Consider the following 55,804-nt stretch of genomic DNA (forward strand, 5'->3'; position numbering starts at 1 on the left):
TTCTCGTCCGGCGCGATGAGGCCAGCGCGCGCGCCGCCTTCGATCGCCATGTTGCAGACGGTCATGCGGCCTTCCATCGACAGCTCGCGGATCGCTTCGCCGCAATATTCGATGACATGACCAGTGCCGCCGGCAGTGCCGGTCGCGCCGATGACCGACAGCGTGATGTCCTTGGCGGTGACGCCCGGACGCAGCTTTCCGGTGATCTCGACCTTCATGTTCTTCGACTTCGACTGGATCAGCGTCTGGGTCGCCAGAACATGCTCCACTTCCGAGGTGCCGATGCCGTGAGCGAGCGCACCGAACGCGCCATGGGTCGCGGTGTGGCTGTCGCCGCAGACGACCGTCATGCCCGGCAGCGTCCAGCCCTGTTCAGGACCGACGATGTGCACGATGCCCTGACGCACGTCCGAGACCGGGTAATAGTTCACCCCGAAGTCCTTGGCGTTCTTGTCGAGCGCATCGACCTGAATCCGGCTTTCCTCGTTCTCGATCCCCTTCGCGCGGTCGAGCGTGGTCGGCACGTTGTGATCCGGTACGGCGATGGTTTTCTCCGGCGCGCGCACCTTGCGGCCCGCCATGCGCAGCCCTTCGAAGGCTTGCGGCGAGGTCACTTCGTGGACGAGGTGGCGGTCGATATAGAGCAGGCTGGTGCCGTCTTCGTCTTCGGACACGACATGCGCGTCCCAGATCTTGTCATAGAGGGTCTTCGGAGCAGACATGGCTCTCACTTTCTTTGGATGGCTGGCCTATAAAACGGCCGTTTGTCAGACATGGGACAGCAGGCGCAGATATGCGCCCGCGGGCGCAGAGCATCAAAGTCGTGCCAGCACCGAGCGGCTTTCGCCGTAGAAGCGCTCGCGGAGGCGGGCGCGATCATCCATGTCGAAAACGAGTGTCATGGGGCGCTAAATACGGCGAATCCGGCGCTGAGGCAATCGAAGAGTCCGTGTTTGGCCTGATCGCAAAACCGGGCTAACGTCATTTCCATGGATTTCGCGAACGGGGACATCGTCAAGATTTTGAGTTCGATCTGGGCGCAGATCGAAATCTTCCTCAATTCTATGGTCTTGCCCTCGCGGCTCTGGCAATTCGGGATCATCGCAGCGTGTTTTGCGCTGGCCCATCTCGGGCGCATCTGGCTCGCGCCGAAAGTCGACGACTGGGGGCGGAGGCGTGAGCTCTCGACCCGTCAGCTTCGCTGGCTGATCCTGCTCCGGAAGCGTCTGCGCGGATTTCTCTTCATCGTGTTCGCATGGGCGTCGGTGTTCGTGCTCGAGGCAACCAAGGGTTTTTATTCCTGGCGCTTCCTCGTGGTGCTGGCCGCCACGCTCGTCACGGCATGGCTCGTCGTCGGCCTCGTCGCGCGGCTGATCCGAAATGCGCTCCTGCGCGGTATCGTGCGCTGGGGCGCGTGGATCTGGGTCACGCTCTATTACCTCGGGCTTTGGGACGAAACGGTGCGGCTCTTGAACGGGACCGCGGTCGAATTCGGTGATTTCCGCATCACGGCCTACGGGGTTCTCAAGGCACTGGTGCTGACGACGATCCTCCTGTCGGTGGCGCGGATCATCTCTGGGCAGACCTCGGCGCGGCTGCGGACCAACGAGGATATCAGCCCGTCGATGTCGGAGCTGGTCATCAAGGTGATGCAGGTTCTGCTTTACGGCGCTGCGCTGTTCATCGGGATCAAGGCGGTAGGATTCGACCTGACCGGGCTTGCGGTTCTGTCCGGTGCGATCGGCGTGGGCCTTGGCTTCGGTCTGCAGAAAGTCGTGTCAAACCTCGTCTCGGGCGTGATCATCCTGCTGGATAAATCGATCAAGCCCGGCGACGTGATCAGCCTTGGCGAAACCTTCGGCTGGATCAATTCGCTGGGCGCGCGCTATGTCTCGGTCGTCACGCGCGACGGCAAGGAATACCTGATCCCGAATGAAGACCTGATCACGGGGCAGGTGGTCAACTGGTCCCATTCCAACGAATTCGTCCGGATCGACCTGCCCTTCGGCACCTCCTATCACGACGACCCGCATCTGGTGCGCAAGCTCGCGGTGGAGGCCGCGCAATCGGTGAACCGCGTCCTGAAGAACCGCCCGACGGTTTGCCACGTGACCGGTTTCGGCAACAGTTCGGTCGATTACCTCCTGCGGTTCTGGATCACCGACCCGGTCGAGGGACTGACCAATGTGCGCGGCCAAGTGTTTCTCGCGCTCTGGGATACGTTCAAGGCGAACGGCATTTCGATCCCGTTCCCGCAACGCGAAGTGCGCGTGCTCGAAGGGTCACAGCTTGACTTGCAACAGGCTCCGGAAACGCATAGCGAAAATTCGCCGCAGGAAAATTGAAATCGGACCTGCGGAATGCTACTTTTGAAAGACGTCCAGCGCCAGGACTATTGTGGCGCGTAACATCTGGAGGACCATGTCCTGTCTCATCTTTCCCTCGTGCCGAGTGATGCCGGCACAAAGGCAGCGGCCATGAATACACGGGCCGTCAACGCCGAAGCGACGAGCGAAGAAATCCTCGCGCGCGTCATCTCTTCCCTCGAAGACGACAAGGCCGAAGATATCGTGACCATCGACCTGCGCGGTCGGTCCTCGATCGGCGACTATATGGTTGTCTGTTCCGGGCGCAGCACGCGTCAGGTCAGCGCCATAGCCGAAAACCTGACCGAGCGGCTGAAGCACGAATTCGACCGGGCTTGCAAAGTCGAGGGCAAGGATCAAGGCGACTGGGTGCTGATCGACAGCTCCGACGTCATCGTTCACGTCTTCCGCCCGGAAGTGCGCGAGTTTTATCAGCTGGAAAAGATGTGGATGCCTGCGGGCGCCCCCGTCTGAGTTCGGCTGCATGAAGATCACGATCTGCGCGGTGGGCCGCTTGCGCAAGGGGCCCGAGCGCGAGCTGATCGACGACTACCTGAAACGCTTCGAGAAATCCGGGCGCGCCTTCGGGCTCGGCCCGGCTTCCGTCGTCGAGGTCGAAGACAAGAAAGGCTTGGGGCAGGGCGCGGAAGCAGAGTTGCTCAGCCGCGCCATTCCCGAGGGATCGGTCATCGTCACCCTCGACGAACGCGGCAGCCTGATCTCATCGCCGGAATTCGCCACGAAACTGCAAGGCTGGCGCGATCAGGCGCGCGACGTGGCTTTCGTGATCGGCGGTGCGGACGGGATCGACCCGGCCCTGCGCAGACGCGCCGAGTTTTCCATCTCCTTCGGCAAGATGGTCTGGCCGCATATGCTGGCCCGCGTCATGCTGACCGAACAGATTTACCGCGCCGGACAGATCATCGCCGGCACACCCTATCACCGCGTCTGATCGACAGGTCACTAACCTCTGCTCCCATCGACAGCTTGCACCGCATCACGACGACGTTACGCTGCGTCCGAAAATGATGTGCAGCAGGTCAGGCCCGATGAATACTCTTCGAGACATGAACATATCCGGCGCGTCCATTTCCCGCGAGGCAATGATGCTACTGGGGTTCCAGCGCACGCGCCAGATTTCCGGCACTGCGCGAAAGGCTTGGGAAGACGGTGACAGGGGGCCCGCGTTCGAAGAAGTCGAGACCCGCAACGAGGAGATCTTTCGCGGCGCGCTCGCCGAGGTCTTCACCGAGTATCTACCGCTGCGCAAGACGCTCGAGGAAACCGGCCGCCGTCCGACCCATGTGGTCGACATCGGCTGTGGGCAGGGGCTCAACGACGCATTGCTGATCAAGGATTACGATTGCGCCGTGACCCTGATCGATATCGAGGAAACCCCGGAGCAATATCATTTCTGGAGCGATACCGGTGCAGGCTATGCCTCGCTCGACGCCGCAGCGGCGTTCCTGCGCGACAATGGCGCCCGCGCGGTCGAGACACTCAACCCGGTCAAGCAGCCTGAGGCGCTGGACGGAGTCACCGGCGATCTTGTCACCAGCCTGATTTCCTGCGGCTTCCATTATCCGATCGGCGATTATCTCGACCTGATGATGCGGGTGATCCGGGACGGTGGGGCTGTCGTGCTGGACCTGCGTCGGCGCTATATGGAAAAGCCCGACTCGGCGCTCGCCTCGCTGCTCGAGGTCACGCGACAGACCGAGATACTCAGCTACGAGAAGAAAGCCCGGCGGATCATGTTCCAGGCCTGAGCCTCGCATGCCCCCGGTTGCCGCGACGGCCTGCGAGGCGTATGAGGGGGCAACAGATTAGGAGGCCGCCATGACCCGCCCGAAACCCGTCGTCCTGTGCATTCTCGATGGCTTTGGCGAGCGAAAGGAGCGCGAAGGCAACGCGCCCTTGCTGGCCGACACCCCGAACCTCGACCGTGTCCTGTGGAACAACCCGGCGAAATCGACGCTGGTGACCTTCGGCCCCGATGTCGGTCTGCCGAGCGGTCAGATGGGCAATTCCGAGGTCGGCCACACCAATATCGGCGCGGGACGGGTGGTGGCGATGGATCTGGGCCAGATTGATCTGGCGATCGAGGATGGCTCTTTCTTCGAGAACCAGGCGATCTTGTCCTTCGTCGACACGATGAAAGAGAGCGGCGGGCGCGCGCATCTGATGGGCGTCATCTCGGATGGTGGTGTGCACGGCCATATCGAACATACGCTCGCTGCGGCGAAAATGGTCTCGGAGGCAGGCGTCCCCGTGCTGATCCACGCGATCACCGACGGGCGCGATGTCGCCCCCGATAGCGCGAAGTCCTTCGTTTCGGATCTTTGCGACCGGCTTCCCAAAGGCTGCACCGTCGTCACCGTCGATGGCCGCTATTACGCGATGGACCGCGACAACCGCTGGGACCGCGTCGGCCTTGCCTATGACGCGATGATCAACGGCAAAGGGCAGGGGGCAGACACCCCCGTGGCCGCGGTCGAAGCCAGCTACGACAAGGACGAGATGGACGAGTTCATCAAGCCCACCGTGATCGGCGATTACGAGGGCGCAAAGGATGGCGATGGCTTCTTCTGCCTCAACTTCCGCGCCGACCGCGCGCGCGAAATCCTGCGCGCGATCGGCGAGCCGGACTTCTCGGAATTCGAGACCGGCCCGCGTCCAAAATGGGCGGCGCTGCTGGGGATGGTCGAGTATTCCGACAAGCATAACGCCTATATGAAGACCGCCTATCCGAAGCGCGAAATCGTCAACACGCTCGGAGAGTGGATATCAAAACAAGGGCTTAGCCAATTCCACTTGGCGGAGACAGAGAAATATCCGCACGTCACCTTCTTCCTCAACGGCGGCAAGGAAGAGCCGTGGGAAGGCGAAGACCGCTACATGCCGAAATCGCCCAAGGTCGCGACCTATGACCTGCAGCCCGAGATGAGCGCGCCGGAAGTCACCGACAAGTTCGTCGAGGCGATCGAGACCGGGTACGACCTGATCATCGTGAACTACGCCAACCCCGATATGGTCGGCCATACCGGCTCTCTGAAAGCCGCGATCGCTGCGGTGGAAGAGATCGACCACGATATCGGCCGCGTCGTCGAGGCGCTGGAGGCTGCGGGCGGCGCGATGATCATCACCGCCGATCACGGCAATTGCGAAACCATGATCGATCCGGAAACCGGCGGTCCGCACACCGCGCATACCACGAACCTCGTGCCGGTCTCTCTGGTTGGCGGGCCGGAGGGCGCCAAGCTGCGCGACGGACGGCTTGCGGATCTCGCGCCGACGCTACTGGACCTGATGCAGATCGATCAACCCGAAGAAATGACCGGAAAGAGCCTGATCGTATCGTGATCCGCGCCGCACTCGCAGCTCTTCTGATTTCGGCCGGGCCGCTTTGGGCGGACGGATCGGGCGACGCCGCACTCAAGGCCTCGGCCGATCTGCGCAAGGCGATCACCGCGCTCGACGCGGCGCAGTCGAAGTCGGATCGCATTGCAGCACTAACGAAAACGATCCATGCCTATGAACAAGGGCTGAGCGCGCTGCGCGACGGGTTGCGCCGCGCAGCGATCCGCGAGCGCGAGATCAAGCAAGGCTTCGACGCGAAACGCGAAGAGCTTGGCAGTTTGCTGGCTGTCATGTCGACCATGCAGCAATCCGACGGGCCGCTGCTGCTGCTGCATCCGTCCGGTCCCGAAGGCTCGGCGCGGTCCGGGATGGTACTGTCCTCGGTCGCGCCCGCCTTGCAGGACGAGGCGCAGAAGCTGAGCGTCCACCTTGAGGAAATTGCGACCCTGCGCAAACTGCAGGAAAACGCGCGCGAGACGCTCGAAAAGGGGATGGTCTCGGTGACCAAGGCCCGCACAGCGCTATCGGAGGCCATTTCCGAGCGCCGCGAAAAGCTGCCGCAGCGCTATCTCGAGGAACCCGAGGAGCTGACCGCGCTGGTGCAAAGCGCCGATACGCTCGAAGGCTTCGCGACCGGGTTGAGCGATATGGAAAACGATATCGGTCCGCCGCGCGGGGATTTCGCGGGCGCAAAGGGCACGCTGAACTTGCCGGTTATCGGCTCGGTGCTGCGTGGCTTCAACGAACCGGATGCGGCAGGGATCAAACGTCCCGGCCTCGTGATTGCCAGTGAGCCGGGATCTCTGGTCACGACGCCTTGGGCTGCGACGATCCGATACCGCGGTCCCTTGCTCGACTACGGAAATGTGATGGTCCTCGAACCCGCAGATGGATATCTTCTGGTTCTTGCGGGCCTCGGAACCGTCTATGGTGAGGTCGGAGACGTGCTGCCAAAGGGCACGCCCATCGGCTTGATGGGCGGAATTCAGCCGGGAGCGAAGGAATTCGGCAAGGAATTCGTGCAGGCGGCGACAGATGGCGCTGGTGCAGATCGCAGCGAGACGCTTTATTTGGAACTGAGAGAGGGCGGCAAGCCCGTGGACCCGACGCCGTGGTTCATCCAGACAAAAGACGACAAGGGTTGAGTATGAAAAAGTTCATGATGGCAGCGGTTGGCGGGACGCTTGCGGGCGCGCTTCTGTCCACGCAAGTCGCGGCGCCGCTGATGGCCGAGGAAACGAAACGCAACGAAACCGTCTACCAGCAGCTGGACCTGTTCGGCGACATCTTCGAGAAGATCCGCCAGGACTATGTCGAGCCGGTCGATAGCAAGAAGCTGATCGAAGCCGCAATCAACGGCATGCTCAGCTCTCTCGACCCGCATTCAAGCTACCTGCCGCCTTCCGATTACAGCGATATGCGCGTGCAGACGCGCGGTTCGTTCGGCGGTCTCGGTATCGAGGTCACGCAGGAAGACGGCTTCGTGAAGGTGGTTTCGCCGATGGACGGTACGCCCGCGGCCGAAGCCGGCATTCAGTCCGGCGATTTCATCACCGCGGTCGATGGCGAGTCCCTGATGGGTATCCCGCTCGATCAGGCAGTCGACAAGATGCGTGGGCCGGTCGGCTCGGACATCACCGTGACCATCGTCCGCGAAGGCGAGCAGGATCCGTTCGACGTCACGCTGACCCGCGACACGATCAAGCTGACCGCCGTGAAGGGGCGCCATGACGGCGATACCGTCATTCTGCGCATCACCACCTTCAACGACCAGACCTTCCCGAACCTCGAATCCTCGATCAAGGAGCAGGTGAAAGAGGTCGGCGGCATGGACAAGGTCGACGGCTTCATCATCGACCTGCGCAACAACCCCGGCGGTCTTCTGACGCAGGCGATCAAGACGGCGGATGCGTTCCTCGACAAGGGTGAGATCGTCTCCACCCGCGGTCGGAACCCGCAGGATAGCGAGCGCTTCAACGCGACCGCGGGCGACATGGCCAACGGCAAGCCGATCGTCGTGCTGATCAACGGCGGCTCGGCGTCGGCTTCGGAAATCGTGACCGGCGCGCTGCAGGATCATCACCGCGCGATCGTCGTCGGCACCAAGAGCTTCGGCAAAGGCTCGGTCCAGACGGTCATGCCGATCCAGGGCGAGGGCGCGATGCGTCTGACAACCGCGCGCTACTACACGCCGTCGGGTCGTTCGATTCAGTCGCTGGGCATTGCCCCCGACGTGGTCGTGCCGCAGCCCGATCAGCCGAAATCGCAGGATAAGGCGGCCGCTGAAGGCGACAACGCCCGCAAGATGACCTCCGAGGCCGATCTGAAAGGTGCAATCACCAACGACTCGATGACCGAGGACGAGAAGAAACAGGCCGAGGACGAGCGCGCGAAAGCCGAAGAGGCCGCGAAGCGCCGGATGGAAGATTTCCAGATGTCCTACGCGATTGACCTGATCAAAGGCCTCTCGGCCATCGCGCCGGAAGCCAAGGCTGACACCGCGTCGACGCAGCAAGCCGAAGCGCCGAGCGCCGACAGCAAAACCGACACGCAGCAGAATTGAGGGGAAGGGGCCTTCGGGCCCCTTTTTCATATGACTCCCGAAGAAATCGTTAAACTTCCTTACCGCCGCAATGTCGGCGTCGTTCTGATGAACCCCGCGGGCCTCGTCTTCGCGGGCCAGCGCATCGACAATCCTGGACCGGCCTGGCAGATGCCGCAGGGCGGGATCGACAAGGGTGAAAAGCCGAAAGAAGCCGCACTGCGCGAGCTGGAAGAAGAAACCGGGGTGAACCCCGATCTCGTCGAAATCGTCGCGAAAACCTCCGATTGGGTACGCTACGACCTGCCGCACGATCTTGTGCCGAAAATCTGGAACGGTCGCTGGCGCGGGCAGGAGCAGAAATGGTTCCTGATGCGCTTCCTCGGCTCCGACGATCAGGTGCGCATCGACACCGACCACCCCGAATTCTCGGTCTGGCAGTGGATGCCCTTCGACGAGCTGGTCGAGAAGATCGTCCCCTTCAAACGCTCGGTCTACGAGGCCGTTCGCGCCGAATTCAGAGACTATCTCGGCTGAATTCTCAGAAATCGAGGCCCAGATCGAGCGTCCGCGCCGAATGGGTGAGCGCACCGGAAGAGATGTAATCCACGCCGGTCGCTGCCACTTCGGCAATCCGCTCGAGCGTCATGTTCCCCGAGGCTTCCAGTACGACGCGGCCCGCATTAAGCGCCACGGCCGCACGCAGCTCCGCGCTGTCCATATTGTCGAGCAGGATGACATCGGCGCCACCGATTTTCAGCGCCTCTTCCATCTGGCGCAGCGTGTCGACTTCCAGCTCGATCCGCATCATGTGACTGCGCGCCACTTTCGCTGCTTCGAGCACTGCGCGCACGCTCCCGGCGGCCGCAATATGGTTATCCTTGATCAGGATCGCGTCCGACAGGCCGTAACGATGGTTGAAACCGCCGCCATGGGTCACCGCTGCTTTCTCGAGCGCGCGTAGACCCGGGGTGGTCTTCCGGGTGCAAGTGATACGCGCCTTCGTGCCTTCGGTTTTCGCGACGAAGCTCGCGGTTTTCGTGGCAATCCCGCTGAGGCGTCCCGCGAAATTCAGCGCCACCCGCTCCGCCATCAGGATCGACGCGGCCGAGCCATCGACCGTCAGCAAGGTCTCCCCGGCTTGGCACGGTTTGCCATCCGCGATCAGTATAGAGACGCGCAACGTCGGATCGACCAGTCGAAACGCCATCGCAGCGACCTGCATCCCTGAAGCGACGCCATCTTCCCGCGCTTTCAGTCGCGCGGAATAGGTTTTGCCCGCCGGAATCACCGCCTTCGTCGTCGCGTCGCCCATGGGCGAAAGGTCTTCGACCAGCGCGGCGCGGACAATCGGTTCGATCAGCAAATCGGGCAACATATCAGTCCTCCAGGGCTGCGGCGCGAATTTTCAGCGCCTCCTCCAGCGTGATTTTCGTTCTTTTCGCCAATTTAGGGTCCATGTCCGGAAAATCGGAACGGAAATGGCCGCCGCGGCTCTCTTCGCGCGCAAGCGCCGCTGCAGCGATCAACGTGGCCGTCGCGGTCATGTTCCGCATCGTTTCCGTGCGGGCCTCCGCCTCGATCTTCGCAATGACGCGCAGGGCCGCCTTCAATCCCTCCGCATCCCGCACGACACCGACACCATCGGTCATCGCGTTGCGCAGCACCTGCACGGCTGCCTCGTTCACCGGGACATCGCCGTCGGGAAACGCGGGGGTTACCGGCTCAGCGTCGGCGATATCTCCAAGCTCAGCAGCGATACCGACAGCGCAAATCCGTGCGAAAACCAAGGCCTCAAGCAACCCGTTCGACGCCAGGCGGTTCGCGCCATGCAGCCCGGTCGACGAGGCTTCGCCGCAAACCCAGAGCCGGTCGAGCGAACTGCGTCCCTCCGTATCGGTATCCACTCCGCCCATATGATAATGTGCGGCCGGCGCAACGGGGATGACGCCTGAAACAGGGTCTATTCCGGCCCGTTCGCAGGCTTCGGCAACGGCGGGGAAGCGGGTCAGGACTTCGGCCCCTAGGGCTGCACGCGTATCCAAAGCGGGTTCGCGCCCGGCCTGTCGCTCCAGGTAAACCGCCCGGGCCACAATATCGCGCGGAGCAAGCTCCGCGTCGGGATGAACGGAGAGCATGAAGCGCTCGCCATCCGCGTTAACGAGTATTGCACCTTCACCGCGCAGCGCTTCGGTCGCGAGCGGGGCAGGGTCTTCGCCACTGGCGATCGCGGTCGGGTGGAACTGTACGAATTCCGGATCGGCGATCCGCGCGCCAGCGCGCGCAGCCATCCCGATGACCTGCCCACGGATCCGAGGCGGGTTTGTCGTAACGGAAAACAGCCCGCCGGACCCGCCGCCCGCAAGCAAAACCGCCGGGCTTTTCATCAGAACGGGCCCTGAAGGCTCAAATGCGCGTTCGATCCACACGCCGGTCACGCGGCCGTCTTCGGTCTCCAGATACGTGGCCAGGACGCCTTCGAGAACCTGAACCGAAGGTGCCTGCCGGACCGCCGCGACGAGAGTTTGCATGATCTCGCGACCCGCCTGATCGCCTTTCACCCGCACGACCCGCGCGTGACTGTGCGCTGCCTCGCGCGACATCACGTAGTCGCCCTCGGGATCGCGATCGAAGGGCGTTCCGAGTTCGGTCAGTGCGAGGATGTGCTGACGTGCTTCTTCGGTGACCAAATGGGCGATTTGCGGTGAAACAGTGCCTGCTCCGGCGATCATCGTGTCGCGTGCATGTGCCGCAGGCGTGTCGCTGACCGACATCGCCGCCGCGACACCCCCCTGGGCCCAAGCCGATGATGCGCCTTCGCCCAGAGTTTCCGGCGAGATGATGAGAACGGGGCGGGGCGCGAGGCTTAGGGCCGCGTAAAGTGCGCCCAAGCCCGCGCCGACGATGACGATCCGCTGCGTTTCGATCACTTCGCCAGCGTCCGGGAGAGTTCGATCATCCGCTCGACCGCGACGCGCGCTTTCTCGGCAATCTGCGGGTCGACGATCACTTCCTCGGTCCCGGTATGCAGCGACCACAGGATTTTTTCGAGCGTGATTTTCTTCATGTAGGGGCACATATTGCACGGACCCACAAAATCTACTTCCGGTAGCGCGTCGGCGATGTTGGATGCCATCGAGCATTCCGTCACCAACATGGCCTCTTTCGGCTTGTTGGTTTCGACGTATTTAATGATCCCCGACGTCGAGCCCGAGAAATCGGAGGCCGCGACAACGTCCGGCGGGCATTCCGGGTGCGCGATGATCCGGGTATTTGGGTGCATCGCGCGGAAGTCACTGATATCCTTGGCAGTGTACTGCTCGTGGACGATGCACGAACCTTCCCACCAAACCACATTCTTCTCGGGAACCTCGTTCGCGACGTTCTGCGCAAGGTACTGGTCCGGGGTCATGATGACCGTGTCACTCTCCATCGCCCGCACGATCTGCGCGGCGTTGGACGAGGTGCAGCAGATGTCGGACGCAGCTTTCACCTCGGCTGTTGTGTTAACGTAGCTTACCACGGGCGCGCCCGGGTATTTCGAGCGCATCTCCGCAATGCCGTCAGCGGTGATCGACTCCGCCAGCGAGCAGCCGGCTTTCATATCTGGGATCAGGACGGTCTTGGCCGGGTTCAGTATTTTTGACGTTTCGGCCATGAAGTGCACGCCGCATTGGACGATCGTGCCCGCCTGAACTTTGGTCGCTTCGATAGCAAGCTGCAGACTATCACCTACTACATCTGCCACGCCGTGGTAGATTTCCGGCGTCATGTAGTTGTGAGCAAGAATTACCGCGTTCTTCTCTCTCTTCAACTGGTTGATTGCGCGGATATACGGCGCGTAACGCGCGAAATCCGGAAGGGGGATAACGCGATCCATCTTTGCGTGGATCTCGTGCATTTCCTCGGCCAGCTCTATGGACGGCGCAAGATCATAGGTCTCGGCCAGCGTGGCACGCATTTCAGTCAGGTCCAGCATGGACGGTACTCCCGCTCTCTCCCTAAGAAGCCCCCGATTTAAGGGAGGTTGACGCTCGGTTAAATGGGAAACTTGTTTATTTTGATAGAAAAGGCGCCGACGTCAGTCGTAACGGTTCCAGATCGCCGCTTCCCCCAGCTTGGCGACAAAGGCAGCATGGGCTTCGGCTTCTTCAGCAGTCAAACGTGGGGGCAGGGGCTCCGGACGGGGCTTCGGACGCCAGCCTTGATTTGCGCCGGCTTGCAATTTCTGACCGGTTTCAACGGGTTGCAGTCCAAAGCCCGGCTGCCGACCGCCAATCAGCTCAAGGTAAACCTCAGCCAAAATCTCACTGTCGAGCAGCGCGCCGTGCAAAGTCCGCGACGAGTTGTCGATGCCGAAACGACGGCACAGCGCGTCGAGCGTCGCGGGCGAGCCAGGAAATCTACGCCGTGCCATCGCGAGCGTATCGAGTGCGCGTTCATCCGGGATTAGCGGCATTCCGGCCCAGCGAAGCTCGGCATTCAGAAATTTCATGTCGAACTTGGCGTTGTGGATCACGAGAACCGAGTCCGTGCCGATGAAATTCAGGAAATCGAGGCCGATCTGGGCGAATTTGGGCTTGTCCGACAGGAATTCGTCGCCCAATCCATGCACTTGGAAGGCTTCCTGCGGCATCGAGCGCTCGGGGTTAATGTATTGATGATAGGTGTTACCGGTGGGCATGTGATTGAACAGCTCAACCGCGCCGATCTCGACGATCCGATCGCCGTCTTCCGGCTCGAAACCCGTGGTTTCGGTATCGAGAACGATTTCACGCATTTTGCTCACCCCTGATCTGCGCGATCAGGTTTCGCACATCTTGGCGGGTCTGCTCAAGATCGACGGTTTCGATGATGAAGGTCGCGCGGCGGCGTTTCTCTGCGTCCGGCATCTGTCGCGACAGGATGAAATCGAGCTGCGCCTCGGTCATCTCGGGCCGCTCCAGGACGCGCGCGCGCTGAACCTCCGCCGGCGCGGAAACGACAAGAGTGGCATCGCAAGCAGCATCAGCCCCGGTTTCGAACAAAAGAGGGATGTCGAGGAGGATCAGATCCGCCTCTGAGTGATCCGCGATGAACTGGCTACGAGAGGCCGTCGTGAGTGGGTGAACGATCTCTTCAACGCGGTTTAGAGCCGTTTTGTCGTTCGCGAGCAGTTTTTTCAGCTCCACCCGATCCACTGCGCCCGCCTTGATCGCAGAGGGAAAAGCGGCGGCGATCGGCGCAACGGCCGCACCATCCTTCGCATAGAGATCATGCACCGTCTGATCCGCATCCCACACGGGCACGCCGGCCTCGGCGAACATCGCGGCGGTCGTGGATTTCCCCATCCCGATGGAGCCGGTCAGACCGAGCAGGAAAGGCTTGCTCATCCCCCGAGCACCGCGTTGCGGACGGTTTCGCCGACTTCCGGGCGCTGGCCGAACCAACGCTCAAATCCCGGGACGGCTTGATGCAAAAGCATGCCAAGCCCGTCGACCACGGTGCATCCCGCGTCTTCGGCCTCGGTGAGAAATTTGGTCTTAAGAGGTGTATACACGAGATCACAGCAAGTCGCGCTGGGACGCAATGCATCGAGCGGAACGCGAAACTCCGACTTGCCTATCATACCGAGCGACGTCGTGTTCACCACCGTCGCCGCATCTTCGAGCATATTGCCCGCCCGCACCCAATCGTAAACGACCAGACGCGCCCCGAATTCCTGACGCAGCGCATCGGCACGCGCCCGCGTCCGGTTCGAGATACGGATTTCCGGCGCTCCGCTTTCCAGAAGCGAAGCGACGATGGCGCGCGCAGCGCCGCCTGCACCGAGAACGGCGGCCGGGCCAGACTTCGGGTCCCAGTTCGGCGCATTCTGCCTCAGATTAGCGATGAAACCGTAACCATCTGTATTATCTGCGTAAATCTTGCCATCCGGGCGGAACACCAAGGTATTCGCAGCGCCGATTAGGGCCGCGCGATCGGAGATGACATCGGCAATCTCGAGCGCGCGGATCTTGTGCGGGATCGTCACATTCGTGCCGACGAACCCCGCCTTGGGCAAGGTCCGAAGCACGGTTTCCAGATCATCACTGGCCACATCCATCGGAACATAGAACCCTTCGATCCCGTATTCTGCAAACCATGTGCGGAACAGGAGCGGCGAGCGCGAATGCGCGACCGGCGATCCGATGACGCCAGCGAGGGGAATGCGCGGATGATCCGTCATGTCGTGAAATCTCCTCGGGCATGAAGCCAGTTAAGGAATTCGATCAAGGGAAGGCCCAGGACGGCAAAATAATCGCCTTGGACGCGGGAGAAAAGACGCACGCCTTCCTCCTCGAGCTTGTAGCTGCCCACGGACCAGCGGATGCTCTCCCAGTTCCGGGCGACGTAATCGTCGATGAAGGGCTCAGTAAGCTCATGCATCGTCAGACGAACTTCGCCCACATGGCGCCAGAGCGGCTCGCCATCCCGGATCGCAACCATCGCGGAAAGCAGTTTGTGGGTTTGGCCGGAGAGGGCACGCAACTGCGATTTCGCGTCCTCCGGTGTCTCCGGCTTCGACAAGACCGTGCCTTTAAGCTCCAGAACCTGATCCGCGCCGACCACCAGTTCTCCGGGATGGCGCGCCGACAGTTTCGCAGCCTTCATCTCGGCGAGAAGGTCCGCGACATCGCGCGGCTTTGCCTCTTCGGCCTCCAAACTCCGCCTGATCGTGTCCTCGTCAATGCGCGCGGGCGCGACCGTCACCGACAGACCGGCGTTGCGCAGAAGTTGCGCGCGGATTTCTGAAGCGGAGGCAAGGAGGATGTTCATGAACTTGTGGATAAGCAGGCGCAGAAGTCTCGGGGTCGAATTGGGCATAACGTGGATCGGCGGATTACTCCACCGGATCGGCACGTTTCATGGCAGATTTGCGAAACTTGTCCACCTGTGGAAGTCGGATTCGAGCCGTTGGGGACACGGTGGGGACTTCACAATTTTCTCCAAAGAGTTATCCACAGGATGACGTTGAGACTCTCTGATAGATAAACACGCAGTATCAATGTTTTAGGAGAAACTAGCCAGCCGAAAGATTCCTTCCCGCCAGATGTTTTCCGCCTGTGGAGAAACTCTTGATAAAGTGTTAATCCACATCATCAACAGGCCCTACATCATCATCATCTTTTTCTTTAAAGAATCTTTTTTGAAGATGATGGCAGCTGTCAGCCGGAGGCGAGATGACCGATTTCCTGAGCACTTGGTATTTGTGGATCAAAGCGCTCCACGTGATGGCGATCATCACATGGATGGCGGCCTTGTTTTATTTGCCGCGGCTTTACGTTTACCACGTCGAGGGGCTGAACAAGGCGGGCATGGAGCGCGATAGCGACCAGGAGCTTCTGTTCCGGCATCAGGAACGGCTTCTTCTCAAGGCCATCATGAACCCGGGGATGATCGCGAGCTGGTTCTTCGGCCTGATGCTGGTCTTCACGCCGGGGATCGTCGATTGGTCGAGCATCTGGCCGTGGACGAAGGCAGCCGCCGTTCTCGGCATGACCTGGTTCCACATGTGGTGCGCGAAGGAACGCAAGGCGCTTGCAGAGGGCAGGGCGAACCGCAGCGGGCGCTACTACCGCATGATGAACGAGATCCCGACGATCTTCATGATCGTTATCGTCGCGTCGGTGATCGTGAAATTCTGACTTTCGTTGACTCAGCGACGCTTTGCGCTTATCTGCCTCGCCAAGCCCCGGCCGTCCTGGCCGACCGGTTTTTCTGAGACAAGACGAATCTTTGCGCCCATCGCTCTGGTGAGGCGCCAGCTGCAGGTAATCCGATGAGCGATGAACGCCTCAATCTCTCCGACTTGAAAGCCAAGAGCCCGAAGGAACTTCTGGCGCTGGCCGAAGAATGGGAGATCGAAAACGCCTCGACCATGCGCAAGGGCGAGATGATGTTCTCGATCCTGAAGGAGCATGCCGAGGATGATTGGGTCATCGGTGGCGATGGCGTCCTCGAAGTTCTGCAGGATGGTTTCGGCTTCCTGCGTTCGACCGAGGCTAACTATCTGCCGGGTCCCGACGATATCTACGTCTCGCCCGACATGATCCGCCAGCACAGCCTGCGCACCGGCGATACCGTTGAAGGCGTGATCCGCGCCCCCGGCGAGAACGAGCGGTATTTCGCGTTAACGAAGGTTGAGCGGATCAACTTCGAGGAGCCGGAAAGGGCGCGCCACAAGGTCGCTTTCGACAACCTCACGCCGCTCTATCCCGATGAGCGCCTGAAGATGGAAATCGAGGATCCGACGATCAAGGACCGTTCGGCCCGGATCATCGACCTCGTCGCGCCGATCGGGAAAGGCCAGCGTTCGCTGATCGTCGCCCCGCCGCGGACCGGTAAGACAGTTCTGCTGCAGAACATCGCGACCTCGATCGAGCGTAACCACCCGGAATGCTACCTGATCGTTCTGCTGATCGACGAACGACCGGAAGAAGTCACCGACATGCAGCGTTCGGTGAAGGGCGAGGTGATCTCTTCGACCTTCGACGAACCGGCGACGCGCCACGTTGCGGTGTCCGATATGGTCATCGAAAAGGCCAAGCGCCTTGTCGAGCATAAGCGCGATGTCGTTATTTTGCTGGATTCTATTACCCGTTTGGGCCGCGCCTTCAACACCGTCGTGCCGAGCTCGGGCAAGGTGCTGACCGGCGGTGTCGACGCGAACGCGCTGCAGCGTCCGAAGCGGTTCTTCGGGGCTGCGCGGAACATCGAAGAGGGCGGCTCGCTGACCATTATCGCGACCGCGCTGATCGATACCGGCTCGCGGATGGACGAGGTCATCTTCGAAGAATTCAAGGGCACCGGTAACTCGGAGATTGTGCTGGACCGCAAGGTTGCCGACAAGCGTGTCTTCCCGGCGATGGACATCCTCAAATCCGGCACCCGGAAAGAGGATCTGCTCGTCGATCAGAAGGATCTTCAGAAAACATACCTTCTGCGCCGCATCCTGAATCCGATGGGTACGACCGATGCGATCGAGTTCCTAATCTCGAAGCTCAAGCAGACCAAAACGAACTCGGAATTCTTCGACTCGATGAACGGCTGAGGCCGTCCTATCTTCCGCACGGAAGAGGATTGCTATGGACACGATCTATGCTCTGGCCACGGCCCGCGGAAAAGCGGGCGTGGCCGTCATTCGTATTTCAGGACCGCAAGCCTGGTATGCGGCGCGGGAACTGGCGGGAACCTTGCCGGAGCCGCGCCTTGCCGGGCTGCGCAGGCTGCGGCTCGCGGGTGAGGAACTCGACGAGGCGGTGGTGCTGTGCTTTGAGAATGGGGCCAGCTTTACCGGCGAAGAGGTCGCGGAGCTGCATATCCACGGGGCGATCGCGACGGTCTCGGCTGTCTTGCGTGCGCTTGGACAGATCGACGGGTTGCGGCTTGCGGAACCTGGTGAATTTACCCGGCGGGCGTTGGAGAACGAACGGCTCGATCTGGCACAGGTCGAAGGACTTTCCGATCTGATCGAGGCTGAGACAGAGGCGCAGCGCAAACAAGCGTTGAAGGTTTTGTCAGGCGCGGTTGGCGCTCTGGTCGAGGATTGGCGGGCGAACTTGATCCGGGCGGGGGCGTTGATCGAAGCGACGATCGACTTCGCGGATGAGGAAGTTCCGGTCGATGTTTCGCCCGAGGTGTTGGAGCTGATCGACGCGGTAGCAGCCGGAATTCGCGATGAGTTACGCCGGATCGGTGCGGCGGAACGGATCCGCGAAGGGTTTGAGGTCGCGATTGTCGGGCGTCCGAATGCTGGGAAATCAACCTTACTCAACGCGCTCGCAGGGCGCGAAGCCGCGATCACCTCCGAATTCGCAGGCACGACGCGCGACGTCATCGAGGTGCGAATGGAAATCGGCGGGCAGGCGGTGACCTTGCTCGACACCGCTGGCCTGCGCGAAACCGACGATGTCGTGGAAGCGATCGGGGTGGAGCGGGCTCTGGAACGCGCCCGGCAATCCGACCTGCGCGTCTTCCTGCTCGACGGCGAAGAAGTACCTTTGATCGCGCCAGAACCGGGCGATCTGGTGGTGCATGGCAAATCGGATATCGCCGAGCATGACGGGCTGAACGTGTCCGGGAAAACAGGAGCAGGTCTGGCAGAACTTATCTCCGCAATCGAAGAAAGGCTGTCCGGGCTTGGTGAGGGTGCCGGCGTGATGACGCGCGAGCGACACCGGGTTGCAATGCAACGTGCATTCGGGGCTTTGGAATCGGCGCGAGATGAGGTATTGCGCGGGTCCGACCGGAGCGAGCTGGCAGCGGAATCACTGCGCCAGGCGGCTTGGGCGCTGGAAGCGTTGCTCGGGCGGGTGGATGTCGAGAACCTGTTGGACGAGATTTTCTCGAGCTTCTGCATCGGAAAGTAAGGAGTGTTTCACGTGAAACATTACGACGTCATCGTGATCGGAGGCGGGCACGCCGGAACCGAGGCAGCCCACGCGGCCGCCCGGATGGGCGTGCAGGTGGCCTTGGTGACCCTGCGCGCTGATGCGATCGGGGTAATGTCGTGCAATCCCGCGATTGGTGGGCTTGGAAAAGGCCATTTGGTGCGCGAGATCGACGCGATGGATGGCGTTATGGGGCGGCTCGCCGATGCGGCTGGGATTCAATTTCGCCTTCTTAACAGACGTAAAGGGCCAGCGGTGCAGGGTCCCCGCGCTCAGGCGGATCGCAAACTCTACCGTGAGGCCGCCCAGAGGGTGACTGCGGCGCAACCCAATCTTGATGTGATCGAAGGGGAAGTGACCGACCTGAGCATCAAAAGCGGTCGTGTGACCGGCGTGATGCTTGCAGATGGCGTAGCGCTTAGCTGTCATTCGGCGATCCTGACTTCGGGAACGTTCCTGAATGGGGTGATTCATATCGGCGATCAGCAGCGTCCAGGAGGTCGCATCGGGGATAGGCCGTCGCGTGCACTCGCAGAGCGGCTTTATGCGATGGAGCTGCCGATGGGCCGTCTGAAAACCGGTACGCCGCCGCGGCTGGATGGGAAGACGATCGCTTGGGAAAAATTGGAGAGCCAGCCGGGCGATGATCATCCGGTGATGTTTTCCTTCCTTAACCGGTCGCCCGAAGTGCGGCAGATTTCCTGCGGGATCACCCATACGAATGGGCGGACTCACGACATCATCCGGGGCAATCTCGACCGCTCAGCAATGTATGGCGGGCATATTTCTGGGGTTGGCCCTCGCTATTGCCCGTCTATCGAAGACAAGGTCGTCCGTTTTGCCGACAAGGATTCGCATCAGATCTTTCTTGAACCGGAAGGGCTGGACGACGACACGGTCTATCCGAACGGGATTTCGACTTCGCTACCTGTCGATGTTCAGGAAGATTACGTCCATTCGATCTTCGGTCTGGAAAAGGCGAAGATTCTGCAACCCGGTTACGCGATCGAATATGACTATGTCGATCCGCGGGCACTGGACGGGACGCTGCAGTTGCGCGCCGTGCCCGGCCTATATCTTGCGGGACAGATAAACGGAACTACAGGATATGAGGAAGCCGCCGCCCAAGGTTTGGTCGCGGGGTTGAATGCGGCGTCTTCCGCCAAGTCGGGCGAACCGGTGCAATTCAGCCGGACGTCAAGCTATATCGGCGTGATGATTGACGACCTGACCTCACGCGGCGTTACCGAACCTTACCGGATGTTTACCTCGCGCGCCGAATTCCGCCTGTCGCTGCGGGCTGATAACGCCGACCAACGTCTGACCGGGATGGGGATCGAGATTGGCTGCGTTGGCGAAGCGCGCCGTGCGCAGTTTGAAAAGAAGTCCGCCGAGCTTGCGGCTGGAGGCGAATTATTGCGGTCGATTTCGCTTACGCCGAAGGAAGCGAAGGAGAAGGGGTTCAAGGTTAACGAGGATGGGACTCGCCGGACGGCGTTCGATCTCTTGTCCTTCCCGGATATCACAATGCCCGCATTGCAGGAGGCGCTTCCGGAACTGAAAAATCTTTCCGAAGATGCCGCGCGGCAATTGTCGATCGATGCGCTTTACGCGAATTACGTGGCGCGTCAGGAGGTCGACGCGGCCTCTCTCAAGCGCGATGAGGGCTGGGAAATCCCCGAAGATTTCAATTTCGATTCTTTGCAAGGGCTTTCGAACGAGCTGAAGGCGAAGCTTCAGCGCGCGATGCCCAAGACTTTAGGTCAGGCGGGGCGTATAGATGGAGTGACGCCGGCTGCGCTAACCTTGATCTTAGCGCGCCTGCGGCAGTCAAAGCGGGAACGCTCTGCATGACGACGCCCGAAGCCGAGGAGTTTGCGAAGCGATTCGATGTTTCACGTGAAACACTGGATAAGCTCCTAGCCTACGAAGTCCTCCTGAAGAAATGGAACCCGGCGATCAACCTCGTCGCGAAATCGACCTTGGAGGATATGTGGTCGCGCCACTTCCTCGATTCGGCCCAAATATTCGCGATGGCGCCTGAAAATGCGCAGATATGGGCGGATTTCGGGGCAGGGGGAGGGTTTCCAGGCCTGGTGATCGCGGTTTTGTCGGCAGAAAAAGAACCCGAGAGGCAAGTGGTTCTCGTCGAGTCGGATCTTCGCAAATCTGCGTTCCTCTCGACGGTCAGTCGCGAATTGTCGCTCAATACCCGCGTTATCGCGCAGAGAATCGAAGAAATCGCTCCGCTGGACGCGGACGTCGTTTCTGCCCGTGCTCTCGCTAGCCTGCCAAAATTGTTGGAATTCACCGCGCCACATCTGAAGCCTGACGGGACGGCTCTCTTTCCGAAAGGCGCACGCTGGCAGGAAGAACTTGCGCAGGCGCGGGAAAGCTGGTCCTTTGACCACGAGGCGATCGAAAGCCTCAGCGATCCAAACAGTGTTGTCCTGAAAATCCACGGAGCCGAGCGTGTCTGACCCAATTCGCGCAAACGAACCGAAAATTATTGCGATTGCGAACCAGAAGGGCGGCGTGGGCAAGACGACAACGGCGATCAACCTCGCTGCCGGGCTCGTCGAGGCCGGGCGGAAGGTGCTTCTTATCGACCTGGATCCGCAGGGGAACGCGTCGACGGGGCTCGGAATCGAACCTGATGACCGCGAACTGACGACCTATGATCTTCTGATCGAGGATGCGCCGGTTTCGTCAGTCTTGCACAAGACGGAAATCGACGGTCTTTACCTCTGTCCAGCGACAACGGACCTGTCCTCGGCCGATATGGAGCTCGTTTCGACCGAAAAGCGCAGCTTTCTTCTGCATGACGCGCTACGACATCCTGATGTCGATACCTATGGCTTCGACTATATATTGATCGACTGCCCGCCCAGCCTTAGCCTGCTGACCATCAACGCGATGGTCGCATCGCATTCGGTGCTGGTGCCGCTTCAGGCGGAATTCTTCGCGCTCGAAGGGCTTTCGCAGCTGATGCTGACGATCCGGGAGATCCGGCTCAGCGCAAATCGAAACCTGCGGATAGAAGGGATCGTTCTCACGATGTATGACGTGCGGAACAATCTCTCGCAGCAGGTGGAGGCGGATGCGCGCGCGACCTTGGGTGAGCTGGTTTTCCGTACGATGATTCCCCGGAACGTGCGGGTCTCCGAGGCGCCTTCCTACGCGATGCCGGTGCTCAACTATGACAGCAGCTCGCGCGGAGCGGTGGCCTATCGAAACCTGGCGACCGAATTGATGTCGCGGCACGAATTGGTAAAGGCGGTGTGAGCATGGCGAAAGAACGCGAAAAGCGTGGATTGGGACGCGGTTTGTCGGCTTTGATGGCGGATGTCGATCTGAACCCGGCTGAGACGACGGCATCGCCGCGCCGGCCGGAGCAATATGTGCCGGTCGAGAAGATCGAGCCGAACCCGGACCAGCCGCGTCGCGATTTCGAGCCCGCCGCCCTGGAAGAACTGGCGGCGTCGATCCGCGAAAAAGGCGTGATTCAGCCGCTTATCGTGCGCAAACACCCGACGAAGCCGGATCATTATGAGATCGTGGCCGGTGAACGCCGGTGGCGCGCGTCGCAGATGGCCAAGCTGCACCAGCTTCCGGTCATCATTCGCGAGTTCAACGACACGGAAGTTCTTGAAGTCGCGATTATCGAGAATATTCAACGCGCCGACCTCAACGCGTTGGAAGAAGCACTGGCCTACAAGCAATTGATGAGCCGCTTCGGCCACACACAAGAAAAGCTGGCCGAGGCGCTGTCGAAAAGCCGTAGTCATATCGCCAACCTGATGCGTCTGCTGCAACTTCCCGAAGAAGTGCAGGGTTACCTGCGTGAGGGGAAGCTCTCCGCTGGTCATGCGCGGGCGATGATTACCGCTGAGGATCCGGTCGGTCTGGCCCGGCAAGCCGTGGCAAAGACGCTGTCGGTGCGCGATGTCGAAAAGCTCGCTAAAAAGCAGCAGGGTGGGGAAGAGCGCAAGGCGCGTCCGAAGCCCCAGAAGGATGCCGATACGCGCGCGCTCGAAGGCGATCTTTCCGCGACGATCGGGATGAAGGTCGCGATCGATCACACGAGCAACGGAAGCGGTAAGATCACGATTTCCTACGGTGATCTGGAGGAGCTCGACCGTCTTTGCCAAATGCTCAGCAACGGCTAATCAGCTATTCGGGCGGGTCCAGATGAAAATCAGAACGCCGAGCAGCGTAATCCCCTGAATCGCTAGGATGCCGACTGGCAACCGGAAGGCTAACGACAGGCCAAAAGCCGCGAAAACAGACACTGTTGCCGCGATTTTTGCGCGTTTCGCGATAGCACGCCGTTCCCGCCAGTCGATGACCTGTGGCCCGAAACGCGGATGGGTGATGATCCAGTTGTGCAGGCGATCGGAGGACCGCGCGAAGCAGAACGTCGCTAGAAGCATCAGGGGAACGGTAGGGACAAGCGGCAGAAACAGCCCGATGATACCGATGGCGGTCGAGACGATGCCAAGCGTGAGCCAGACGATGCGCATCAGGGGATCAGGTCGCGAATGATGGCGTTCAGGACCGGGCGGCCTTGATCCGTCGCGCGCAGAAATCCGTTCTTTCTCTCGATCATGCCGATATCCTCAAGATGGCGCATCGTCGCCTCGTCGAGCGGTGAACGCGAGATCATGTTGAACCGTTCCATCTCGAGCCCTTCGGAGAGGCGTAGCGCGAATAGAAGATACTCGATTGCCTGCTCTTCGCGGGGCAGGGCGGCGCGTTCATTCTCTCCGGCACCGGTTTTTTCCACCTGCGCAAGCCAGGCGCCGGGTTGTTTGAGCGTATCGGTGGCGTGACGGACACCATTTTCGGTCAGGCGCCCATGCGCGCCGGGACCGATGCCGATATAGTCCCCATAACGCCAGTAAATCAGGTTATGTCGGCTCTCGGCGCCCGGACGGGCGTGGTTCGAGATTTCATAGGCGGGGAGGCCGTGCTTCTCGCAAATTTCCTGCGTCGCAAAATACATTTCGGCGGAGATATCGTCCTCCGGAATGCCGCGGAGCTTGCCTGCATCGTGCCGCGCACCGAACACGGTGCCGGGTTCAATGGTCAGCTGATAGAGGGAGAGGTGGTCGACTGCCATTCGCAGCGCCTCGTCCAGCTCTGACTTCCAATCTTCGATCGACTGGTGCTGGCGCGCGTAGATCAGATCGAAGCTCACACGGTCGAATTGCTTGCGCGCAATGTCGAAGGCTTTCTGGCCTTCTGCGACCGAGTGCATCCGGCCCAAACGACGCAGATCTTCGTCATTCAGCGCCTGCATCCCCATCGAGACGCGGTTCACGCCAGCCTTGGAAAAGGCTCTAAACCGCCCGGATTCGACACTTGTGGGGTTTGCTTCGAGGGTAATCTCGAAATCGTTGCTGGTTTGCCAGTTTCTGCGAATGCGTTCGATGATCGCGGCGACGATCTCGGGATCCATTAGCGATGGAGTGCCGCCACCGAAGAAAACCGTGTTGAGGATCCGGCCTTCGGTCTGAGCGGCATAGCGGTCGAGTTCGCTGAGATAAGCAGAGAGCCATCGTTTTTGGTCGATGGCGGTCGCGACATGCGAATTGAAGTCGCAATAAGGACATTTGGCGGCACAGAACGGCCAGTGAAGGTAGAGGCCGAACCCCCCGTGCCGCCAATCCTCGATCATTTCGCCTCGAATACCGTAACGAATTTGCGGAAAGCGTCCGCACGGTGCGAAATCTCGTTCTTCTGCGCGGGGTCCATCTCCGCGAAGGTGAGATCGTAGCCCTCGGGCTGGAACATCGGGTCGTAGCCATGGCCAAGCGCGCCGCGCATCGGCCAGACCAGTTGACCCTCGGCGCGGCCTTCGAACACTTCGTCATGCCCGTCGGGCCAGGCGAGAACCAGCGTCGAGCGGAACCGCGCAGTCCGGGGCGAGGGGGCCTCGATATCGTCGCAAGCCTTCCACGTCTTCTCCATCGCCATGGTGAAATCGCGACCGTTCGGGGTCGTCGCCCAATCGGCGGTATAAACGCCCGGCGCCCCGTCGAGACAGTCCACTTCAATCCCGGAATCGTCAGCCAAGGCGGGCAGGCCCGTCGTCTTGGAAGCGGCGTGCGCCTTGATCCGGGCGTTGCCGACGAAGGTGCTCTCGGTCTCTTCCGGCTCGGGTAGGTTCATTTCCTTCGCGCCAACCACCTCGACGCCAAAAGGCGCGAGGATAGCTTTGATCTCCTCGAGCTTCCCAGCGTTATGGGTCGCGACCAGCAGCTTCTTCTCGGTGAAGCTCCTCATCCGATCGCCGCTTTCTGCGCTTCCACGAGCTTCGCCGCGCCTTCCTCGGCCAGATCGAGAAGCCGATCCATCTGCTCGCGCGAGAAGGTCGCGCCTTCGGCCGACATCTGCACTTCGATGAGCTTGCCACGCCCGGTCATGATGAAATTCCCGTCGGTGCCCGCTTCGCTATCCTCGGCATAGTCGAGATCGGCCACCGGCTGGCCCGCATAAATGCCGCAGGACAAGGCTGCGACATGGTCGAGCAGCGGATCCGAGGTGCAGGCGCCCGATTTCATCAACTTGTTCGCTGCGAGACGCAGCGCGACCCAACCGCCGGTGATCGAGGCGCAACGCGTGCCGCCATCGGCCTGGATCACATCGCAATCGACGACGATCTGACGCTCGCCAAGCGCCGAACGATCTACGCCAGCGCGTAGAGCGCGTCCGATAAGTCGTTGAATTTCAACGGTTCTTCCGCCTTGCTTGCCCGCCGCGGCCTCGCGACGGTTACGCGTGTTGGTCGCGCGCGGCAGCATGCCGTATTCTGCGGTTACCCAGCCAAGGCCGGAGCCTTTCAGGAAGGATGGGGCGCGATCCTCGATGGTGGCGGTGCACAGCACATGGGTGTCGCCCATTTTGATGAGGCATGACCCTTCTGCGTGTTTCGTAACCCCGGTCTCGATTGAAATCGGGCGAAGTTCGCTTAACTCTCTGCCGGAAGGGCGCATCGTGGGGTCCTTTCTACTGAATTCACCCCATTTGATCGCCCATGCGCAGCGATGCAACCCCCGAGCCGAGATTGACCTTCGGCTTCGCGCGGCTTTAAGTCAGCTTGGATGAAGCGCGATGAGTGACCAGAACGATATTCTCTCCGAACTGAACGACCGCTCCCGCGAAGTGTTTCGCCGGGTGGTCGAAGGCTATCTGACGACTGGCGGTCCCGTGGGCTCGCGCAGTCTGACCCGAGAGATGAACGAGAAGGTCTCGGCGGCAACGATCCGCAACGTTATGCAGGACCTCGAATATCTCGGGCTTCTGGACAGCCCGCATGTCTCTGCGGGGCGCGTTCCGACCCAGATGGGTCTGCGGTTGTTCGTCGACGGGGTGATGGAAGTGAGCCACCTCGGGGACGAGGACCGCGCGGCGCTCGATGCAACGATGGGCGCGAATTCAGGCGATGTAGGGTCTTTGTTGGACCGAGTGTCGAGCGCGCTTTCGGGAATGACGCAGGGCGCGAGCCTCGTTCTCACGCCCAAACACGAGGCCCCGATCCGCCATATCGAATTCGTTTCGTTGGCGCCCGACCGTGCACTGGTCGTGCTCGTCTTCGCGGATGGGCAGGTAGAGAACCGCGTCTTCACGCCGCCGCTCGGACAGACGCCTTCGTCGATGCGGGAGGCCGCCAATTTCCTCAACGCGATGGCGGAGGGAAGAACCCTGTCCGAGCTGCGGGGCCACATCGCCCGCCAGATTGCAAATCACCGTAACGAAATCGATTCGCTCGCGACTGAACTGATCGACAGCGGTCTGGCCGCTTGGGAGAACAAGGGCGAGCGCTACGAACGGCTGATCGTGCGTGGTCGCGCCAACCTCTTGGGTTCTGAAGACGACCTCGACCGCATCCGCTCGCTATTCGACGATCTCGAGCGGAAGCGCGACATCGCCGAATTCCTCGATCTGGCCGAGGATGGCGAAGGTGTGCGTATTTTTATTGGCTCAGAGAACAAACTTTTCTCTCTTTCGGGTTCCTCTTTGGTTGTCTCTCCATATATGAACGCTGACCGAAAGATCATTGGTGCGGTGGGCGTGATTGGGCCGACCCGGCTCAACTACGGGCGCATCGTGCCGATCGTGGACTACACAGCGCAACTGGTCGGGCGGATGATCTCCGGCCAGGGCAAAGGATGAATGGCATGAGCGAGAAAAAAGACGAGATTGCCGAGGATCAGGCGCATATCGACGAGAGTTTTGAAGACGTGATGTCTTATGAAGCCGACGAGCTCGAGGCGTTGCGTGCGGAGCGCGACGATTATCGCGACCGTTTCATGCGTGCGCTGGCAGATGCCGAGAACGCACGCAAACGGGCCGACAAAGAGCGTCAGGAAGCCTCGAATTACGGCGGGACGCGTCTTGCGCGCGACATGCTGCCGGTGTTCGACGCGCTGTCGCGTGCGCTCGAGGCCGCGAATGAGGACGTGCGTTCGCAGGCCGGACCGTTCCTCGAAGGGGTCGAACTGACCCAGCGCGAATTGCTCAACGTGTTCGCTCGTCACGGCATCACCACTGTTGCGCCTGAAGTCGGCGAGAAGTTCGACCCGCAGATGCATGAAGCGATGTTCGAAGCGCCCGCGCCCGGCACCAAGGCCGGCGACATCATCCAGGTCATGGAGAACGGCTTCATGATCCACGACCGGCTTCTGCGGCCGGCGAAAGTGGGCGTCAGCTCCACTCCGAAATCCTGATCGGTACGGCTGGGGGCACTGCCCCCAGACCCCCGGGATATTTCCATCAAGAAGAAGACTACTCCGTGAGAAGCGCGCGAAGCTCGTAGAGGGCGTCGAGCGCATCTTTCGGTGTCATGTCGTCCGGAATGAGCGATTTCAGGCGTTCCTCCAGCGGAGACGGACCGGTTGGCGGGGCGGCGGGTTGCGGTGTGTTAGACACTGAAAATAGCGGCAGATCGTCGATCACCGCCTGTTTCTTGCCACCGCCTTCGCGTTCGCCCTTCTCCAGCGCATCAAGGACGATCCGCGCGCGTTCCACGACGGAATGCGGAAGCCCGGCGAGCCGTGCGACCTGAACGCCATAGGAGCGGTCGGCGGCGCCTTTGCGAACCTCGTGCAGGAAGATCACTTCGCCTTCCCATTCCTTCACCGCGACAGTCGCATTTTCGACGCCGTCTAGCTTGGCCGACAGCGCGGTCATCTCGTGGTAATGGGTCGCGAAGAGGGCTCGACAGCGGTTGGACGCGTGCAGATGCTCCATGACCGCCCAGGCGATCGAGAGCCCGTCATAGGTTGCCGTTCCGCGGCCGATTTCGTCGAGGATCACCAGAGCGCGGTCATCGGCCTGATTGAGGATCGCGGCTGTTTCCACCATCTCGACCATGAAGGTCGACCGGCCCCGCGCCAGATCGTCCGCCGCACCGACACGGCTGAAGAGTTGTGACACGAGGCCAATATGGGCGGATTTCGCCGGAACGAAGCTGCCCGCCTGTGCGAGAAGCGCGATCAGGGCGTTCTGGCGCAGGAAGGTCGATTTACCGGCCATGTTGGGACCGGTGAGCAGCCAGATCGCGGGGGTCGCGCCTTCGGTCAGTTCGCAGTCATTCGCGATGAACGGCTCGCCGGATTTCTTGAGCGAGGCTTCGACGACCGGATGCCGCCCGCCTTCAATCTCGAACGCGTGGCTGTCATCGACTGTGGGTTCTGCCCAGTCTTCGTTGCGCGCGAGCGTCGCGAAAGCGCTGGCGAGGTCGATTTCGGCGAGTGCGCGCGAGGCCTCGTTGATCGGGCCCGCGCGGTCGAGAATTGCCTGTCTTAGGCTGGAATAGAGCCTTTTTTCGATCTCCAGCGCATGGTTTCCGGCGTTCAGAATGCGGGTCTCGATCTCGCTCAGTTCGACCGTCGTGAAACGCACTTGGTTCGCAGTGGTCTGACGGTGGATGAAGCGCTCCGACAACGGCGGGGCGAGCATCTTCTCGGCATGGGTGGCGGTGGTTTCGATGAAGTAGCCCAGCACGTTGTTGTGCTTGATCTTGAGCGAATTGATCCCCGTGGCCTCGATATATTCCGCCTGCATTTTCGCGATCACGCCACGGCCCTCGTCGCGCAGCTGGCGCGTCTGATCGAGATCTTCGTCGTAGCCTGCCGCGATGAAGCCGCCGTCGCGCGCAAGAAGCGGGGGCTCCGCGATGAGCGCCGCATCCAGAAGGGCGGTGAGGTCGTCATGGCCCATCAGTGCCTTGGTGGCAGCGGCGAGCAGCGGCGGGGCCTCGACGGCGGACACCGCTTCGGCGATCCGCTCGGCCTGCGCCAACCCGTTGCGGATCGCGGCCATGTCGCGTGGACCGCCGCGGTCGAGGGCGAGGCGCGAAAGCGCTCGATCCATATCGGGGCAGCGCTTCAGATCGGCGCGGATATCTTCGCAAAATCTACCCTGTTCCAGCAGAAAACGCACGGAATCGTGCCGCGCGTGGATCTCGGTCAGTCTCCGGGACGGGGCGGAGATCCGGCGTTCCAGAAGCCGCGCGCCGCCTGCCGTAACGGTGCGGTCGATGGCATTCAGGAGCGAGCCGTCGCGCCCGCCCGAAAGTGCCTGCGTCAATTCCAGATTGCGCCGCGTGGCGGCGTCGATCTGCATCGCTGCGCCGCTGTCTTCATGCACAGGACGGCGCAGCAGGGGCAGTTTCCCTTTCTGCGTGATCTCGAGGTAATCGACGATCGCCCCCATCGCGGCCATCTCGGCGCGGGTGAAACTGCCGAACGCATCGAGCGAGCCGATGGAATAGAGCGACAGAAGCCGCGTCTCCGCCGCCTGACTGTCGAAGCTCGCCCGCGACAAGGGCGTCATTGCGGCTCGCATATCAGAGATTATTTCGGCGCAATCGGCCTCTTTCGCCTCACTGACCAGCACTTCACGCGGCGCAAGCCGGGCAAGCTCGGGGCCCAGCCGCGATAGCGGGCAGGGCGTCACGCGGAACTCGCCGGTAGAGATATCGACCCACGCAATCGCGGCTTCGTCGCGCACCTCGGCCCAAGCAGCGAGGAAGTTGTGGCGGCGCGCCTCCAGCAAGCTTTCCTCGGTAAGCGTACCGGGCGTGACCAGCCGCACCACATCGCGTTTCACGACGGATTTCGACCCGCGCTTCTTAGCTTCGGCAGGGTCTTCCATCTGCTCGGCGATCGCCACGCGGAAGCCTTTTCGGATCAGCGTCAGCAAATAGCCCTCGGCCGCGTGCACGGGGACGCCGCACATCGCGATATCCTCGCCCATGTGCTGACCACGCTTGGTCAGCGCGATGTCGAGCGCGGCCGCAGCATCGACCGCGTCCTGAAAGAACATCTCGTAGAAATCACCCATCCGATAGAACAGGAGTGCGCCCGGATTGGCCTCCTTGATCCCCAGATACTGTTCCATCATCGGTGTGACGGTCGGCTTGGCCATGTGCCCCCCATTTGCTGGTCGCGCGACCCTACAAAACCCCGGATTCGGGCGCAATTCCGTTGAGTGACGGATCACGGGACGTTAAACCGGTTCGGACCTGCAGGAGGAGCACCGGCCCAATGCCCAGCAAGAACCGTATCACGCCCGAAGAGGCGTTGGCCTATCACCTCGACCCGCATCCGGGGAAATACGACATCACGGCGTCGAAGCCCATGACGTCGCAGCGCGATCTGTCGCTGGCCTACAGCCCCGGCGTTGCCGTGCCGGTGAAGGCGATCGCGGAGAACCCCGAGCTCGCCTACGACTACACCGTGAAGGGGAACATGGTCGCGGTGATCTCGAACGGCTCGGCCATTCTTGGGTTGGGCAATCTCGGGGCGCTCGCCTCGAAACCGGTGATGGAGGGCAAGGCGGTTCTCTTCAAGCGCTTCGCCGATGTGAACGCGATCGATATCGAGCTCGATACCGAGGATGCCGACGAGATCATCAACGCCGTGAAGCTGATGGGGCCGACCTTCGGTGGGATCAACCTCGAGGATATCAAGGCACCGGAATGTTTCATCATCGAGCAGCGGCTCAAGGAGTTGATGGACATCCCGGTGTTTCACGACGATCAGCACGGCACGGCGGTGATCTGTGCGGCGGGTCTGATTAACGCGCTGGAGCTGTCGGGCAAGAAGATCGAGGACTGCAAGATCGTGCTGAACGGCGCGGGGGCTGCGGGCATCGCCTGTCTGGAACTCGTGAAGGCGATGGGCGCGAAGCACGACAACTGCATCATGTGCGACACCAAGGGCGTGATCTATCAGGGCCGCACCGAGGGCATGAACCAGTGGAAATCGGCCCATGCGGCGGTGACCGATGCCCGCACGCTGGAAGAGGCGATGAAGGATGCCGACGTGTTTCTCGGGGTGTCGGCCAAGGGGGCTGTGACGCCCGAGATGGTTCAGTCGATGGCCGACAACCCGGTTATCTTCGCGATGGCGAATCCGGACCCGGAAATTACCCCGGAAGAGGCGCAATCGGTACGTCCCGATGCGATCGTGGCGACGGGGCGGTCGGACTATCCGAACCAGGTGAACAACGTCCTCGGCTTTCCGTACCTGTTCCGTGGCGCACTCGACATTCACGCCCGTGCGATCAATGACGAGATGAAGATCGCCTGCGCGAACGCCCTGGCGGAGCTGGCGCGCGAAGACGTGCCCGACGAGGTCGCGATGGCCTATGGGCGCAAGCTGAGCTTCGGGCGCGATTACATCATTCCGACGCCCTTCGATCCGCGGCTGATCCACGTGATCCCGCCGGCGGTCGCGAAAGCCGGGATGGATACCGGCGTGGCGCGCCGTCCGATCATCGACATGGAAGGCTATGCCCAAAGCCTGAAGGCGCGGATGGACCCGACCGCCTCGATCCTGCAGGGCATCCACAGCCGCGCGCGTCAGGCGCAGGCGAAGATGATCTTCGCCGAGGGCGATGACGAGCGGGTGCTGCGCGCTGCCGTGGCCTATCAGCGCTCCGGCATGGGCGAGGCGCTGGTCGTGGGCCGCGAGCAGGACGTGAAGGAAAAGCTGGAAGCGGCAGGTCTGGGCGATGCCTATCGCGAGTTGCGCGTGGTGAATGCGGCCAATTCCAAGCATACTGAGACCTACAAGGATTTCCTCTACAAACGCCTGCAGCGGCAGGGCATCGACCGGCAGGACGCGCATAAAATGGCGACGCGTGACCGGCATGTCTTCGCGGCGCTGATGCTGGTCCATGGCCATGGCGACGGGATGGTGACCGGGGCGACGCGCAAATCGGCGCATGTGCTGGAACTGATCAACAAGGTGATCGACGCGCGGCCTTCGGATGGCGCGGTCGGGATCACCGCCGTGCTGAACAAGGGCCGCGTCGTGCTGATCGGCGATACACTGGTGCATGAATGGCCCGACGAGCACGATCTGGCGGATATCGCGACGGCGGGGGCGCATGTGGCGCGCGGGCTCGGGCTCGAACCCCGCGTGGCGTTCTGCTCCTTTTCGACCTTCGGCTACCCGGTTTCGGAGCGCGCCACGAAGATGCATGTCGCACCGAGAATCCTCGACCAGCGCGGCGTGGATTTCGAATACGATGGCGAGATGACCGTCGATGTGGCGCTCAACATGGAGCAGATGAAGAACTATCCGTTCTGCCGTCTAACCGGCCCAGCCAATATCCTCGTCGTGCCCGCGCGGCATTCGGCGTCGATCTCGGTTAAGCTGATGCAGGAAATGGCGGGCGCGACCGTGATCGGACCTATCCTGACCGGGACGAGCCATGCCGTGCAGCTCTGTTCCACGAGCGCGACGGTGAACGATATCCTGAACATGGCGGCGCTCACCGCGTGCAAGCTCTGCCTGAAGGAATGATTTGAAAAAGGCGCGCGGTGATCCGCGCGCCTTTGTCGCTTTATCCGAGCGCGTAACCCGTGCCGCGCACCGTGCGCACCGGATCATCTCCACCATTCGCCATCAGTGCCTTGCGGAGCCGCCCGACATGGACGTCGATGGTCCGGGTGTCGACATAGATGTCGCGTCCCCAGACCCGGTCGAGCAGCTGGTCGCGGGTCCAGACGCGGCCCGGTTTTTCCATCATCGTGGACAGCAGCCGGAACTCTGTCGGCCCGAGTTTCAGCGGCTGGCCGTTACGGAAGACGCGGTGTTCCTCGGCGTCGAGGATGATGTCCTCGAAGCTCAGCCGTTCACCCATCGTCGCGGGGCGGGTGCGGCGCAGTTGCGTGCGCACGCGCGCCATGAGCTCGACTACCGAATAGGGTTTCACGACGTAGTCGTCTGCGCCGGTTTCCAGACCCCGCACCCGGTCCACCTCTTCCGAGCGCGCCGAGAGCATGATGATCGGGATGTTGCGCGTGTCGGAATTGGCCTTCACGCGGCGGCAGATCTCGATGCCGGAAACGTTGGGCAGCATCCAGTCGAGCACGATCAGATCGGGCTTTTCTTCCTTCACGAACAGCAGGCCCTCGTCGCCGTTCTCCGCCATCACGACGCGAAACCCTTCGGCTTCGAGGTTGTAGCTGAGAACTTCGCGCTGGGCGTTTTCGTCTTCGACCACGAGGACGCAGGGCTGTTGGGCTGGCGACATTTTTCAGGGTCTCCGGTCAGGCCACGCTGGAACTTTTCGGACGCGCATCCTCCGGCATTTCGCCGGTCACGAGATAGATCACCTGTTCGGCGATCGTCGTCGCGTGGTCGCCCATCCGCTCGATATTCTTCGCGATGAAATGCAGGTGCATGCAGGGCGTGATGTTGCGCGGGTCTTCCATCATGTAGGTCAGGAATTCGCGGAACAGCGCGTTGTACATCTGGTCGACTTCGAGGTCGCGCTCGCGCACATCGGCGGCCAGTTTCGCGTCTCGCTGGATATAGGCGTCGAGCGCGTCCTTCAGCATCGCTTCCGTGGTGCCCGCCATGCGGCGGATCGCGGTGGCGGTGCCGGTAATCTGCGGGCCGTCGGACAGAACCTGCGTGCGCTTGGCGATGTTTTTCGCGTAATCGCCGACGCGCTCGAGGCTCGCCGAGATCTTGATGACCGAGAGCGCCATGCGCAGGTCGCGCGCGGCGGGTGCGCGCAGGGCGATCAGGCGCGCGGCTTCTTCGTTGATCTTCTCTTCCAGTTCGTCGACCGCACGGTCGCGGGCGCGGATTTGCTCGGCCAGTTCGAGGTCGCGCACTTCGAGGGCGCGGGCGCTTTCGAGGATCTGTTCCTCGACGAGGCCGCCCATCTTCACGACCAGGGCCTGCACGGCTTCAAGGTCGCGGTCGAAGGCGGAAAGGATATGCTCGCTCATGATTATTTGCCTCCTCAGCCGATCCGGCCGGTAATGTAGCTTTCCGTCCGGCTGTCGGACGGGTTGGTGAATATCTTGTCCGTATCGTCGTATTCGACGAGATTCCCGAGGTGGAAGAACGCGGTTCTCTGGCTGACGCGCGCGGCCTGCTGCATCGAGTGCGTCACGATCACCACCGAGAAATTCGCCCGAAGTTCGTCGATCAGTTCCTCGACCTGCGCGGTCGCGATCGGGTCGAGCGCCGAGCAGGGCTCGTCCATCAGCAGCACTTCCGGCGAGGTCGCGACGGCGCGCGCGATGCACAGGCGCTGTTGCTGGCCGCCGGAAAGCCCGGTCCCGGGAGCGTGGAGGCGATCCTTCACTTCGTTCCACAGCGCGGCCTTGCGCAGCGAATCCTCGACCACCTGATCCAGCTCGGCCTTGTTTTTGGTCAGGCCGTGGATTTTCGGGCCGTAGGCCACGTTGTCGTAGATCGATTTCGGGAAGGGGTTCGGTTTCTGGAACACCATGCCGACCTTGGCGCGCAGCTGCACCGGATCGACGCGCTTGTCGTAGATGTCCTCGCCATCGAGCAGGATTTCTCCCTCGACGCGGGCGACGTCGATCGTGTCGTTCATCCGGTTCAGGCATCGCAGGAAGGTCGATTTCCCGCAGCCAGAGGGGCCGATGAAGGCGGTGACAGTCTTGTCGAGGATGTCGACATTGACGTCTTTGATCGCGTGGGTGTCGCCGTAGTAGACCTGCACGTTGCGTGCGGTGATCTTGATGTCGTCAGTGGTCACGGCTCTCTCCGTCAGGCTCATGTCTTCCATGTCTCGCACTCCCTTACCAACGGCGCTCGAACTTGCGGCGAAGGATGATGGCGATGATGTTCATGCCCAAAAGGAAGATCAGTAGAATGATGATACCTCCCCAGGCGCGTTCGTAAAATGCCGGGTCGGCGCGCTTGGCCCATTCGTAGATCTGCGCAGGCATGGCGGAGTTGGGAGAGACGAAGCCGTCCCAGAACCCGTCCGGCGAGTTCGTTGCGATATAGCCGACCATCCCGATCAGCAGAAGCGGCGCGGTCTCCCCCAAGGCCTGCGCCAGACCGATGATCGTGCCGGTCAGGATGCCGGGCATCGCCAGCGGCAGAACGTGGTGGAATACCGATTGCATCTTAGACGCGCCGATGCCGAGCGCCGCGTCGCGGATCGACGGTGGCACGGCTTTCAGCGCGGCGCGGGTTGAGATGATGATCGTCGGCAGGGTCATCAGCGTCAGCACGAGGCCACCGACCAGCGGGGCCGATTGCGGCAGATGCGCGAACTGGATGAACACCGCGAGGCCGAGGATACCGAAGACGATCGACGGCACTGCGGCGAGGTTCGAGATGTTCACCTCGATCAGGTCAGTGAAGCGGTTCTTCGGTGCGAATTCTTCGAGATAGATCGAGGCGGCGACACCGATCGGCAGGGCCAGAACGAGCACCACGAGCATCATGTAGAACGAGCCCAGCATCGAGATCCCGATTCCGGCCTGCTCGGCGCGGCTGTCCGAAGCGTCGGCGCCGAAGATGAAATCCCAATTGAAGCTCTTGTGGATGATGCCCGCCCTGCGAAGCTGATCGACGAGGTCGAGCTGCGCCACGGTGATGTTCTTGTCCTTGGCGATCTCGTCGCGATGCACCCGCCCCTTGAGGTAGCTGTCGACCCGCGAGGATGCGAGTATCTCGAAATTCACCGTCTGGCCGATCAGCGATGGGTCTGCGAGGACCGTATCGCGCACCTGGCTCGCGGCAGAGGCCGAGATCAGGTTCTTCATGTCCTTCGCCTTGGCGAGATCGGTTGTCGCGCCGGATTTCTCCACCGCGTCGAGAAGCCCTTTCTCGATCAGCGGTTTGTAGGTGAAGGTCGTCGCCTTCTTAAGGTCCGCCGGGTCGCGGTTGCCCTTCTTGTCGAGCTTCGCGGCGTCTAGGTAGACCGGCACCTGAATGAACGTCTGCTGGAATGCGGTCGCACCGTTGGAGACGATCGTCACCAGCAGGATCACGAGGAAGGCGAGGCCGATCCCGATCGCACCGATGCCGAGCGCTTTGAAACGCTTCTCGGAGGCGTTGCGGCGCTTCGTGCGGGCATCGACATGATGCAGCGAACGTGTCGCGGGCTGGCTTGCGCCGTATTGGGTCGCATCACTCATTCGTATTGCTCCCGGTATTTGCGCACGATGTAGAGCGCGAAGATGTTGAGCCCCAGCGTCAGGACGAACAGCGTCATGCCGAGCGCGAAGGCGACCAGCGCCTCGGGGGAAGCAAAATCGGCATCGCCGGTGAGCTGCGAGACGATCTTGGCGGTGACGGTGGTCATCGCGTCGAACGGGTTCATGCTGAGGCGCGCGGCGGCGCCTGCACCCAGCACGACGATCATCGTCTCGCCAATGGCGCGCGAGGTCGCGAGGAGCACCGCGCCGACGATGCCGGGCAGGGCGGCGGGCAGGATTACCTGCTTGATCGTCTCGGATTTCGTCGCGCCGAGGCCGTAGGAGCCGTCGCGCAGCGATTGCGGCACCGCGTTGATGATGTCGTCGGACAGCGAGGAGACGAAGGGGATCAGCATGATGCCCATCACCAGACCCGCGGTCATCACCGCCGTGCCCGCATGCATCCAGCCGCCATCTGCCATCGCAGCGGTCGGACCCGAGGGGCCGAAGATCGACAGCAGGAAAGGCCCGACGGTCAGCAGGGCGAAAAGGCCGTACACGATGGTGGGGATCCCGGCGAGTACTTCGAGCAGCGGTTTCACGACGCTACGCACCGATTTCGTCGCGTATTCCGACAGGTAGACGGCCGCGAACAACCCGATCGGAACCGCTACGAGAAGCGCCACGAGCGAGATGTAGAGCGTGCCCCAGAGAAGCGGCAGGATACCCAGCTCCGACCCGCCGCCGAAGCTCGGCGACCAGGTGGTGCCGAAGAAGAAATCGGTGATGGGATAGAGGCGGAAGAACTCGATCGTATTGAAGACAAGCGAGAGGACGATACCGATCGTGGTCAGGATCGCGATCGAGGCGGCGGCGATCAGAAGAACGCGAACCCCGTGCTCCACCGTGTTGCGGGCACGAAAGTCCTTGTTCGTGCGTATATAGGTGACGGCGAAACCCGCGGCTGCGGCGAGAAGGACGAAGATCGTCATCGCCAGATCACCGGTCGAGGTCATATCGCGGTAGGTCTGTGCCGCCTTCAGCGTCGCCGGATCGACATTGGAGCCGAGCGCGACACCGACCGAGCCGAGAACGTCGCGCAGGTCCGTGGTCTGAAGATCGAGATTCGCGGCTTGTCGTGCGCTCAGCGCGCCTTCCGAAATTGCGGTATCGAGCCCGTCGGCGACGCGCCGGACATCCGACATCACGAGGCTCATGTTCGAGCCTTCCAGCAACGTTTCCGGAATCTCGGCGGAGACGCGAGCATTCACGATCAGCGGCTGTGCCACCATCCAGACCACAAGGAGAAGAAGCGCCGGGACCGCGGTGAACATCGCGACGTTGAAGCCGTAATAATTCGGCAAACTGTGCAGGGAACGTCGGTCTTCGCCCGCCGAATGCAGCGCGCGCATTCGACCCATCACGAAGCCGACTCCCGCCAGCACGACCACGATCACAACGATCCACAAAACAGGCATTTCAGCCCCACCAGTTGGAAATTACCAAAAAGGAAAAAGGGGGCGGCGAAATATGCCGCCCCCTGAAGATAGCGGTCTCGATTACGAGCCCGAACCCATGGTCACTTCGTTCGCCACGGCTTCCTGGGTCTTCGCCAGTTCCGGGTCGGCGACGAGGCCGTATTGAGCGAGCGGGCCGTCGGGGCCAGCCATGTCGTCGGAGACGAAGAACTCAGCGTATTCCTTCAGGCCGGGGATCACGCCGATATGCGCTTTCTTGACGTAGAAGTAGAGCGGACGCGACACCGGGTAGTCGCCCGACGCGATGGTCTCGGTCGAAGGCTCGACGCCCGACATGGTCGCAACTTTCAGCTTGTCGGTGTTGTTCTCGTAGAACGCCAGACCGAAGACGCCGATGCCGTTCGGGTTCGAACCGATGCGGGCGAGGGTCTCGGTGTAGTCGCCGTCGATATCGACAGCCTTGCCGTCGGTGCGGACTTCCATGCAGGCCTTGCTGGCAGCCTTGTCGTCCATGCCCGAAGCCATGAAGGCTTCTTTGGCGCCGGTGGCTTCGCAGCCAGCTTCCAGAACCTTCTCTTCGAAGACTTCACGGGTGCCGTGCTTGGTGCCCGGGATGAAAGCGACGATGTCGGCATCCGGCAGGTCCGAGTTGAACTCGTTCCACTTGGCGTAGCTGTTGTCGACGATCTTGCCGTCCTTCAGGACCTTCGCGCCGAGCGCGTTGAAGATGTCCGAGGGCGTGAACGCGTTGAAGGCCGGGCCGTCTTTTTGCGACGCGAAGACGATGCCGTCATAGCCGATGCGAACTTCCATGATGTCGGTGACGCCGTTGTCGGCGCAGGTCGCGACTTCCTTGTCCTTGATCTTGCGCGAAGCGTTCGCGACGTCGATCGTGTTTTCGCCAACGCCTTCGCAGAAGCGCTTCAGGCCAGCCGAGGAGCCGCCCGATTCCACGACCGGGGTCGGGTAATCGAAGTTTTCGCCGAAAGCTTCGGCGACGATGGAGGCGTAGGGCAGCACGGTCGAGGAACCGGCGACCTGGATGTTGTCACGCGCGATGGCGGCGGTGCCCGAAACGGCGACGATCGCGATCGCGGAAGCGGCGAGGTTGAACGATTTCATAGATCACTCCCAGTGTTCTGAAATTTGGGCCGTCGTGTGGCCTCAGCGCGGTCCTAGGCGTCTTCGGTGACGCTTATGCAAACATTATGTAACAGCTATGTGACAATCTACGAGTCCGTGAAGGATCGTGATCAGCCTCGCGAAATCGCCTGTGCAATCAGGACGGGAACCTCACGATGCGCCCCGATTTCGGGCAAAAGGCTCCCCCGGTAGCTAGCCGCCTGCAACGCCTGAGGAATATCGCCTGTCACATGTCCTGCCCGCAGCGCGAAGAACGGCAAACACACGCCATCCGGGTGTGCGCGGGCCACGTCTTCAAGGTAGGGCGGCTCCTCGATCAGGGCTACATGAATCTCCGGCATGAGCGGATTCCGGACCAGAGTTTCCGCCATGTCGTAAACCGAATTGCGCGATTTCCGCGAGATTTTCGACCCGTGCGCCACGAGAATCACCGGCGAGTCGGTCGGGACATTTTCTGATTCACGCGCATCGAAAATGACCTTGGTCAGCAGATCGGGCAGCGCCGGATCGACGCCGAACGGATCGAGCTGGCGCGCATCAGATCCCGCAGCCGCCAGCCGTCGCGGAAGTTCGGTCTTTGTGAACCATCCCTGGGCCATGAAATAGGGATAAATCAAAGGGTTTTCGTGCCGCGCCAAGGCGGCTTCCAAAGACCCCGGAGTCGCGAGCGTCGCCGCATCTATGGAGCGCCCGGAGCTTTCTGCTGCAACCTTTTCGGCCAAGGACAGCAGGGCCTTTTCCTGAGTTTCAGGCTCTGACGGGGATCCATGTGCGACGAGAATGACCGGTTGCATGGGCTTAGATTAGCGCGGCGGCGTCCCTTGGCAACTGCCCGATTCCCGCGTGAATTTTGCATTAACGCTATGAATTTTAAGAGTATTGTCCGCAGATGCCATTTGCACGAGCATTTCTTTGGATATACGGAGATCAGAGAGGCTAGGACGGCCAGACCCGAGATTTGGTTTCACGTGGTGCGCAGGGGTGCGCGCGGGGTGACGGAGGGTTCTGGCCGAGGTGCCGGAACCCTCCAGTTTTTCCGGCTCAGTTCGGATCGGTCTCGCCCATGTCGCAGACGATCTTCCATTCTTCTTCCGTGACGGGCTGAACCGACAACCGCATCGAGGTGACGAGCGACATCTCCGACAGGCGCGGCTCGCCTTTCACATCGGCCAGCGTGACAGGCTTGGTGAACGGCCGCACCGCCTTGAGATCCACGCAATCCCAGCGCGGATCGTCGGTCGTCGAATCCGGATGGCTCTCGGCGACGACTTCGCAGATGCCGACGACCTCCTTGCCGATATTCGAATGATAGAACAGGCCGCGATCGCCGATCTTCATCTCGCGCATGTTGTTGCGCGCGAGATAGTTGCGGATGCCGTCCCATTCCTCGCCCGCATCGCCCTTGGCGACCAGATCGTCCCAGGAAAACTTGTTGGGTTCCGATTTGAACAGCCAGTACCGCATCAGCCGATCACCTTTTTCCACGCCTTGACCTGCACATCCTCGAACAGGCCCGCCTTGGCATAGGGATCGTTCGCCGCCCAATCCTGCGCGGCTTTGAGGCTGTCGACTTCGAGGATCACGAGTGAACCCACCATTTGTTCATTCTCGATGAAAGGGCCCGCCATGAAGACCGCGCCGGTCTCTTCGATATAGGCGAGATGCGCCTCGCGATTGTCCATCCGGGTTTGCAGGGCGCCGGGTTTGTCGCGGCAGATCACGGCAAAATACATCTCATTCCTCCTTCAAGGGGCGGGCGAGCAGGGCCTGCATCGCCTCATCCACGCTGATTGTTCGTTCGGTAAGCGCAAGAACCATCGCGGCGACGGGAATTTCCAGCCCGCGCCGATGCGCCAGCTTGTTCAGGGCCCCGGCGGTCGCGACGCCTTCGACGGTGATAGATGGATCGAAGCCTTCGCCGGACCCGATCGAGCAGCCCAACCGGAAATTGCGCGACTGCGTCGAGGTGCAGGTCAACACCAGATCGCCGAAGCCCGACAGACCCGACAGCGTCTCGGCCCGCGCACCCAGTTCCGTCGCGATCCGCAACATTTCGGCGAAGCCGCGGGTCATCAGCGCGGCGCGCGCGGAGTCCCCGAGCCCCGCGCCGATCACGGTGCCCGCGGCGATCGCGTAGACGTTTTTCAACGCACCGCCGAGTTCCGCCCCGGTCGTATCGGTCGTGCGGTAAAGCCGCAGCGTCGGCGTCGACAGCTCGGCCTGCAATTCCTCGGAATGATCGGCGCAGGCAAGCGTCAGGGCGGTCGGCAGACCGCGCGCGATATCGGCTGCGAAACTCGGCCCCGTCAGCACGGCGGCGCGGGCGCCGGGCACCTTGGCGCGGATCAGGGCCGTCGGCCCTTGGCCAGTGGAGAGGTCGATTCCTTTGGAGCAGGAGACCAGGGTTTTGCCCGCGAGCGTCTCGGAATGGGCATCGAGAAACCCGGCCATCTTCTGCATTGGCATCGCGAGAAGCAGCGTCTCGGCGGCGAGTGCGTCCTCGATGTCTGCCGAAACAGTGATGTCTTCGGGCAGCTTCACACCCGGAAGGCGGCGCGAGTTCTCCCGGCTTGCCTGCATGGTCCGAACCTGCTCGGCATCGCGCGCCCAGAGGGTCACCGGTCCGTTTTGAGAGAGGCTCACCGCCATCGCGGTGCCAAAAGCGCCCGCGCCCAAGACCGAAATCGTCATGCCTTCGCCCCCTTCTTTCCCGATCCGAGAAGCGGAGCGGCGCTGCGGTCCAGCGGCCAGCGCGGGCGGGCGACCAGATCCATCCCGTCCTGCGCGCCGCTGCGGAACCGTTCGATCCCGGCCCACGCGATCATCGCCGCGTTATCGGTGCAAAGCTTTAAAGGAGGGGCCACGAATTCGGCGCCCATTCCTTGTGAAACAGTCTCTAATCCGGCCCGAATGGCCTGATTTGCCGCGACGCCACCTGCGACCGCGAAACCGGGATTGGCGGGCGAAAGCTTTAGATATTCCGCCAAGGCACGACGCGATTTCTCGACGAGAACATCCGCGATTGCCTGCTGAAAACCGGCGCAAAGATCGGCGCGGATCTGGCGCGGCAGCCCGTCATGCTCCGCGACCACCCGATCGCGGGCGCGCAGCAGTGCCGTCTTCAGCCCGGAGAAGGACATGTCGCAGCCGGGCCGATCCAGAAGGGGTCGCGGGAAGGCGAAAGCCTTGGGATCGCCCTTGCGCGCCTCGGCCTCGACGGAGGGGCCGCCGGGTTGGGGCAGTGCCATCAGTTTCGCTGCCTTGTCGAAGGCCTCGCCTGGCGCGTCGTCGATCGTGCCGCCGAGCCGCGAAAAATCTTCCGGCCCCTTCGCGATCAGGAACTGGCAGTGCCCGCCGGAGACGAGCAGCATCAGATAGGGAAACTCCAACCCGTCGGTCAGGCGCGGGGTTAGCGCATGGCCCGCCAAATGGTTAACGCCAACCAACGGCAGACCTGCCCCAACTGCGAGCCCCTTGGCGCACATTACCCCCGACATCACCCCGCCGATCAGCCCCGGACCCGCCGTCACGGCGATGCCATCCAATGCGCCGAGCCCAAGCCCGGCTTGCTCCAGCGCCTCTTCGACGCAGAGATCGAGCTTCTCCGCATGGGCGCGCGCGGCGATTTCGGGGACCACGCCACCGAAGGCCGCATGCAGATCGGTCTGCCCGGCGACGACGCTCGAGAGGATTTCCGGCTTGCCATCCGTGAGGCGCACGATCGCCGCCGCCGTATCGTCGCAGCTCGATTCAAGCCCGAGAAAGGTCAGCGTATCGGTCATCCGGGTGCCTGTTGCGTGGGTTATCCAACGCAGGTAACACCGGGGAAGCGTTCGCACAATCCCGGGGCGGTGCATGGACAGCCAGTCTGAGAGACCGATTCTCCTCGTTACGCGACCCGCTGTTGCGGCAGAGGGATTCGTTCGGGCCTTTCGCGACAGGTTTGGCGCCGATTGGCCGGCTGTAATCTCGCCACTGACCGAGATCGAGTTGCTGGACACGCCGATCCCCGAGTTCCAGACAGCGATCTTCACATCGCAACATGCGGTGGCCGCATTTCATCGGATGGCGCAGGGAAGGGGCCGTCAAGCCTATTGCGTGGGGCTGCGCACGGCACGAGCGGCGCGCGAGGCCGGGTTCGACGCGATCGCCGGGCCGGGCGATGCCGAGGCTCTGAGCGAATTGATCGCCCGGCAGCAACTCGGCGGAAAACTGCTCTTCCTGAGAGGGGAGCAGATTGCCTACGACCTTGAGGAACGGCTGAATTCCGCCGGAATAGAGACTGAATCGACGATCCTCTACCGCCAGCTTCCGCGTCCGTTGAGCGCCGAGGCGAAGGCGGTTCTGCGCGCATCGCGCCCTGTTTTGGCACCGATTTTCTCGCCGAATGCGGCGGACCGCTTCCTTGATGCGCTGCCGCAGGCGCCGCACCCGCCGCTCTTTGTCGCAGCCATGAGCGAGGCAGTGGCGTCTCGCTTCAAAAGCGCTAGCTTGTGCCATCTGGAAGTTGCTCGGCATCCTGACGCGCAAGGGATGCTCGATGCGCTTGCCGTCTTGCTGCAAAGGCAAAAGGCGGGTTGAGCAGGCGCGGGCGGACTTCTAAGTTGATATGAACGCGCAATTTGGTGCGGCAGCGGAGGGCTTAGACGATGGCGAAACGGACAACCGGAAAATCTTCCGAGACGAGCAAGCCGGAAGACGCGAAATCGACCGCCGAGTCCGAGGCCAAAACCGACGCCGCCACTTCTCAAACCTCGTCGAAGGACACCAAGGCGGCGGCGTCGCCCGAGGCGAAAGATAAGCCGAGCACGGCTGCCGCCAGTAAAACGGACACCGCTGCGAAATCGAGCGCGTCGGCGAAGCCGTCCTCCACCTCTACGTCTTCGTCCAAAACGGATACCTCCAAGACCGCGAATGAGGCCGCCAAGTCGACCTCCACTCCGACCTCAGCGCCAGCGACCAAATCCGACACCCCCGCAAAATCGGATGCGGCGTCGAAGTCCAGCTCTACACCTGCGAAGGCTGAGACGACTTCGACTCCGGCTACGAGCAGCGCCAAGGCGGAGATCGAGCCGAAGAAAAGCGAGACAGCGAGCGGCTCGGAGAATAAGTCGCAGACCACGAAGCCGGCGACTGCGACGAGCTCGACGAGCAGCTCGAACGCCGACAAGACCTCGCCGAAAAGCGATACGGCAACGTCCGGCGCGTCGTCTCAGCCTGTGATCGAAAAGCGAGGCGGGTTCGGCTCTGCTTTCCTCGGAGGCGTGATTGCTGCCGTGATTGGGGCCGGCGTCGCGATCTGGGCGATCCCGAACCTGCCGCCGCAGCTTTCGGGATGGCTTCCGAACGCGCCGACTCCGGTCGATGGGGCCGCCATTCAAAGTCAGCTAGACGATCAATCGAAACAGATCAGCCAGCTCTCGGAAGAGCTCGCGACTCTGAAATCGTCGCAACCGCCGGCGCCGGATCTGTCCGGTGTGCAGAGCGCGCTCGATCAGGTCAACGCGGATATCCGGACGAATAAATCGGCGCTCGAGGACTTGAAATCGCAGATCGCGTCCCTGCAAAGCGACAATGGCGGCAGCGCGGCTCAGGCCGAAATCGAGGCGGCAGCGAAAGCCGCCGAGGCCCGGATCAAAGAGGCCGAAGCGCAGGCCCAGAGCCTGAAATCGCAAAGCGAGGCGGCGGCCAAGGCCGCGATGACGCAGGCCGCGGCGGCGCGCGTGAAAGCGGCGCTCGATGCGGGAACGTCGCTCGACGCGCCGCTGGCCGATCTGCGCGACGCGGGTGTCGACATTCCGGCGGCGCTCAACGGCGACATTCCGAGCCTTCAGTCGTTGCAATCGAGTTTCCCGGATGCCGCGCGAGCCGCGCTTCAGGCGGCGCGCCGGACCGAAACGGGTGGCTCGATCAGCGATCGAGTTGGCGCCTTCCTTCTGGCGCAGACCGGGGCCCGGTCGGTAGCGCCTAGAGAGGGCGACGGGGCGGATGCGGTGCTGTCGCGGGCGCAGGCCGATGTCGATCGCGGCGCGCTCTCCGATGCGCTCGACGAGATCGCGAAGCTGCCCGACCCGGCGCAGGAGGCGATGTCCGACTGGGTGAACCGGGCGAAAACGCGGATGGCGGCGATCGACGCGGCCAACCAGCTTGGCGCGACGCAATAAGGAGACAGACATGATCTGGTCATTCATCAAAATCGCGCTGTTTCTGATTGTCGTCGCCGCCGCGACGCTGGGCCTCGCGCATCTCGCCGAGATGACGGGCGGTCTTCGGATCACCACGCTCGGCATGGAATTCACCCTCGGCCCGCTTCAGGCGGTGATCGCGGCGATTGTCCTGTTCATCGCGATCTGGATCGTGATCCGTATCGTCGGTCTGGTGGTGGCGTTCTTGCGCTTCCTGGCGGGCGACGAAACCGCGATTACCCGCTACTTCGACCGCCATCGCGAACGCAAAGGCTATCAGGCGCTGTCCGAAGGGTTGCTCGCGGCGGCGTCCGGCGAGGGCAAGCTCGCGATGTCGAAAGCGGCGAAGGCCGAACGCTATCTGCAACGCCCGGAGCTGACCAACCTTCTCACCGCGCAGGCTGCCGAAGCCTCGGGCGACTCGAAGAAAGCGACCGAAGTCTACAAGCGGCTTCTGGCGGATGATCGCACGCGGTTCGTCGGGATTAGGGGGCTGCTGCGGCAGAAGCTCGAAGCGGGTGACACCGAAACCGCGCTGAAGCTCGCGCAGAAAGCCTACGCGATCAAACCGCGCCATCGCGAGGTTCAGGATACGCTTCTGAGCCTGCAGACCGAAACGGGCGACTGGAAAGGTGCGCGCGAGATCCTTCGGGCGAAGATGCGTCAGGGCGAATTGCCACGTGATGTGCATAAACGCCGCGACGCGGTGCTCGCGCTGCAAGAGGCGAAGGGTGTTTGGGAAGAAGGAGCGAGCGTCGAGGCGCGTGAGGCCGCGATTTCGGCCGCCAAGGCGTCGCCCGATCTGGTGCCGGCCGTGGTGATGGCGGCGCGCGCCTATATCGACAAGGGCAAGAAGGGCGCGGCGGAGCGGATCCTGCGCAAGGCGTGGGAAGTTCAGCCGCATCCAGATCTTGCCACCGCCTTCGCCGAGATCGCCCCGGACGAGTCGCCCGATGCACGGTTGAAGCGATTCTCGAAGTTGCTTTCGAGTCGTCCCGACCATGAGGAAACGCGGCTTCTGAAAGCCGAACTGAACATCGCGGCCGAGGACTTCCCGGCGGCGCGCCGGGCGCTGGGCGATCTCGTCGAGACGCATCCGACGGCGCGGTCGCTGACGATCATGGCCGCGGTCGAGCGTGGCGAAGGGGCGGAAGATGTCGTCGTGCGCGGCTGGTTGGCCCGCGCCCTGACCGCGCCGCGCGGTCCGCAATGGTGTTGCGACAAGTGTCAGAACATCCAATCCGAATGGACACCGATCTGTGATAACTGCAACGGTTTCGACACGCTCAGCTGGCGCGAGCCGCAACAGGCGCAATCGCCGCTGCCGCATGGGGCGGAGATGCTGCCCTTGATCGTCGGCAAACCGGCTGCGGAGCCCGCGTCGAAGGAGGAGGTTCAGTCGGAGGACGCTGCCATTCAGGACGCTGAAATCGTCGACCCGCCGAAGGATGAGGGCGATGCTGCAGGCGCATCGAAGGAGGCACAAAGCCGAACTGCGACAGCTTGATCATTTTGGGGCTACACATCCCCGAAAGAGCATGGTAATCGCCCGCCAGAGTGCCGGTGTAGCTCAGCTGGTAGAGCACGTCATTCGTAATGATGGGGTCGTAGGTTCGAGTCCTATCACCGGCACCACTTCCTGAAAGTTCAGGCGCAAAGGCGGAACCGCAAGGTTCCGCCTCGCTTGTTTCCGCCTCGTTTTTCGAGTGCCTTTCGATCAATTTACCACAAACTCAGCATGCAATGCCCCCGCGGCATTGATGCTTTTGAGGATGTCGATCATATCGCGCGGACTGACGCCGAGCGCGTTCAGTCCCGCCACCACTTCCGATAGCGAGCTGCCCTGCGCGACCTCAGCCATACGAATGCCGGGCTCTTGCGTCAGCGTTGCCTGCGATCTGGGCACCACGACCGTATCACCTTGTGAAAATGGATTGGGCTGCACCACGAGGGGACTTTCTTCCACTTTGAGGGTCAGGTTTCCCTGGCTGACGGCGACCCGCGATATCCGCACGTCGCGGCCCATGACGATCGTGCCCGAACGCTGGTCGACTACCACCCGAGCGCGCTGCTCCGGTTCGACGCTGAGATTCTCCACTCGCCCGATTGCATGTGCGACCGAGCGCGCGCGCGTCTCGCGGATGTGCAATGCGACCGTGCCGCCATCGAGCATTTCCGCGACGCGCCGGCCGTATTCGCGGTTGATCGCGTTTTCTATCCGGGCTGCGGTGGTGAAGTCTGGCGTGCGTAGCGCGAGGCGCACCGTCTCCAGATCATTTATCTCAAACGCGATTTCACGTTCGACGCGCGCGCCGGAAGGAATGTTTCCCGCGGTCGGCACCCCTTGAGTCACCGAAGCGCCGTTCCCTTGTGCTACCGCTCCGCCGGCAATGATGGCGCCCTGCGCCACCGCGTAAATCTCTCCATCCGCCGCCTTCAGGGGGGTCATGACGAGGGTGCCGCCGAGGAGACTCTTCGCATCGCCAATTGCTGAGACCGTGATGTCGATTTTACTTCCTGCGCGGGCAAAGGGCGGCAGGCTCGCCGTGATCATGACGGCAGCGACGTTTTTCGGCCGAAGCTGCTCCCCGGTAACGTTAACGCCCAGTCGTTCGAGCATGTTTGACATGATTTCTTCGGTAAAGGGAGCGTTGCGCAACCCATCGCCCGTTCCGTTCAGCCCAACGACGAGCCCATAGCCGACGAGGTCATTTCCGCGCACGCCATCGAACTCGACGAGATCCTTGATCCGGATCGGTGCGCTTAGGACGAGCTGCGGAATGATCAAAAGCGCAATAAGAAAACAGCGCCACATCACATGTAACCCGTCATCGAGAGGTTAGAGAGCCGGCTGGTCAGTAGGTAGAGCGTCTCGATCTGAGACCGTACCGCTTCGAGCGCGGTCGCGGACTCGTAGGGGTCGGCCCCGATGAGTGTCGTTCGTGCGATTTCGAGACTGGCGCGTTCGGCATCGTTTCGCGTAGCGGCCGAGGCGATCTTGCCTTCGACAGAGCCGACTTTCGCTGCGAGTTCGACAGTCGAGAGAGATCCCGAATGAATTCTCTCGCCTGCCCCCTTTGCGAGCGCACTTCGCTGGACTAGATCTCCGTCAAACAACCCGCGGTCCAGAAGCGCGCCTATGGCGTAGCCTTTGATCGTATCTTTGATGCGTGGATCGTCCGCGGTGACGTCGATTGCCGCGGTCTCGCTTTCTGCGATGTGAAATTTACCTCGCGCTTCGCCGCCTTGATAGAAGGTTGCGCTAAATCCGGCGGGATCGTCGAACCAAACATCGAGCGTCATGAGCACGTCCGTCGCACTGGTCGCTCCCGCGATCTCCGTGGAAAGAGAGGCGAGAATCGTTTCTGAACCGGGCAGCGGAGGCGTGTCGCCGCTTTCGCCCGCGAATATGTATCGCCCGACTGAATTCGTGTTGAGAGTTGCGATCAGGGCGTCAAACTTTTCGGCAGCAGACGCTACGGTTGTGTCGATCATTGTCTTGCTGGCGGTTGTCGCCGCGGACATGAGTGCCATGCTGACGCCATCGTCGAGGTTGGCAACACGCTCGAGGCTGCTTTGCATCGCTTCGGTGTATTGGCGCGCCTCGCTGGTAGCGAGAGCGAATGCATCGAACAGTCTGAGGCTTCGATTGATCGCAGTGAGCGCGCTGAAATCGCCCGCAACGGCGGTGCCGAGGTCGGATTTTACGCCTGACGTGACTTCTCGGGTAAGGCTTGCCAGTCTCGTATCGAGCGCGGCGCTGTGGCGTCGCATCTGGAAATTCAGCGCCATGTCTCCGACCGAGAGATAATTCATCTCAAATCTCCAGAAGCTGTTTGATCAGCGCGTCCGCGGTTTGGATGACCCGCGCGTTGGCGCTATAAAGTTCTTCAATTTGCAGAAGTTTCTGCATTTCGTGATCTGTATCGACACCATCCGCGAGCGCCTGTTCTTTCAATGTATCGTAGCGGGTTTTTGCGTAGGTTTGTGTCGCTTCATTGCGTTGTCGGTCGCTCGTCACTTGGGAGAGAAAGCTCGCGAAAAGTTCCGCGCTCGAATGACGCGAGGAACCGAAATTGCCAGAGCTGGGCGCGGATGGGGTCGTGAAGGCGGAGGCGAGGGCAAAAAGATTTTCCGCGTTGCTCACAGGGCCGGGGGAGGCGGCACCGAACCCGTCGCGCAGCAGGGAGAGCGCGCCGCCTTGTTCAGGGTCCGCAAGCGGGTTGATAGCGATCCGGCCGGCGAGGCCGGTTTCATCGAGCGGATCGAGCGGGCCTCCATCATCGGTGAAAAGCCCTGCTGTGCCGCCGCTGAGTGTCGGGTCGATCGCCGGATCGCTGACCCTCTCAATGAGGTCGCGAGAGAGTGCATCTATCTGGATTTGCTGGTCTGGGGCGAGCGTATCACGGATCGTGAAGAGAGCACCCAGTGATCCGCCGCCGAGGAAGCCGCCCTCGTCAATTGAGACGGCGTTTCCGTTGAGGGTCAAGCCGGAGAGGGTGCCTCCGACGTAGGTCATATTCGGTGTGATAATGCCGGTTGATGTGAAACCGATTTCTACGGGGTTCCCTTCGAGAAGAACGGCGCCGCCCGTGGTAAAGAGGGCGATTTGGTCGTTTTCGCGGGTGGCTTGCCGGATGGGGACGATGCTGGAGATCTGGTCGACCAATGTTTGGCGTTGATCCTTGAGCGCATTCGTGTCGTGGCCCGCGGCCTTTCCAGCCAGTATCGTAGCGTTGAGTTCGTCGACCTGCGAGAGGGCGGTATTCAGGGTGTCGACCTGTGCCGCGATTTGCCGGTCTGCAGTCATTCGGCTGTCCTGCAGATGTGCCGAAAGCGCATTCAAGTGATCCGTGACGGCCCGGGCGGAGTCCAGCACGGTGGCTAGGCGGGCTTCGCTTTCTGGGCGGCTGCCAGCTTCAACGAGTGAAGCTTCAAACTGCGCAAATTTGGACGACAGGGAACTCGCGTCCTCTGGTGTGCCGATACGGGCTTCGAAGGTCGACAGGAAATCGTAGCGGAGCGACGCGTTTTGTGTTGCGGCGTCGGAGAGGCGAAGATCGCTTCGAAGAGTCTCGTTGACGATACGATCCACGCTCAGAACGCGGACTCCGGCGCCTTGCCGGCCGACCATCTGGGCGCCAAGTGAAACCTCGCGCCTGGCGTAACCTTCGGTAAGCGCATTCGCGGTGTTGGAGGCGACGACCTCTGCCATACGCGAAGCCGCGGTGAGCCCCGACAAGGCATTGGACAGCGTTTGCGAGATTCCCATTTTGACCTCCTTTAGCCGGTCCGATCAGGATCAGCGTTTGATATTGGTGGTTTCCTGCAGCATTTCGTCGACCGTCTGGATAACCTTGGCGTTGGAGGAATAGGCGCGCTGCGTCTGGATCAGATTGGTCAACTCCTCTGCGACGTCGACTGTCGATCCTTCGCGGGCATATCCCTCGATCGAGCCTGTGGGACCGTCGCCAGCATTCCAGAGAAAGAAGGAGCCCGACTTCGACGACACTTCGAACGTCTGGTTGTCGAGCGCGATCAAGCCGTTCTGATTGGGCACGTCGACGAGCGGAATCTGGTAGACGGTGCGGATGAAGCCGGTGTCATAGGTCGCCTTGATATAGCCGTCCTTGTCGATCTCGACCGCAGTGAGATTACCGACTGGCGAGCCATCCTTCGTGATCGATGTGGGCGAGAAGCTGTCGGATAGCTGGGTCAGCCCGTTGGTATCACCGATCTTGCCGATCGTGACGCTGAGCGGTCCGCCTGCCACGGTGAGATCGAGCGTGCCGGTCGCGGAATCGTAGGAGCCACCATCGATGACATTGACGGAGGCGAGGGTGCCGCCGCTGCTGCGGCTGTCGTCGAAGGTCAGCACGTAGCGCCCGATGACGCTTTCATCGATTCCGGCGGTGCCGGGATCATCGACCGTCGCGCTGTCCCGAATGACCATCGCCCATTCGTTGGAGGAGCCAGTTGCGGGGACCGTCGGATGGAAGGTGATATCGAGCGTTTCGGAGGTTCCGAGATTACCGAAATATTCGACCGAGAGCGGCAGCGTATCGCCGCTCGCCCCGGCCTCCGTGTCGGTGGCGGGAAGGTTGACGCCGAGATTGAGTGTCGTGGTCGGGTCGCCGGCGGTCTGGTTGGCATTGATCACGACGGGTTCCAGGCCCGACATCGTGTCGCGCGCGAAGGTCGGGATCGTCCCGTCCGCGCTGGCGGGCCAACCGAGGAGAACGAGCCCGGATTCCGTCATCAACGTCCCGTTCACATCGCTGCGGAAGGCGCCGGTCGTCGTCATCTTCAGCGGCTCGTCTCCCGTCGAATTGTCGAGCGCGACCGCAGTCATCACGGGAAGCATGCCGCGGCCGGACACCGCTATATCGAGCGCGTTCGATGTCGAGACGAGCGAGCCACGCTCCTCGATCAAGCGGCTCGTGGCTGCGCGGACGCCACCGGCGGAATAGGAGCCGGTCTTCGCGGCCTGATTGATGACGATACTCTCGAATTCGGTGACGGCGCGCTTGTAGCCGTAGGTGCCCGAATTGGCGATATTGTCCGAGATCGTTGCAAGGCGGGTGGCATTCGCGGCCAAGCCGGCCACGCCCGCATTGAGCGAGGAAGAAATGGACATGGATGCGCCTTTCTGCTGCTAAGTCCGAAATTCCCCTTACCTTTGCGCGCGGGTATTTAAGATTGCCCTAACGAGTCCGTCCTTTTACCTCTGTGGTTACCTCTTCGCTAAGGGCGCCTTACCGGCCATTGCGCAGAACGATCACTTCGAGACGGTTGTTGCGCAGATCCATCGCGCGCGTGACCTTCGGTTTGCGATCGGCGAAGCCGCTTACGCGCTGCAAGCGCTCGGGAGGGAACCCGGCCCCGTTCAGCAATTCACGCATCGCTTGCGCACGCGCGGCCGAAAGCTCCCAGACCGGGTCCTTGGCCAACATTTTCGGATAGGATTTCGTGTAGCCGTTTATCGCCACGTTATTCGCGACGATCGAGAAGACCCGCGTAAGAATCTTCGCCAGATCGGTGAGCACCGGCTGCGGCTTGGCCGTGTCACCGACGAACAGCGGCGCGTCGGGTAGATCGGAGATCTCGATGATCAGACCTTCGTCGGTCACCCGGGTCACGATGTGGCGGGCGAGCTGCTCGCTGACCATCGACTCTCCGCCGACGCCCATCAGCGCCTGTTCGATGGCCCGGGCCACCTCCTTGAAAGCGGCCTTGTCGTTGTTCTGCTTGTCCTCGGCGGATTTCTCGCCGCGGGCCTGACGCTCTTCGGTCGGGCGCTGCGAGATGGCGCCAGTGCCGGTCTGCGCGATCTGATCCTCGGAGAAGACGGAATCGCCGCCGAAAGCCCCTTCGCCGCCACCGGAGATCCGGTTGATCGGGATCGTCGGATTGAAGTAATCCGCGATGCCCTTGCGTTGTTTCTCGGTCGTCGCGTTCAGCAACCACATCAGCATGAAAAACGCCATCATCGCAGTGACGAAATCAGCGTAGGCGACTTTCCACGCCCCGCCATGATGTCCGTCGCCGCCGGTGACCTTCTTGCGCTTGATGATAATTGGCGCGGCGTTTTCGCGGTTGCTCATTCCACCACCTCTTTTCACCCGCGTCCGCTATAGTGGTCGCGTGTTAACAGGTGATTGATGGATAAAAAGCGCGCTATCGGCGTCTTCCCTTGTCGTGGCGCTGGCAGTCGCTAGATTTAGCGGATGGATGGGGACCCGAACACAATGAACGTTGACCCGGCCGATCTGATTGCCTGTCCGCAATGCGACGCGCTGTACCGCGCCACGCATCTGCCCGACGGCAAGCGGGCGACCTGTGTGCGCTGCGGAACCGTTCTGATCTCGCCGCGCGAGAGGTCCTTTCTGCACGTCGTCGCATTCTCCTTCACCGGGATGATCCTGATGATCGGGGCGATCTTCTTCCCCTTCCTCGAAATCTCCACCCGCGGGTTGAGTCACGAGAGCTCGATCTTCGGCGTCGCGATGGCGTTTTCCGACGGCTGGATCGCGCCTCTGGCTTTCTTCGTGCTGTCGATGATCGTGGCGCTGCCGATCTTCCGCTTCGTCGCGCTGATCTACACGCTCTGGCCGCTCGCCAATGGCAAGCCCGCATGGAAACACGCCGCGACCATGTTTCGCCTCGCCGAAGAGAGCCAGCCCTGGGCGATGGCGGAGATCTTCATCATCGGGACAGCGGTGGCGCTGGTGAAACTCGGGGGTCTCGCCAAGGTGTCGCTCGGGCCCGCCTTCTGGGCCTTCTGCGTGCTCATCATCGTGATCGCGCTCAAGAACTCCTTTGTCAGCAAATGGACGATATGGGACGCGATCGAGCGAAAATGAACGTGCTGACCGCCACCGATGCCGGATTGATCGGCTGCACCCGCTGCGGTCGGGTCTGGACGCCGGATCATGCGCATTGCGAGCGCTGCGGCGCGACGCTGCACAAGGTCGACAAGACCGGGCTGCAGCGGGTCTGGGCATGGTGGTTCGCGGGGCTGATCTTCTACCTCCCGGCCAACCTCTACCCGATGCTGGTCACCGCGACGCTCGGCCACGAGCAGAAAAACACCATCGTCGGCGGCGCGATCGAGCTATGGCGCCATCACAACTACGGCGTGGCGCTGATCGTCTTCGGGGCCTCTGTGATGATCCCGATCGGGAAATTCATCGCCATCGCCTATCTCGCCATCGCGGTCGGAAACGAGCGCCGCAAGGGTGGTCATCCTCATCTGCACCTCTACGAGGTGGTGGAGTTCATCGGTCGATGGTCGATGATCGACGTCTTCGTTGTGGCGATCCTCTCCGCGCTGGTGCAGCTTGGCTTCGTGGCCTCGATCCATCCCGGCCCTGCCGCCGCGTCTTTCGCCCTCTCGGTTGCATTCACCATGCTATCCGCACAAAGCTTCGACCCGCGCCTGATCTGGCGCGGCCCTGACAGAGTGAGTTCATGAACGACACCCCCGAGACCGGCCCGGCAGAACTGGAAACCTCCAACGCCCCGCGCCCGATCTGGACGCGGCTTTCCGTGGTCTGGATCGTACCGCTGATCGCATTGCTGATCACGCTTGGTGTCGCCTGGAAGACGGTCTCGGATCGCGGGGAGCTGATCCATATCGATTTCAAGGACGCGACCGGGGTCGAGGTGGGCACGCCTCTGAAGTTCCGCGAGGTCGAGGTCGGCAAGGTCGAGAGCGTCTCGTTCACCCACGATCTGGAGCAAGTGCGGCTGGGCGTGCGCATCGACAACGAGGTCGCACCTTACGTCGATCAGGATGCGAAATTTTGGCTGGTCCGCCCTGAAGTGTCGGCGCGAGGTATTCAGAACCTCGGGACGGTGCTGTCGGGCACCTATATCGAGGGCTTCTGGAACAACAAGCCCAACGGTTCGCAGACCCTGTTTCAGGGACTGGACAAGCCGCCGGTCTCTCCCGATCCGAGCAAGGGCACCATCATCGAGTTGCGTGCGAAGGACGCGGGCGGGATCGTAGATGGGGCGCCGGTTCTCTATCACGGGCTGACCGTGGGCCATCTGCAGAACCTGCGGCTCGACGACGACGGCTCCGGCGTGATCGTGGACGCATTCATCGAAGCGCCGCATAACAAGCTGCTCACCACCCAGACCCGGTTTTGGGACACGTCGGGCTTCTCCGTGAAATTCGATACCTCGGGTCTCAGCCTCGACGTGCGCTCGCTTGCGACGCTGGTACAGGGCGGGGTGGAGTTCGACACCTTCACCAGCGGCGGCGGGATCGTCGAAGATCAACAAGCGTTCCGGCTCTATGACAGCAAAGACACTGCGGAAAACTCTGTCTTCCAGTCCGATGTGGTCGATCCGCCAAAATACACGCTGCTCTTCGACGACCCTGTGCAAGGGCTCGAAGTCGGCTCGAAAGTGCAGTTCCGGGGCGTCGAGGCGGGCGAGGTCACCGCGCTCGCGATCAAGATCCGCAAGGACAGCACCGGTCAGCGCTACGCGCAGCAACAGCTGACGATCGCCCTGTCGCCGGACCGGCTCGGGCTGTCGCGCGACGCCGGCGAAGAGGCCGTGACCCAGTTCCTGCAGGGCGAAATCCAGAACGGCTTGCGGGCGCGTATCGCGAATACCGGCCTTCTGGGCGGCACCATGGTGATCGAACTGACCGATGTGCCGGATCTACCGAATGCCGAGATGAATCTGGATGCCGATCCCTATCCGACGATCCCGACCGCGCCTGCGGCCGAGAACGATCTGGCGAAATCGGCGAAAGGGGTGTTCAAGCGCATCGAAGGCCTGCCGATCGAGGAAGTGATGAACTCCGCCATCCGCACACTCGACTCGATCTCCGCCGTGGCCGAGAGCGAAGACACCCGTAAGGTGCCGCGCGAATTGTCCGGCCTGCTGGAGCAGCTCAAGACCTTCGCGACCGATCTGAACAACAAGGATGCCGCAGACAAGACGGTATCCGCGCTCGACAGGGTGACAGAGGCTGCTTCGTCGGTGCTTGAAGAAATCTCGGGTCTCGACAAGACGCTCGCTTCCGCGGATCGTGCGGCTTCTGCGATCGCGGATATGCCGCTCAAGGACGTGGGCGACAAGCTCGACACGATCCTCGCCAGTATCGACGCGCTGCTGAACAAGCCCGGCACGCAGGACCTGCCGCAATCGCTCAACGATACGCTGACGCAGACGGCGGCGATCCTGAACCAGCTGAAGGAGGCCAATGCCGCCGACAAGCTGAACCAGACCCTCGATGCGGCGCAGAACGCGGCGAATTCGGTGTCGAAAGCTTCGGACCGCCTGCCGGAACTGACGCAGAAGCTGCAATCGCTGGTCGATCAGGCGCAGGCGCTCGTCGCGACCTATGGCCGTGGATCC

Annotated in this window: 54 protein-coding genes and 1 tRNA gene (2 of these 55 only partly in view); 25 read left to right on the forward strand and 30 right to left on the reverse strand. The window is 61.7% G+C overall.

From position 1 onward, the window contains the following. On the reverse strand, positions 1-722 hold the 5' portion of the coding sequence (leuC, locus tag B6V73_RS11340) for a 3-isopropylmalate dehydratase large subunit (RefSeq protein WP_075776747.1). The gene continues 700 nt to the left of window position 1, outside the view; only the first 722 of its 1,422 coding nucleotides appear in the window; it begins with the start codon at positions 720-722; its stop codon lies beyond the left edge, outside the window. A gap of 267 nt (positions 723-989) precedes the next feature. Here leuC and B6V73_RS11345 point away from each other — a divergent pair, with 267 nt between their 5' ends. From B6V73_RS11345 to B6V73_RS11380, 8 genes are all read left to right on the forward strand, one after another. Continuing rightward, entirely contained in the window at positions 990-2,345 is a 1,356-nt protein-coding gene (locus B6V73_RS11345; RefSeq protein WP_075776746.1) for a mechanosensitive ion channel domain-containing protein, read from the forward strand. A gap of 132 nt (positions 2,346-2,477) precedes the next feature. Further along, positions 2,478-2,840 carry a ribosome silencing factor gene (rsfS, locus tag B6V73_RS11350; RefSeq protein ID WP_075776745.1) on the forward strand — a complete coding sequence of 121 codons (363 nt, stop codon included), beginning with the start codon at positions 2,478-2,480 and terminating at the stop codon, positions 2,838-2,840. 10 nt (positions 2,841-2,850) lie between these two features. Next, a complete protein-coding gene (gene rlmH, locus B6V73_RS11355) occupies positions 2,851-3,318 on the forward strand; it encodes a 23S rRNA (pseudouridine(1915)-N(3))-methyltransferase RlmH (RefSeq protein WP_088725285.1) in 468 nt (155 codons plus the stop codon). Positions 3,319-3,472: 154 nt separating this feature from the next. Beyond that, positions 3,473-4,135 carry a class I SAM-dependent methyltransferase gene (locus B6V73_RS11360; RefSeq protein ID WP_088725286.1) on the forward strand — a complete coding sequence of 221 codons (663 nt, stop codon included), beginning with the start codon at positions 3,473-3,475 and terminating at the stop codon, positions 4,133-4,135. Between the two features lie 70 nt (positions 4,136-4,205). Beyond that, on the forward strand, positions 4,206-5,729 hold the full coding sequence (gpmI, locus tag B6V73_RS11365; protein WP_088725287.1) for a 2,3-bisphosphoglycerate-independent phosphoglycerate mutase: 1,524 nt from the start codon (positions 4,206-4,208) through the stop codon (positions 5,727-5,729). Further along, positions 5,726-6,871 (forward strand): peptidoglycan DD-metalloendopeptidase family protein, encoded by a 1,146-nt coding sequence (locus B6V73_RS11370; protein ID WP_075776741.1) that lies wholly within the window; start codon positions 5,726-5,728, stop codon positions 6,869-6,871. Before gpmI ends, B6V73_RS11370 begins: the two co-directional genes overlap by 4 nt. Positions 6,872-6,873: 2 nt before the next feature. Next, positions 6,874-8,289 (forward strand): S41 family peptidase, encoded by a 1,416-nt coding sequence (locus B6V73_RS11375; protein WP_088725288.1) that lies wholly within the window; start codon positions 6,874-6,876, stop codon positions 8,287-8,289. Between the two features lie 30 nt (positions 8,290-8,319). Then, a complete protein-coding gene (locus B6V73_RS11380; protein ID WP_088719943.1) occupies positions 8,320-8,805 on the forward strand; it encodes an RNA pyrophosphohydrolase in 486 nt (161 codons plus the stop codon). 4 nt (positions 8,806-8,809) lie between these two features. Here the strand turns inward: B6V73_RS11380 and nadC are convergent, their stop codons facing one another. The 7 genes from nadC to B6V73_RS11415 form a co-directional block, all read right to left on the reverse strand. Further along, entirely contained in the window at positions 8,810-9,646 is an 837-nt protein-coding gene (gene nadC, locus B6V73_RS11385; RefSeq protein WP_088725289.1) for a carboxylating nicotinate-nucleotide diphosphorylase, read from the reverse strand. Position 9,647: 1 nt separating this feature from the next. Continuing rightward, positions 9,648-11,198: an L-aspartate oxidase gene (locus tag B6V73_RS11390; RefSeq protein ID WP_088725290.1), complete on the reverse strand. Its 1,551-nt coding sequence runs from the start codon at positions 11,196-11,198 to the stop codon at positions 9,648-9,650. Next, positions 11,195-12,247: a quinolinate synthase NadA gene (gene nadA, locus B6V73_RS11395; protein ID WP_075776737.1), complete on the reverse strand. Its 1,053-nt coding sequence runs from the start codon at positions 12,245-12,247 to the stop codon at positions 11,195-11,197. Before nadA ends, B6V73_RS11390 begins: the two co-directional genes overlap by 4 nt. A 102-nt stretch (positions 12,248-12,349) precedes the next feature. Further along, complete coding sequence (dnaQ, locus tag B6V73_RS11400) at positions 12,350-13,048, reverse strand: DNA polymerase III subunit epsilon (RefSeq protein ID WP_088719946.1); 699 nt, start codon at positions 13,046-13,048, stop codon at positions 12,350-12,352. Continuing rightward, complete coding sequence (gene coaE / locus B6V73_RS11405; protein ID WP_075776735.1) at positions 13,041-13,640, reverse strand: dephospho-CoA kinase; 600 nt, start codon at positions 13,638-13,640, stop codon at positions 13,041-13,043. The genes dnaQ and coaE overlap by 8 nt, the downstream gene beginning before the upstream one ends. Next, the gene (locus tag B6V73_RS11410) at positions 13,637-14,476 is read right to left on the reverse strand and encodes a shikimate dehydrogenase (RefSeq protein ID WP_075776734.1); all 840 of its coding nucleotides are present in this window, start codon (positions 14,474-14,476) and stop codon (positions 13,637-13,639) included. The genes coaE and B6V73_RS11410 overlap by 4 nt, the downstream gene beginning before the upstream one ends. After that, positions 14,473-15,114, reverse strand: coding sequence for a Maf family protein (locus tag B6V73_RS11415; protein WP_240497715.1), 642 nt, complete (start codon positions 15,112-15,114; stop codon positions 14,473-14,475). The genes B6V73_RS11410 and B6V73_RS11415 overlap by 4 nt, the downstream gene beginning before the upstream one ends. Positions 15,115-15,470: 356 nt before the next feature. On the opposite strand from B6V73_RS11415, the gene B6V73_RS11420 reads away from it, so the two are divergent. From B6V73_RS11420 to B6V73_RS11450, 7 genes are all read left to right on the forward strand, one after another. Next, positions 15,471-15,935, forward strand: a complete 465-nt coding sequence (locus B6V73_RS11420) for a CopD family protein (protein WP_088725291.1) — start codon at positions 15,471-15,473, stop codon at positions 15,933-15,935. Positions 15,936-16,069: 134 nt separating this feature from the next. Beyond that, positions 16,070-17,341, forward strand: a complete 1,272-nt coding sequence (rho, locus tag B6V73_RS11425) for a transcription termination factor Rho (RefSeq protein ID WP_075776732.1) — start codon at positions 16,070-16,072, stop codon at positions 17,339-17,341. 34 nt (positions 17,342-17,375) lie between these two features. Then, positions 17,376-18,659, forward strand: coding sequence for a tRNA uridine-5-carboxymethylaminomethyl(34) synthesis GTPase MnmE (mnmE, locus tag B6V73_RS11430; RefSeq protein WP_088725292.1), 1,284 nt, complete (start codon positions 17,376-17,378; stop codon positions 18,657-18,659). 12 nt (positions 18,660-18,671) lie between these two features. Then, the gene (gene mnmG, locus B6V73_RS11435; protein ID WP_088725360.1) at positions 18,672-20,534 is read left to right on the forward strand and encodes a tRNA uridine-5-carboxymethylaminomethyl(34) synthesis enzyme MnmG; all 1,863 of its coding nucleotides are present in this window, start codon (positions 18,672-18,674) and stop codon (positions 20,532-20,534) included. Then, positions 20,531-21,160: a 16S rRNA (guanine(527)-N(7))-methyltransferase RsmG gene (rsmG, locus tag B6V73_RS11440; protein WP_088725293.1), complete on the forward strand. Its 630-nt coding sequence runs from the start codon at positions 20,531-20,533 to the stop codon at positions 21,158-21,160. The genes mnmG and rsmG overlap by 4 nt, the downstream gene beginning before the upstream one ends. Continuing rightward, complete coding sequence (locus B6V73_RS11445) at positions 21,153-21,965, forward strand: AAA family ATPase (protein ID WP_088725294.1); 813 nt, start codon at positions 21,153-21,155, stop codon at positions 21,963-21,965. Before rsmG ends, B6V73_RS11445 begins: the two co-directional genes overlap by 8 nt. 2 nt (positions 21,966-21,967) lie before the next feature. Beyond that, positions 21,968-22,849, forward strand: coding sequence for a ParB/RepB/Spo0J family partition protein (locus B6V73_RS11450; protein WP_075776727.1), 882 nt, complete (start codon positions 21,968-21,970; stop codon positions 22,847-22,849). Here the strand turns inward: B6V73_RS11450 and B6V73_RS11455 are convergent, their stop codons facing one another. From B6V73_RS11455 to rph, 4 genes are read right to left on the reverse strand one after another with little or no spacing between them, the layout of a single operon-like run. After that, positions 22,850-23,203 (reverse strand): YbaN family protein, encoded by a 354-nt coding sequence (locus B6V73_RS11455; protein WP_088725295.1) that lies wholly within the window; start codon positions 23,201-23,203, stop codon positions 22,850-22,852. Next, positions 23,203-24,360 (reverse strand): radical SAM family heme chaperone HemW, encoded by a 1,158-nt coding sequence (hemW, locus tag B6V73_RS11460; protein ID WP_206185580.1) that lies wholly within the window; start codon positions 24,358-24,360, stop codon positions 23,203-23,205. Before hemW ends, B6V73_RS11455 begins: the two co-directional genes overlap by 1 nt. Continuing rightward, positions 24,357-24,968: an RdgB/HAM1 family non-canonical purine NTP pyrophosphatase gene (rdgB, locus tag B6V73_RS11465; protein ID WP_088725296.1), complete on the reverse strand. Its 612-nt coding sequence runs from the start codon at positions 24,966-24,968 to the stop codon at positions 24,357-24,359. The genes hemW and rdgB overlap by 4 nt, the downstream gene beginning before the upstream one ends. After that, complete coding sequence (rph, locus tag B6V73_RS11470) at positions 24,965-25,678, reverse strand: ribonuclease PH (RefSeq protein ID WP_075776723.1); 714 nt, start codon at positions 25,676-25,678, stop codon at positions 24,965-24,967. The genes rdgB and rph overlap by 4 nt, the downstream gene beginning before the upstream one ends. Positions 25,679-25,796: 118 nt before the next feature. Here rph and hrcA point away from each other — a divergent pair, with 118 nt between their 5' ends. Both hrcA and B6V73_RS11480 read left to right on the forward strand, forming a co-directional pair. Beyond that, on the forward strand, positions 25,797-26,858 hold the full coding sequence (gene hrcA, locus B6V73_RS11475) for a heat-inducible transcriptional repressor HrcA (RefSeq protein WP_075776722.1): 1,062 nt from the start codon (positions 25,797-25,799) through the stop codon (positions 26,856-26,858). A gap of 5 nt (positions 26,859-26,863) precedes the next feature. After that, a complete protein-coding gene (locus B6V73_RS11480; RefSeq protein ID WP_075776721.1) occupies positions 26,864-27,412 on the forward strand; it encodes a nucleotide exchange factor GrpE in 549 nt (182 codons plus the stop codon). A 58-nt stretch (positions 27,413-27,470) separates the two neighbouring features. On the opposite strand, the gene mutS is transcribed toward B6V73_RS11480, so the two are convergent. Next, on the reverse strand, positions 27,471-30,116 hold the full coding sequence (gene mutS / locus B6V73_RS11485; protein WP_088725297.1) for a DNA mismatch repair protein MutS: 2,646 nt from the start codon (positions 30,114-30,116) through the stop codon (positions 27,471-27,473). 119 nt (positions 30,117-30,235) lie between these two features. Here mutS and B6V73_RS11490 point away from each other — a divergent pair, with 119 nt between their 5' ends. Continuing rightward, a complete protein-coding gene (locus B6V73_RS11490; protein WP_088725298.1) occupies positions 30,236-32,503 on the forward strand; it encodes an NADP-dependent malic enzyme in 2,268 nt (755 codons plus the stop codon). A 40-nt stretch (positions 32,504-32,543) separates the two neighbouring features. Here B6V73_RS11490 and phoB read toward each other — a convergent pair whose 3' ends face one another. The 11 genes from phoB to tsaD all read right to left on the reverse strand — a co-directional run bounded on the left by phoB (position 32,544) and on the right by tsaD (position 42,523). Then, positions 32,544-33,236 (reverse strand): phosphate regulon transcriptional regulator PhoB, encoded by a 693-nt coding sequence (phoB, locus tag B6V73_RS11495; RefSeq protein WP_075776718.1) that lies wholly within the window; start codon positions 33,234-33,236, stop codon positions 32,544-32,546. A gap of 16 nt (positions 33,237-33,252) precedes the next feature. Continuing rightward, positions 33,253-33,942 (reverse strand): phosphate signaling complex protein PhoU, encoded by a 690-nt coding sequence (gene phoU, locus B6V73_RS11500; RefSeq protein ID WP_199224649.1) that lies wholly within the window; start codon positions 33,940-33,942, stop codon positions 33,253-33,255. A 14-nt stretch (positions 33,943-33,956) separates the two neighbouring features. Continuing rightward, positions 33,957-34,754, reverse strand: coding sequence for a phosphate ABC transporter ATP-binding protein PstB (gene pstB / locus B6V73_RS11505; RefSeq protein WP_075776717.1), 798 nt, complete (start codon positions 34,752-34,754; stop codon positions 33,957-33,959). Between the two features lie 13 nt (positions 34,755-34,767). Further along, the gene (gene pstA / locus B6V73_RS11510) at positions 34,768-36,120 is read right to left on the reverse strand and encodes a phosphate ABC transporter permease PstA (RefSeq protein WP_088725299.1); all 1,353 of its coding nucleotides are present in this window, start codon (positions 36,118-36,120) and stop codon (positions 34,768-34,770) included. Further along, positions 36,117-37,598: a phosphate ABC transporter permease subunit PstC gene (gene pstC, locus B6V73_RS11515; RefSeq protein WP_088725300.1), complete on the reverse strand. Its 1,482-nt coding sequence runs from the start codon at positions 37,596-37,598 to the stop codon at positions 36,117-36,119. Before pstC ends, pstA begins: the two co-directional genes overlap by 4 nt. An 81-nt stretch (positions 37,599-37,679) precedes the next feature. Beyond that, positions 37,680-38,720, reverse strand: a complete 1,041-nt coding sequence (locus B6V73_RS11520; RefSeq protein WP_088723508.1) for a substrate-binding domain-containing protein — start codon at positions 38,718-38,720, stop codon at positions 37,680-37,682. A gap of 131 nt (positions 38,721-38,851) precedes the next feature. Beyond that, on the reverse strand, positions 38,852-39,535 hold the full coding sequence (locus B6V73_RS11525) for a CbiX/SirB N-terminal domain-containing protein (RefSeq protein ID WP_088725301.1): 684 nt from the start codon (positions 39,533-39,535) through the stop codon (positions 38,852-38,854). 247 nt (positions 39,536-39,782) lie between these two features. Then, positions 39,783-40,205, reverse strand: a complete 423-nt coding sequence (locus B6V73_RS11530; RefSeq protein WP_075776712.1) for an EVE domain-containing protein — start codon at positions 40,203-40,205, stop codon at positions 39,783-39,785. Next, entirely contained in the window at positions 40,205-40,474 is a 270-nt protein-coding gene (locus B6V73_RS11535; RefSeq protein WP_088725302.1) for a YciI family protein, read from the reverse strand. The genes B6V73_RS11530 and B6V73_RS11535 overlap by 1 nt, the downstream gene beginning before the upstream one ends. 1 nt (position 40,475) lies before the next feature. After that, positions 40,476-41,432 carry an NAD(P)H-dependent glycerol-3-phosphate dehydrogenase gene (locus B6V73_RS11540; RefSeq protein ID WP_088725303.1) on the reverse strand — a complete coding sequence of 319 codons (957 nt, stop codon included), beginning with the start codon at positions 41,430-41,432 and terminating at the stop codon, positions 40,476-40,478. Beyond that, positions 41,429-42,523, reverse strand: a complete 1,095-nt coding sequence (tsaD, locus tag B6V73_RS11545) for a tRNA (adenosine(37)-N6)-threonylcarbamoyltransferase complex transferase subunit TsaD (RefSeq protein WP_088725304.1) — start codon at positions 42,521-42,523, stop codon at positions 41,429-41,431. Before tsaD ends, B6V73_RS11540 begins: the two co-directional genes overlap by 4 nt. 73 nt (positions 42,524-42,596) lie before the next feature. Here tsaD and B6V73_RS11550 point away from each other — a divergent pair, with 73 nt between their 5' ends. Continuing rightward, the gene (locus B6V73_RS11550) at positions 42,597-43,322 is read left to right on the forward strand and encodes a uroporphyrinogen-III synthase (protein ID WP_088725305.1); all 726 of its coding nucleotides are present in this window, start codon (positions 42,597-42,599) and stop codon (positions 43,320-43,322) included. 166 nt (positions 43,323-43,488) lie between these two features. Here the strand turns inward: B6V73_RS11550 and B6V73_RS11555 are convergent, their stop codons facing one another. Further along, positions 43,489-43,911 carry a hypothetical protein gene (locus B6V73_RS11555; protein ID WP_088725306.1) on the reverse strand — a complete coding sequence of 141 codons (423 nt, stop codon included), beginning with the start codon at positions 43,909-43,911 and terminating at the stop codon, positions 43,489-43,491. Positions 43,912-44,005: 94 nt separating this feature from the next. On the opposite strand from B6V73_RS11555, the gene B6V73_RS11560 reads away from it, so the two are divergent. The 3 genes from B6V73_RS11560 to B6V73_RS11570 all read left to right on the forward strand — a co-directional run bounded on the left by B6V73_RS11560 (position 44,006) and on the right by B6V73_RS11570 (position 46,561). Further along, positions 44,006-44,905: a hypothetical protein gene (locus B6V73_RS11560; protein WP_143597897.1), complete on the forward strand. Its 900-nt coding sequence runs from the start codon at positions 44,006-44,008 to the stop codon at positions 44,903-44,905. 10 nt (positions 44,906-44,915) lie between these two features. Further along, a complete protein-coding gene (locus B6V73_RS11565) occupies positions 44,916-46,433 on the forward strand; it encodes a heme biosynthesis HemY N-terminal domain-containing protein (protein WP_088725308.1) in 1,518 nt (505 codons plus the stop codon). A gap of 52 nt (positions 46,434-46,485) precedes the next feature. After that, positions 46,486-46,561: transfer RNA gene (locus B6V73_RS11570), tRNA-Thr, on the forward strand. 82 nt (positions 46,562-46,643) lie between these two features. On the opposite strand, the gene B6V73_RS11575 is transcribed toward B6V73_RS11570, so the two are convergent. The 5 genes from B6V73_RS11575 to B6V73_RS11595 all read right to left on the reverse strand — a co-directional run bounded on the left by B6V73_RS11575 (position 46,644) and on the right by B6V73_RS11595 (position 52,530). Then, positions 46,644-47,741 (reverse strand): flagellar basal body P-ring protein FlgI, encoded by a 1,098-nt coding sequence (locus B6V73_RS11575; RefSeq protein ID WP_075776704.1) that lies wholly within the window; start codon positions 47,739-47,741, stop codon positions 46,644-46,646. Further along, positions 47,741-48,742 carry a flagellin gene (locus B6V73_RS11580; protein WP_088725309.1) on the reverse strand — a complete coding sequence of 334 codons (1,002 nt, stop codon included), beginning with the start codon at positions 48,740-48,742 and terminating at the stop codon, positions 47,741-47,743. Before B6V73_RS11580 ends, B6V73_RS11575 begins: the two co-directional genes overlap by 1 nt. A gap of 1 nt (position 48,743) precedes the next feature. After that, the gene (flgK, locus tag B6V73_RS11585; protein WP_088725310.1) at positions 48,744-50,198 is read right to left on the reverse strand and encodes a flagellar hook-associated protein FlgK; all 1,455 of its coding nucleotides are present in this window, start codon (positions 50,196-50,198) and stop codon (positions 48,744-48,746) included. 30 nt (positions 50,199-50,228) lie between these two features. Continuing rightward, entirely contained in the window at positions 50,229-51,563 is a 1,335-nt protein-coding gene (locus B6V73_RS11590) for a flagellar hook-basal body complex protein (RefSeq protein WP_075776701.1), read from the reverse strand. Between the two features lie 118 nt (positions 51,564-51,681). Next, entirely contained in the window at positions 51,682-52,530 is an 849-nt protein-coding gene (locus B6V73_RS11595) for a flagellar motor protein MotB (RefSeq protein ID WP_088725311.1), read from the reverse strand. Between the two features lie 144 nt (positions 52,531-52,674). On the opposite strand from B6V73_RS11595, the gene B6V73_RS11600 reads away from it, so the two are divergent. The 3 genes in view from B6V73_RS11600 to B6V73_RS11610 are tightly spaced (each overlapping or abutting the next) and all read left to right on the forward strand, a layout consistent with a single transcriptional unit that may run on beyond the window. Next, positions 52,675-53,289 carry a paraquat-inducible protein A gene (locus B6V73_RS11600; RefSeq protein WP_075776767.1) on the forward strand — a complete coding sequence of 205 codons (615 nt, stop codon included), beginning with the start codon at positions 52,675-52,677 and terminating at the stop codon, positions 53,287-53,289. Further along, on the forward strand, positions 53,286-53,900 hold the full coding sequence (locus B6V73_RS11605) for a paraquat-inducible protein A (protein ID WP_240504128.1): 615 nt from the start codon (positions 53,286-53,288) through the stop codon (positions 53,898-53,900). Before B6V73_RS11600 ends, B6V73_RS11605 begins: the two co-directional genes overlap by 4 nt. Then, positions 53,897-55,804, forward strand: partial view of an MlaD family protein gene (locus B6V73_RS11610; protein ID WP_088725313.1) — the 5' portion only. 117 nt of this gene lie beyond the right edge of the window; the window shows 1,908 of its 2,025 coding nt (coding positions 1-1,908); its start codon is at positions 53,897-53,899; the stop codon falls past the right edge of the window. The genes B6V73_RS11605 and B6V73_RS11610 overlap by 4 nt, the downstream gene beginning before the upstream one ends.

The organism is Thioclava sp. JM3 (assembly GCF_002213185.1).
In the GTDB taxonomy this organism is placed as follows: domain Bacteria; phylum Pseudomonadota; class Alphaproteobacteria; order Rhodobacterales; family Rhodobacteraceae; genus Thioclava; species Thioclava nitratireducens.

What these genes read in the sequence shown, in the direction of transcription:
- B6V73_RS11345 (WP_075776746.1), top strand. Translation starts at nt 990, where the DNA reads ATGGATTTCGCGAACGGGGACATCGTCAAGATTTTGAGTTCGATCTGG.
- rsfS (WP_075776745.1), top strand. Translation starts at nt 2,478, where the DNA reads ATGAATACACGGGCCGTCAACGCCGAAGCGACGAGCGAAGAAATCCTC.
- rlmH (WP_088725285.1), top strand. Translation starts at nt 2,851, where the DNA reads ATGAAGATCACGATCTGCGCGGTGGGCCGCTTGCGCAAGGGGCCCGAG.
- B6V73_RS11360 (WP_088725286.1), top strand. Translation starts at nt 3,473, where the DNA reads ATGCTACTGGGGTTCCAGCGCACGCGCCAGATTTCCGGCACTGCGCGA.
- gpmI (WP_088725287.1), top strand. Translation starts at nt 4,206, where the DNA reads ATGACCCGCCCGAAACCCGTCGTCCTGTGCATTCTCGATGGCTTTGGC.
- B6V73_RS11375 (WP_088725288.1), top strand. Translation starts at nt 6,874, where the DNA reads ATGAAAAAGTTCATGATGGCAGCGGTTGGCGGGACGCTTGCGGGCGCG.
- B6V73_RS11380 (WP_088719943.1), top strand. Translation starts at nt 8,320, where the DNA reads ATGACTCCCGAAGAAATCGTTAAACTTCCTTACCGCCGCAATGTCGGC.
- nadC (WP_088725289.1), bottom strand. Translation starts at nt 9,646, where the DNA reads ATGTTGCCCGATTTGCTGATCGAACCGATTGTCCGCGCCGCGCTGGTC.
- nadA (WP_075776737.1), bottom strand. Translation starts at nt 12,247, where the DNA reads ATGCTGGACCTGACTGAAATGCGTGCCACGCTGGCCGAGACCTATGAT.
- dnaQ (WP_088719946.1), bottom strand. Translation starts at nt 13,048, where the DNA reads ATGCGTGAAATCGTTCTCGATACCGAAACCACGGGTTTCGAGCCGGAA.
- coaE (WP_075776735.1), bottom strand. Translation starts at nt 13,640, where the DNA reads ATGAGCAAGCCTTTCCTGCTCGGTCTGACCGGCTCCATCGGGATGGGG.
- B6V73_RS11410 (WP_075776734.1), bottom strand. Translation starts at nt 14,476, where the DNA reads ATGACGGATCATCCGCGCATTCCCCTCGCTGGCGTCATCGGATCGCCG.
- B6V73_RS11415 (WP_240497715.1), bottom strand. Translation starts at nt 15,114, where the DNA reads ATGCCCAATTCGACCCCGAGACTTCTGCGCCTGCTTATCCACAAGTTC.
- B6V73_RS11420 (WP_088725291.1), top strand. Translation starts at nt 15,471, where the DNA reads ATGACCGATTTCCTGAGCACTTGGTATTTGTGGATCAAAGCGCTCCAC.
- rho (WP_075776732.1), top strand. Translation starts at nt 16,070, where the DNA reads ATGAGCGATGAACGCCTCAATCTCTCCGACTTGAAAGCCAAGAGCCCG.
- mnmE (WP_088725292.1), top strand. Translation starts at nt 17,376, where the DNA reads ATGGACACGATCTATGCTCTGGCCACGGCCCGCGGAAAAGCGGGCGTG.
- rsmG (WP_088725293.1), top strand. Translation starts at nt 20,531, where the DNA reads ATGACGACGCCCGAAGCCGAGGAGTTTGCGAAGCGATTCGATGTTTCA.
- B6V73_RS11450 (WP_075776727.1), top strand. Translation starts at nt 21,968, where the DNA reads ATGGCGAAAGAACGCGAAAAGCGTGGATTGGGACGCGGTTTGTCGGCT.
- B6V73_RS11455 (WP_088725295.1), bottom strand. Translation starts at nt 23,203, where the DNA reads ATGCGCATCGTCTGGCTCACGCTTGGCATCGTCTCGACCGCCATCGGT.
- hemW (WP_206185580.1), bottom strand. Translation starts at nt 24,360, where the DNA reads ATGATCGAGGATTGGCGGCACGGGGGGTTCGGCCTCTACCTTCACTGG.
- rdgB (WP_088725296.1), bottom strand. Translation starts at nt 24,968, where the DNA reads ATGAGGAGCTTCACCGAGAAGAAGCTGCTGGTCGCGACCCATAACGCT.
- rph (WP_075776723.1), bottom strand. Translation starts at nt 25,678, where the DNA reads ATGCGCCCTTCCGGCAGAGAGTTAAGCGAACTTCGCCCGATTTCAATC.
- hrcA (WP_075776722.1), top strand. Translation starts at nt 25,797, where the DNA reads ATGAGTGACCAGAACGATATTCTCTCCGAACTGAACGACCGCTCCCGC.
- B6V73_RS11480 (WP_075776721.1), top strand. Translation starts at nt 26,864, where the DNA reads ATGAGCGAGAAAAAAGACGAGATTGCCGAGGATCAGGCGCATATCGAC.
- mutS (WP_088725297.1), bottom strand. Translation starts at nt 30,116, where the DNA reads ATGGCCAAGCCGACCGTCACACCGATGATGGAACAGTATCTGGGGATC.
- B6V73_RS11490 (WP_088725298.1), top strand. Translation starts at nt 30,236, where the DNA reads ATGCCCAGCAAGAACCGTATCACGCCCGAAGAGGCGTTGGCCTATCAC.
- phoB (WP_075776718.1), bottom strand. Translation starts at nt 33,236, where the DNA reads ATGTCGCCAGCCCAACAGCCCTGCGTCCTCGTGGTCGAAGACGAAAAC.
- phoU (WP_199224649.1), bottom strand. Translation starts at nt 33,942, where the DNA reads ATGAGCGAGCATATCCTTTCCGCCTTCGACCGCGACCTTGAAGCCGTG.
- pstB (WP_075776717.1), bottom strand. Translation starts at nt 34,754, where the DNA reads ATGGAAGACATGAGCCTGACGGAGAGAGCCGTGACCACTGACGACATC.
- pstA (WP_088725299.1), bottom strand. Translation starts at nt 36,120, where the DNA reads ATGAGTGATGCGACCCAATACGGCGCAAGCCAGCCCGCGACACGTTCG.
- pstC (WP_088725300.1), bottom strand. Translation starts at nt 37,598, where the DNA reads ATGCCTGTTTTGTGGATCGTTGTGATCGTGGTCGTGCTGGCGGGAGTC.
- B6V73_RS11520 (WP_088723508.1), bottom strand. Translation starts at nt 38,720, where the DNA reads ATGAAATCGTTCAACCTCGCCGCTTCCGCGATCGCGATCGTCGCCGTT.
- B6V73_RS11525 (WP_088725301.1), bottom strand. Translation starts at nt 39,535, where the DNA reads ATGCAACCGGTCATTCTCGTCGCACATGGATCCCCGTCAGAGCCTGAA.
- B6V73_RS11530 (WP_075776712.1), bottom strand. Translation starts at nt 40,205, where the DNA reads ATGCGGTACTGGCTGTTCAAATCGGAACCCAACAAGTTTTCCTGGGAC.
- B6V73_RS11535 (WP_088725302.1), bottom strand. Translation starts at nt 40,474, where the DNA reads ATGTATTTTGCCGTGATCTGCCGCGACAAACCCGGCGCCCTGCAAACC.
- B6V73_RS11540 (WP_088725303.1), bottom strand. Translation starts at nt 41,432, where the DNA reads ATGACGATTTCGGTCTTGGGCGCGGGCGCTTTTGGCACCGCGATGGCG.
- tsaD (WP_088725304.1), bottom strand. Translation starts at nt 42,523, where the DNA reads ATGACCGATACGCTGACCTTTCTCGGGCTTGAATCGAGCTGCGACGAT.
- B6V73_RS11550 (WP_088725305.1), top strand. Translation starts at nt 42,597, where the DNA reads ATGGACAGCCAGTCTGAGAGACCGATTCTCCTCGTTACGCGACCCGCT.
- B6V73_RS11565 (WP_088725308.1), top strand. Translation starts at nt 44,916, where the DNA reads ATGATCTGGTCATTCATCAAAATCGCGCTGTTTCTGATTGTCGTCGCC.
- B6V73_RS11575 (WP_075776704.1), bottom strand. Translation starts at nt 47,741, where the DNA reads ATGTGGCGCTGTTTTCTTATTGCGCTTTTGATCATTCCGCAGCTCGTC.
- B6V73_RS11580 (WP_088725309.1), bottom strand. Translation starts at nt 48,742, where the DNA reads ATGAATTATCTCTCGGTCGGAGACATGGCGCTGAATTTCCAGATGCGA.
- flgK (WP_088725310.1), bottom strand. Translation starts at nt 50,198, where the DNA reads ATGGGAATCTCGCAAACGCTGTCCAATGCCTTGTCGGGGCTCACCGCG.
- B6V73_RS11590 (WP_075776701.1), bottom strand. Translation starts at nt 51,563, where the DNA reads ATGTCCATTTCTTCCTCGCTCAATGCGGGCGTGGCCGGCTTGGCCGCG.
- B6V73_RS11595 (WP_088725311.1), bottom strand. Translation starts at nt 52,530, where the DNA reads ATGAGCAACCGCGAAAACGCCGCGCCAATTATCATCAAGCGCAAGAAG.
- B6V73_RS11600 (WP_075776767.1), top strand. Translation starts at nt 52,675, where the DNA reads ATGAACGTTGACCCGGCCGATCTGATTGCCTGTCCGCAATGCGACGCG.
- B6V73_RS11605 (WP_240504128.1), top strand. Translation starts at nt 53,286, where the DNA reads ATGAACGTGCTGACCGCCACCGATGCCGGATTGATCGGCTGCACCCGC.